The organism is Paenibacillus sp. P4_A9 (genome assembly GCF_056402415.1).
Genome location: NZ_JBFUHL010000034.1, coordinates 1 through 57,671, shown reverse-complemented (window position 1 = coordinate 57,671; position 57,671 = coordinate 1). Strand labels below are relative to the sequence as shown.

52 protein-coding genes and 1 pseudogene (1 of these 53 running past the window's edge) are annotated in these 57,671 nt (G+C 41.3%); 49 read left to right on the top strand and 4 right to left on the bottom strand.

Translation table 11 applies throughout. The features are described 5' to 3' along the window. From AC1DVJ_RS20115 to AC1DVJ_RS20075, 9 genes are all read left to right on the top strand, one after another. Positions 1–187 carry the 3' portion of a hypothetical protein gene (locus tag AC1DVJ_RS20115; protein ID WP_477593000.1) on the top strand. Its footprint begins 80 nt before the window's first position, so only the last 187 of its 267 coding nucleotides appear in the window; the start codon falls outside the window, past its left edge; its stop codon occupies positions 185–187. A 377-nt stretch (positions 188–564) separates the two neighbouring features. After that, positions 565–1,179 carry a DUF1643 domain-containing protein gene (locus AC1DVJ_RS20110; protein ID WP_477592999.1) on the top strand — a complete coding sequence of 205 codons (615 nt, stop codon included), beginning with the start codon at positions 565–567 and terminating at the stop codon, positions 1,177–1,179. A 248-nt stretch (positions 1,180–1,427) separates the two neighbouring features. After that, entirely contained in the window at positions 1,428–2,099 is a 672-nt protein-coding gene (locus tag AC1DVJ_RS20105; protein WP_477592998.1) for a Sak single strand annealing protein, read from the top strand. A 58-nt stretch (positions 2,100–2,157) separates the two neighbouring features. Next, positions 2,158–2,886 (top strand): single-stranded DNA-binding protein, encoded by a 729-nt coding sequence (locus AC1DVJ_RS20100; RefSeq protein ID WP_477592997.1) that lies wholly within the window; start codon positions 2,158–2,160, stop codon positions 2,884–2,886. Positions 2,887–3,100: 214 nt separating this feature from the next. Continuing rightward, entirely contained in the window at positions 3,101–3,616 is a 516-nt protein-coding gene (locus tag AC1DVJ_RS20095) for a hypothetical protein (protein WP_477592996.1), read from the top strand. An 88-nt stretch (positions 3,617–3,704) separates the two neighbouring features. Then, complete coding sequence (locus AC1DVJ_RS20090; protein ID WP_477592995.1) at positions 3,705–4,874, top strand: hypothetical protein; 1,170 nt, start codon at positions 3,705–3,707, stop codon at positions 4,872–4,874. A gap of 215 nt (positions 4,875–5,089) precedes the next feature. Continuing rightward, complete coding sequence (locus AC1DVJ_RS20085) at positions 5,090–6,730, top strand: hypothetical protein (protein ID WP_477592994.1); 1,641 nt, start codon at positions 5,090–5,092, stop codon at positions 6,728–6,730. Between the two features lie 17 nt (positions 6,731–6,747). Next, a complete protein-coding gene (locus AC1DVJ_RS20080; protein WP_477592993.1) occupies positions 6,748–8,187 on the top strand; it encodes a phosphoadenosine phosphosulfate reductase domain-containing protein in 1,440 nt (479 codons plus the stop codon). 95 nt (positions 8,188–8,282) lie between these two features. Beyond that, positions 8,283–8,678, top strand: a complete 396-nt coding sequence (locus AC1DVJ_RS20075) for a DUF6908 domain-containing protein (protein ID WP_477592992.1) — start codon at positions 8,283–8,285, stop codon at positions 8,676–8,678. Positions 8,679–8,700: 22 nt separating this feature from the next. On the opposite strand, the gene AC1DVJ_RS20070 is transcribed toward AC1DVJ_RS20075, so the two are convergent. Beyond that, complete coding sequence (locus tag AC1DVJ_RS20070) at positions 8,701–9,201, bottom strand: hypothetical protein (RefSeq protein ID WP_477592991.1); 501 nt, start codon at positions 9,199–9,201, stop codon at positions 8,701–8,703. Between the two features lie 286 nt (positions 9,202–9,487). Between AC1DVJ_RS20070 and AC1DVJ_RS20065 the strand changes: the two genes are divergently transcribed. From AC1DVJ_RS20065 to AC1DVJ_RS19995, 15 genes are all read left to right on the top strand, one after another. Further along, positions 9,488–9,865: a hypothetical protein gene (locus AC1DVJ_RS20065; RefSeq protein WP_477592990.1), complete on the top strand. Its 378-nt coding sequence runs from the start codon at positions 9,488–9,490 to the stop codon at positions 9,863–9,865. A 394-nt stretch (positions 9,866–10,259) separates the two neighbouring features. After that, positions 10,260–11,144 carry a hypothetical protein gene (locus tag AC1DVJ_RS20060; RefSeq protein WP_477592989.1) on the top strand — a complete coding sequence of 295 codons (885 nt, stop codon included), beginning with the start codon at positions 10,260–10,262 and terminating at the stop codon, positions 11,142–11,144. Then, on the top strand, positions 11,119–13,197 hold the full coding sequence (locus AC1DVJ_RS20055) for a VirB4 family type IV secretion system protein (protein ID WP_477592988.1): 2,079 nt from the start codon (positions 11,119–11,121) through the stop codon (positions 13,195–13,197). Before AC1DVJ_RS20060 ends, AC1DVJ_RS20055 begins: the two co-directional genes overlap by 26 nt. A 64-nt stretch (positions 13,198–13,261) precedes the next feature. Then, positions 13,262–15,451, top strand: coding sequence for a hypothetical protein (locus AC1DVJ_RS20050; RefSeq protein ID WP_477592987.1), 2,190 nt, complete (start codon positions 13,262–13,264; stop codon positions 15,449–15,451). Positions 15,452–15,534: 83 nt separating this feature from the next. Then, positions 15,535–17,580, top strand: a complete 2,046-nt coding sequence (locus AC1DVJ_RS20045) for a glucosaminidase domain-containing protein (protein ID WP_477592986.1) — start codon at positions 15,535–15,537, stop codon at positions 17,578–17,580. Further along, positions 17,561–18,556 carry a hypothetical protein gene (locus AC1DVJ_RS20040; protein WP_477593011.1) on the top strand — a complete coding sequence of 332 codons (996 nt, stop codon included), beginning with the start codon at positions 17,561–17,563 and terminating at the stop codon, positions 18,554–18,556. Before AC1DVJ_RS20045 ends, AC1DVJ_RS20040 begins: the two co-directional genes overlap by 20 nt. Before the next feature lie 406 nt (positions 18,557–18,962). After that, on the top strand, positions 18,963–19,538 hold the full coding sequence (locus AC1DVJ_RS20035) for a helix-turn-helix domain-containing protein (protein ID WP_477592985.1): 576 nt from the start codon (positions 18,963–18,965) through the stop codon (positions 19,536–19,538). 217 nt (positions 19,539–19,755) lie between these two features. Further along, on the top strand, positions 19,756–20,508 hold the full coding sequence (locus AC1DVJ_RS20030) for a helix-turn-helix domain-containing protein (RefSeq protein ID WP_477592984.1): 753 nt from the start codon (positions 19,756–19,758) through the stop codon (positions 20,506–20,508). 247 nt (positions 20,509–20,755) lie between these two features. Further along, positions 20,756–21,811 carry a Wadjet anti-phage system protein JetD domain-containing protein gene (locus tag AC1DVJ_RS20025; RefSeq protein ID WP_477592983.1) on the top strand — a complete coding sequence of 352 codons (1,056 nt, stop codon included), beginning with the start codon at positions 20,756–20,758 and terminating at the stop codon, positions 21,809–21,811. Next, positions 21,798–23,309, top strand: a complete 1,512-nt coding sequence (locus AC1DVJ_RS20020; RefSeq protein ID WP_477592982.1) for a hypothetical protein — start codon at positions 21,798–21,800, stop codon at positions 23,307–23,309. Before AC1DVJ_RS20025 ends, AC1DVJ_RS20020 begins: the two co-directional genes overlap by 14 nt. Before the next feature lie 2 nt (positions 23,310–23,311). Then, complete coding sequence (locus tag AC1DVJ_RS20015; RefSeq protein ID WP_477592981.1) at positions 23,312–24,061, top strand: DUF6063 family protein; 750 nt, start codon at positions 23,312–23,314, stop codon at positions 24,059–24,061. After that, positions 24,061–28,533: a coiled-coil domain-containing protein gene (locus tag AC1DVJ_RS20010; protein WP_477592980.1), complete on the top strand. Its 4,473-nt coding sequence runs from the start codon at positions 24,061–24,063 to the stop codon at positions 28,531–28,533. The genes AC1DVJ_RS20015 and AC1DVJ_RS20010 overlap by 1 nt, the downstream gene beginning before the upstream one ends. 198 nt (positions 28,534–28,731) lie before the next feature. Further along, complete coding sequence (locus AC1DVJ_RS20005) at positions 28,732–29,385, top strand: hypothetical protein (protein ID WP_477592979.1); 654 nt, start codon at positions 28,732–28,734, stop codon at positions 29,383–29,385. A gap of 284 nt (positions 29,386–29,669) precedes the next feature. Further along, entirely contained in the window at positions 29,670–30,578 is a 909-nt protein-coding gene (locus AC1DVJ_RS20000) for a tyrosine-type recombinase/integrase (RefSeq protein ID WP_477592978.1), read from the top strand. 43 nt (positions 30,579–30,621) lie between these two features. Next, positions 30,622–31,239 (top strand): TraX family protein, encoded by a 618-nt coding sequence (locus AC1DVJ_RS19995; RefSeq protein ID WP_477592977.1) that lies wholly within the window; start codon positions 30,622–30,624, stop codon positions 31,237–31,239. Between the two features lie 234 nt (positions 31,240–31,473). On the opposite strand, the gene AC1DVJ_RS19990 is transcribed toward AC1DVJ_RS19995, so the two are convergent. Further along, entirely contained in the window at positions 31,474–32,283 is an 810-nt protein-coding gene (locus tag AC1DVJ_RS19990; RefSeq protein WP_477592976.1) for a hypothetical protein, read from the bottom strand. 436 nt (positions 32,284–32,719) lie between these two features. Between AC1DVJ_RS19990 and AC1DVJ_RS19985 the strand changes: the two genes are divergently transcribed. The 17 genes from AC1DVJ_RS19985 (at position 32,720) to AC1DVJ_RS19905 (ending at position 49,650) form a co-directional block, all read left to right on the top strand. Continuing rightward, positions 32,720–32,869: a hypothetical protein gene (locus AC1DVJ_RS19985; protein WP_477592975.1), complete on the top strand. Its 150-nt coding sequence runs from the start codon at positions 32,720–32,722 to the stop codon at positions 32,867–32,869. A gap of 1,708 nt (positions 32,870–34,577) precedes the next feature. Next, positions 34,578–35,696: a GntR family transcriptional regulator gene (locus tag AC1DVJ_RS19980; protein ID WP_477592974.1), complete on the top strand. Its 1,119-nt coding sequence runs from the start codon at positions 34,578–34,580 to the stop codon at positions 35,694–35,696. Positions 35,697–35,809: 113 nt separating this feature from the next. Then, positions 35,810–36,700, top strand: coding sequence for an ABC transporter permease (locus AC1DVJ_RS19975; RefSeq protein WP_477592973.1), 891 nt, complete (start codon positions 35,810–35,812; stop codon positions 36,698–36,700). Positions 36,701–36,711: 11 nt separating this feature from the next. Further along, a complete protein-coding gene (locus AC1DVJ_RS19970; RefSeq protein ID WP_477592972.1) occupies positions 36,712–37,620 on the top strand; it encodes a carbohydrate ABC transporter permease in 909 nt (302 codons plus the stop codon). 89 nt (positions 37,621–37,709) lie between these two features. Next, positions 37,710–39,377, top strand: a complete 1,668-nt coding sequence (locus AC1DVJ_RS19965; protein ID WP_477592971.1) for an ABC transporter substrate-binding protein — start codon at positions 37,710–37,712, stop codon at positions 39,375–39,377. An 81-nt stretch (positions 39,378–39,458) separates the two neighbouring features. Then, positions 39,459–40,466, top strand: a complete 1,008-nt coding sequence (locus AC1DVJ_RS19960; protein WP_477592970.1) for a Gfo/Idh/MocA family protein — start codon at positions 39,459–39,461, stop codon at positions 40,464–40,466. A gap of 19 nt (positions 40,467–40,485) precedes the next feature. Beyond that, on the top strand, positions 40,486–41,454 hold the full coding sequence (locus AC1DVJ_RS19955; protein WP_477592969.1) for a Gfo/Idh/MocA family protein: 969 nt from the start codon (positions 40,486–40,488) through the stop codon (positions 41,452–41,454). 32 nt (positions 41,455–41,486) lie between these two features. Then, positions 41,487–42,359, top strand: coding sequence for an N-acetylneuraminate lyase (locus AC1DVJ_RS19950; protein WP_477592968.1), 873 nt, complete (start codon positions 41,487–41,489; stop codon positions 42,357–42,359). A 15-nt stretch (positions 42,360–42,374) separates the two neighbouring features. Continuing rightward, the gene (locus tag AC1DVJ_RS19945; RefSeq protein ID WP_477592967.1) at positions 42,375–42,959 is read left to right on the top strand and encodes a DJ-1/PfpI family protein; all 585 of its coding nucleotides are present in this window, start codon (positions 42,375–42,377) and stop codon (positions 42,957–42,959) included. A gap of 41 nt (positions 42,960–43,000) precedes the next feature. After that, positions 43,001–44,377, top strand: coding sequence for a hypothetical protein (locus tag AC1DVJ_RS19940; RefSeq protein WP_477592966.1), 1,377 nt, complete (start codon positions 43,001–43,003; stop codon positions 44,375–44,377). Between the two features lie 23 nt (positions 44,378–44,400). Beyond that, positions 44,401–45,237, top strand: coding sequence for an SDR family NAD(P)-dependent oxidoreductase (locus tag AC1DVJ_RS19935; RefSeq protein WP_477592965.1), 837 nt, complete (start codon positions 44,401–44,403; stop codon positions 45,235–45,237). After that, on the top strand, positions 45,231–46,250 hold the full coding sequence (locus tag AC1DVJ_RS19930; RefSeq protein WP_477592964.1) for a Gfo/Idh/MocA family protein: 1,020 nt from the start codon (positions 45,231–45,233) through the stop codon (positions 46,248–46,250). Before AC1DVJ_RS19935 ends, AC1DVJ_RS19930 begins: the two co-directional genes overlap by 7 nt. A 260-nt stretch (positions 46,251–46,510) precedes the next feature. After that, a complete protein-coding gene (locus AC1DVJ_RS19925) occupies positions 46,511–47,377 on the top strand; it encodes a carbon-nitrogen hydrolase family protein (RefSeq protein ID WP_477592963.1) in 867 nt (288 codons plus the stop codon). Positions 47,378–47,406: 29 nt separating this feature from the next. Beyond that, positions 47,407–47,643, top strand: coding sequence for an NAD(P)-dependent oxidoreductase (locus AC1DVJ_RS19920; protein WP_477592962.1), 237 nt, complete (start codon positions 47,407–47,409; stop codon positions 47,641–47,643). A gap of 16 nt (positions 47,644–47,659) precedes the next feature. Next, the gene (locus AC1DVJ_RS19915) at positions 47,660–48,382 is read left to right on the top strand and encodes a glycerophosphodiester phosphodiesterase (RefSeq protein ID WP_477592961.1); all 723 of its coding nucleotides are present in this window, start codon (positions 47,660–47,662) and stop codon (positions 48,380–48,382) included. Positions 48,383–48,764: 382 nt separating this feature from the next. Continuing rightward, positions 48,765–49,169 (top strand): alpha/beta hydrolase family protein, encoded by a 405-nt coding sequence (locus AC1DVJ_RS19910; protein WP_477592960.1) that lies wholly within the window; start codon positions 48,765–48,767, stop codon positions 49,167–49,169. 31 nt (positions 49,170–49,200) lie between these two features. After that, positions 49,201–49,650: a NanQ anomerase/TabA/YiaL family protein gene (locus AC1DVJ_RS19905; protein ID WP_477592959.1), complete on the top strand. Its 450-nt coding sequence runs from the start codon at positions 49,201–49,203 to the stop codon at positions 49,648–49,650. Positions 49,651–49,972: 322 nt separating this feature from the next. On the opposite strand, the gene AC1DVJ_RS19900 is transcribed toward AC1DVJ_RS19905, so the two are convergent. Continuing rightward, a complete protein-coding gene (locus AC1DVJ_RS19900; RefSeq protein ID WP_477592958.1) occupies positions 49,973–50,119 on the bottom strand; it encodes a hypothetical protein in 147 nt (48 codons plus the stop codon). A gap of 585 nt (positions 50,120–50,704) precedes the next feature. Here AC1DVJ_RS19900 and AC1DVJ_RS19895 point away from each other — a divergent pair. The 4 genes and pseudogenes from AC1DVJ_RS19895 to AC1DVJ_RS19880 all read left to right on the top strand — a co-directional run. Continuing rightward, positions 50,705–50,809, top strand: a pseudogene (locus tag AC1DVJ_RS19895) (tyrosine-type recombinase/integrase); the annotation flags it as partial. Positions 50,810–50,931: 122 nt separating this feature from the next. Continuing rightward, positions 50,932–51,060: a hypothetical protein gene (locus AC1DVJ_RS19890; RefSeq protein WP_477592957.1), complete on the top strand. Its 129-nt coding sequence runs from the start codon at positions 50,932–50,934 to the stop codon at positions 51,058–51,060. Next, positions 51,030–51,365, top strand: coding sequence for an SOS response-associated peptidase (locus AC1DVJ_RS19885; protein ID WP_477593010.1), 336 nt, complete (start codon positions 51,030–51,032; stop codon positions 51,363–51,365). Before AC1DVJ_RS19890 ends, AC1DVJ_RS19885 begins: the two co-directional genes overlap by 31 nt. Next, entirely contained in the window at positions 51,292–51,588 is a 297-nt protein-coding gene (locus AC1DVJ_RS19880; RefSeq protein ID WP_477593009.1) for an SOS response-associated peptidase family protein, read from the top strand. The genes AC1DVJ_RS19885 and AC1DVJ_RS19880 overlap by 74 nt, the downstream gene beginning before the upstream one ends. Before the next feature lie 43 nt (positions 51,589–51,631). Here the strand turns inward: AC1DVJ_RS19880 and AC1DVJ_RS19875 are convergent, their stop codons facing one another. Then, positions 51,632–51,880, bottom strand: coding sequence for a hypothetical protein (locus AC1DVJ_RS19875; protein WP_477592956.1), 249 nt, complete (start codon positions 51,878–51,880; stop codon positions 51,632–51,634). Between the two features lie 463 nt (positions 51,881–52,343). Here AC1DVJ_RS19875 and AC1DVJ_RS19870 point away from each other — a divergent pair, with 463 nt between their 5' ends. The 4 genes from AC1DVJ_RS19870 to AC1DVJ_RS19855 form a co-directional block, all read left to right on the top strand. Then, positions 52,344–52,868 carry a hypothetical protein gene (locus tag AC1DVJ_RS19870; protein ID WP_477592955.1) on the top strand — a complete coding sequence of 175 codons (525 nt, stop codon included), beginning with the start codon at positions 52,344–52,346 and terminating at the stop codon, positions 52,866–52,868. 234 nt (positions 52,869–53,102) lie between these two features. Next, a complete protein-coding gene (locus tag AC1DVJ_RS19865) occupies positions 53,103–54,443 on the top strand; it encodes a hypothetical protein (RefSeq protein ID WP_477592954.1) in 1,341 nt (446 codons plus the stop codon). Between the two features lie 61 nt (positions 54,444–54,504). Further along, complete coding sequence (locus AC1DVJ_RS19860; protein ID WP_477592953.1) at positions 54,505–55,056, top strand: hypothetical protein; 552 nt, start codon at positions 54,505–54,507, stop codon at positions 55,054–55,056. 258 nt (positions 55,057–55,314) lie between these two features. Beyond that, a partial coding sequence (locus AC1DVJ_RS19855) for a restriction endonuclease (protein ID WP_477593008.1) occupies positions 55,315–57,671 on the top strand: 2,357 nt, incomplete at its 3' end.

Genomic DNA, 57,671 nt, shown 5'->3' with positions numbered 1-57,671 from the left:
AACGTATTCGCTTATGCAGATCGAAGGATTCTGGGCATTGCTCAACCCGCTTACTATTTTAAGAAACGTAATTACGTGGCTCATGTCTTCCATCACTTGGGTCTGTGTTCCACTTCAGATCCTGTTCTTCGCTCTTGCAGTCAGTACAGATAAGACTAGAAAAAAAACTAAGAACGGCCTATCTTGAAACATAGGTCGTTTTTTCTATTTGTTCTATGCAATAAAAAAGCGTACTGATGTTCTGGACTGAGAAGCATTCTCCCCTGTGTTGTAAATAGAACTACACATCAAACATATGGTGATGGTGGTAACATGTACACTCTAAACATTGAAAACCCCGACCATACTATAATTGCTGCATATCTAAAGGAGAGTTTGGAAAACGATTCAAAGCTTTTTTTTCTCTAGACCGTAATGTGCGTATATACGCTGGAAATTTAGGGATTCATGTGTTGAATGTTAATGCATAATTAACAAAATCTTCCTCGGTCAGTCCATCCTAGTATGAAACAGAATATTATATATGTTTTATTTCACTGAAGATTTATCCCGGAGGCGGTTATTTTGGATTATTGGTTCGGTCCACACATTGACACAGAACATATAAAAACAATTCCAACTCTTACAGATGAATCAAATTTTCGATATGCTTTAGAAATACCGTTTAAGGAACGATCGATTGATGGCCCTTCTGCGTATATAGTAATGAAAAACCCTAGTCAAGCAGGGCGAAAGAAATTTGGTCGTATGCAATCCGACAAAACAGTGTATAAAGTATGTCATTATTTTTATGTCCGAAAATATTCGAAGGTGATCATTCTCAACTTAGCCGGTATGTATGCTACATATATATCAGAAGTTGACCATAACTCATTTTTAGATATAGTCGCTCCTACAACAGACATCCATGCAAATGATAAAGTTATAAAACGGGTACTTAAAAAATTCCGTCCAGGAACAGATCTTATTGCCGTAGGCTGGGGTGGATTTAACAACATAAACGGCTCTAAACGGGTTTATGACAATCGAATATCTAAGGTAGTTCAAATACTTCAACAGTACTCAAAGGAGTTATATATGCATCCTTGTGATGGGAATTATCCCTATCATCCTGCTCATGATACATCCTGGCATGATTGGGAAGAATTAGTTCTCTATCAACCAAAGCGACTCTCGTAACTAGTTGTCTTTCCATATTTTATATGCTATCATTTACACATGATTATTTAAGCACCAGTTGTTCAAGTCTATGCGCCCTACGGGTTGCTCTTATGTCAAGGCATATTCACGTCTTGAAAAGGAGGAAAACGTAGGGCTTTTTGCGTTCTCTCGGTAGGTGAAGCTAAAGGAATTCAGTGACCCAGTGTCTCTGTCTCTCTTTGGCTTTTTCTATATATGACTGTAAATTACAGAAAGGAGGAAGTAACTTGAATTCAGTATTCAAGAATCTTTCAACCGTGGATCTTGGTACCTTTATTGAACAGAAGCATAACTCATTGAACTATGTTTCTTGGGTTTTTGCTTACTCGGAACTTAGGCGACTCTATCCAGAATCTACGTATGAGATCATCCGTTATCCTGATGAACGCAATAACTTCGTCTTGCCTTACCTTAAAACTGAGATCGGCTACTTCGTTGAAGTTGCAGTCACAGTAGAAGGGGATAAGCGTTCAAGCGTGTTACCGGTCATGGATGAATTTGGAGGTACACTATTTGAGCCAACAGCGATGGATATTAACACGTCGATTCAACGCTGCTTAGTGAAGGCTATTGCGCTTCATGGTCTCGGTCTTTATGTGTACGCGGGTGAGGAGTTTCCTATGATGTTTCCTGAGGGTAATCATGAAGGAAACAAAGGCGATCAGGAAGTAGAATTCCCGGTCCCAATATTTATGGATCTACGGGCTGAAGAGGGTTCCAAGGGTTCATATTTCATCATGGATATCCGAATTGGTGAAGAGATTATCGAAGTTGCCGTTGTAGGTGAGTTGATGCAGGTGCTGGGTGAATTGTATCTGAACCCAGGTGACCCTTGTGAAGTATTTTACGAGGAGAAAGCTGGTAAACTTGTCGCCACGAACATTCGCAAAGCATCGTAATTATGATCCGGAGGACTTTCCTTTTTAGGGAAGTCAGGATAAGGAAGAGGTAAATAATATGTTTAAACGTAATGTAGTAGAGCTTGTAGGAAACCTAGTCGATAATCCAGATTTCAAGGATATGGGCGATTTCAAAGTTGCGAATTTCATTCTCGCGGTTGATCGCACTGTAGACCTTAATGATGGGAATACGGCAGATTTCATCCCGATCGTTTGCAAAAATGACCTTGCAGTTTCTGCAGATACGTATCTGCGTAAAGGTAGGAAAATTTTTGTAGATGGAAGAATTCAGGTTCGTACATATAACGATGATAAAGGTCAACGTCGCTGGGTAACCGAAATCGTGGCCCATCGCATTCAGTACCTAGATGCTCCACCAGAGGAGGTAGCAAGCGGCAGCAATCAAGGCAGCCGCAACAACTACAACCAAGGCGGAAATCAAGGTAATGGAAGCGGCCAACGAAGCAATGGTAATCGTAGCAGCTACAGTAGCAGCGGTGGAAGCAACCGATCCAATCAAGGACAAGGTGGCGGAAATCGAACTACCAGTAACCGTGGCGCCCAAAGCAGTGGAAGCAACAGTTATGGTAATGGAAACCGTGGCAGTAACGGAGCCAGTGGTAACGGTAACGGAAACTCTGGCAGTAACGGTAATCAGCGTTACGGTAACAACAACTCCGGAAATTATGGTAACCAAGGCGGTAATCGCACCTATAGTGGCGCGGGTACTGGCGGTGGTGGCAGAGGTAATTCCAATGGTAATGGCGAAATGCCATGGCAACAATAAGCAACTAATCGAAAAGGGCGCGGAATATTACTTATTCCGCCCCTTTTCTTTTTGATCTTAGAGGTAGCCGACATAACGCTAAAACTTTTACCTGTTGGGCGACTTCAGAGATTATCAAATCTTAGTTGAAACCAATCTATGGCTTAATACATTATGCGTCCAGCCCAGTATAATCACGGTTTAAATGGGGAACTGGCGAAGGGAGAACATATATATGTCGCAACTCATATTTTTACGAGAAGGTTCAGAGAAAAGCTCATGTTGTTCGTGCGGGCATAAAATTTCTTCCAATGAACCGTCTTATCGGAATGTTGTACATAGCATCGATTTTTGCACATTGTGCGGCAAAGAAGCGATGAAGGACATCTGGCATCTAAAAGGCATGCAAAATCCTTGGATTCGTGTAGCAACTGACCCGCCATTTACCCGCTCCAGTAGCTTTTACGAATGTTCATCCATAGATGAGCTCATTGAAAAGTTTAGGCATGGGAATTGGTGTGTTGGTAATGCATTTATATTTGAGAATCTTGCATTGATACAGCAATTGAATGGAGGCGATGAATATCTGGCAATTTTAGATCATGTCGTATTCGATAGCATTAGCTTCGAGTGGATATTGAGAAAGCACGGTGCCGATTATACACGCAACTACATCCATAACTTACTGTATCAGCCTTTAGATCATCGGAGTGCTGATCCCGATTATTCGATCGTTGAGCTTTTCATCTAAAACTTAATGTAATTCCTTCAAACATTGGAGGGGAGCCAAATTTATTAGCCCCCCTCCTTTGGGGGGCTATTCTCAGGAGGAAGAAACTATGTCTAAGTCATGGAATGTCATTGTATATTTGAAATCTGGAAAGGAATCCGAATATTGTTTTGAAGGCAGGTATGATGAGGCACGGAATGATGCCTACTTGTCCTTCCCAAAAGGCGACATTCAAAGAGTAAGCATCAAGCCCGAGGTTGAAGAGGAAGAACCGGTAGCGGAGGAGCAGCGTCAACTTCCACTCCACCCAAATCTATTTTACCGTCAGGCGACTTTTAGCCTGCTGGCAAAAAATGATGTTAAATTTACTTGTTTTTCAAATGGAAGTTCGAATCCTTATTTCACTAGAGCACTTATAGAGCAGTTGAATCCCTTTATTGACTCTCAGCATACTACCTATCGTTATGACGAGGGAATCGATGCATATCGATCATCGATAGATGATAGTGAAGATGAGATATATACGGGAATCAATATTAAGGTTAATACTACTTACGTAAGGGTATATCCTATCGGAGGGAACTCCTCTATTTGGGAAGAGTACAAAACAACTCGTCATTATTTAAATATCGATTCAAATAGTGATGAGCACTTATGGATGTACTATCACCAGCCTGATAAGCACAGTGAAGAAGAMACGACGATAGAAGTCTATTCTGAGCCAAGTTTCGGTACAAGGAGGATTGACAAACGATACCTCCTGCAAATAACCGACACAGAGTACGACGAACTTCTAAGAATTAGTGATGCGCCTGCTAATGGGAAATCCTACTTGGAAAGAGCAGAGGTGGTCAGAAAACGCAGCATTATGAAGTTGGCGTTACTTGCAAATGGTTTTGTTCCAAAGGCAGGAATTTTTTGGGGTAAACCTTGGAAGGGATTTTTTATTGATATAGCAGCTTCCCAGCCAGACCGATTTGTTATTCGCTCGTATATGTCGTCTTATGACATATTTCAGATTTGCAGTAACATGGACGAACTGGAGAAATTTCATTCCTATTTGCGTGAACGGGATGAAGATGACTTTGCGGTATTAATGAAGAAGTTTTGGCGTGAAAGACCAACAGATATGGTAATGTTGCAGCATATCTATAGTAGTCTCTCATTTGTTGGAGTAGAGGCCCGTGCTTACCTAGAGAAAATTAAGGAAACAGACCTGGTAGTTTACCTTAAACGAGCAGATGATAGGACAAAAGCTTATTTTTACGACATACCATAATAGTAGATTGCCATCCAATTGGGTGGCTTCTTTTAATTCTATCTATTTTTATGGCTGCGTGATATAATAAAAGCAGAATTTTTGTCCGACCTTTACGCAAGTAAGCAGCCCTAAGGGTGAGCATATGAACATAGGCGAACTATGCCCATGTAAAGCTCCCCTTAGGGTTTTTTGTCGTTTTCGGACAAATTTCAAACTTTAGGAGGATGATATTTATGGTTACTGCTGAGCTAAATCGCATCGACAGTGTAAGAAAGTCGAAGGAAGAATATCTTCAGGAGCGTATGAAGCAAAGAAATATTTCCGAGATTTTTAGTGATCTTCGAATCCGCATCTCTAGGGAAGATACCTACGCGGAACAAAAGAAGATAGCAGATCAGGCACTTCGGCGTAGGATGAAGAAGATTCCTATTACTGAAGAATTATTTGCAAAGGTATCTTGCGGTCCCGTTCAAGTCAGCATGCAGCCAATTAGGGAAACAATTCAAACTTACAGCCCTATGGCGATTGTTAGACATCTTACGAAAGCCTCCAGTTCTTTCATTGAGAATACTGGAATTAAGGTCTTAGTTAAAGATGGGATACTTGGATATGATGAAGCCTATGGTGCAATCGGTGTTGATATTTCACCGAAAAAACACGGTTCAAGTCTGGGGTTTACTCGAATCGGTACATATTACAAATTTGTCGATGTCCCGTCATTCTTGACCGACGTGTTATTGAAAAATTCGTTACTGAATTATACACAAGCTCATTTGGAGTATGTACGAAGAGAGCTTGCACGTAAGGTGATTGCATATGCAAAACGAAGTACGCAATCTTCTTTCAATCTACTGGGACCTGAGATGCTGATCACACTTGTACAGGATCTCTGCACTGATGTGCATGACCCCGATGCCGAAAAAGTTATTGACCTATTCAACATTTTTCCAAATGGCGTATGGGATGTACTTTGTGAGGTTGATGGCGCGTGGGATAGGATGCTTGCTGACCCTAATGTCCTCAGATCCATGTATGAGTTAGCACTCTATCCATTTTTGCAGGAGGTATGCAGCCTGCATGATGATGCAGATGATCGCGAAGAATCGAATGATACTTACGCAAGAGTTTGGCAGCTTAAGAAGAATATACCGTTAAAAACACTAAACCGAATGAGTAGTAATGCGTTTTTAACTCACTACGGTACGGTTGAGCTCGATGCCGATGTTGACTTGGAAAAGTTTACGGAAATCGAATCGGAGTTTAGGCGTATGACGAACATTGTTAAGTTGCCGATGGCTCCTGATCATAGCTTCCGAATTCGCAAACTGGGCAACTACCGGGCTTCTGGTTTGTTCTTTCCAGGCTTCAAAGCAACTCTAGTGGACTTGGACGGCATATCAAGTTACATGCACGAAAGTGCACATCAAGTTGATTATCAACTTGGGACGAAATTTGATCGTCTTAGCGATCAATTCTCTTTCCTGGACGTGTACGAAAAGTACGAGCAATGTGTCCTTCGAGCAATCGTTAAATTGCCGGACGATGACGCTTTTGTTCTCCGATGGAAAGGCAAAACAAAGTACAACGCAGATTATTATCTCCGTCGAACCGAAGTCTTTGCCCGCTCCTTTGAGCTTTATTTACATGAAGTAAAGGGAATCCAATCGTCATTCTTGGACGCCAAATATGATTCACCGGTCTATCCGAAGGATTATGAGTTTCTAAGAGCAGTCGAGCTGTACTTCGATGATGTTTTGCCTGTTACTCCAGAAAAAGCAGAACAGCCTGCTACTGCCGTCTTAACTCCCACTCCATTCACTCCATTGGAATACTATATTGACCAAGAAACTGGCCAATTATTTTTTCCAATATGAGAGGAGGCGGAACGGTGATGAATATTTTTGAACTTCAAGAAGAACAGAATGCAAATGCGAATTCTCGGGTTATCATTGACGAACTAAAAGTCATGTATATGAGGGACACCCGTGTATGGATCGCCCCAACCTCGTATGGAAAAGATAGTTCCATGCAATTGGACCTACTGTGGCGTGCGATACAGGAGCTTCCGCCTGAAGCACGTACAAAGCCACTTCATGTGGTCACTAGCGTCACAGGCGTGGAGATACCTGCCTTTGAAAATCACGTGCGAAATTACGTGCGAAAGATTCAGCAGGCTGCTGTAGAGCAGAATCTACCCATCTATGTCCATCTTTCAGAACCAGATATGGATAAACGGTTTTTGTCTCAGGTGCTCGGCTTTGGCAATCCACCACCCACAGAATCGAGCCGTTGGAGGTGGTGTTCTGACAAGACGAAGCTCGACCCAGTAGTAACGAAAATTGTGAATCGCATCATGGCTGATCGAATGGTACTTGATGAATACGATGCCATCATGTTCCTAGGGGTTCGCAATTCTGAAAGCACTAAGAGAAAGACGAGCATTGCCAAGCATTCTCTTGATGACAAGTTCGCTCGTCATTCGGATCATCCACGTATCCTCGTATATCACCCTATCGTAGATTTTGAGACGGATGATGTATGGGGTTATCTTCTCAATCGAGGAAAGCTTGCATGGGGATCAGAGGCAAGTGAATTGCTCGCACTCTACAACGCTAGTAATGGTGGTGAATGTGAACTTACTGCACCAACAGGTAAACAGACTTCTAGCTGCGGAGGCAGTCGCTTTGGCTGCTACACGTGCTGCTACGTCGGACGGAAGGAAAAGATGCTTGCAAACCTTTATAACCAAGGTGATACCAAGGTTCTTCCTCTCTACAAATGGAAAGTCGCTCTATACGATATGCGTTGTGATGCCAGGTTCCGCCTCCCGCTCCGTAAATGGGTACATAGGAAGCTTGATGGTGAGATGGAGTATCATGAGCTTGATTATGATGCATGTGAAGATAGCGTTTGGAACTATACTCCTGGTCCGATATCCATCGTAGGCCGAAAGATGTTGCTTGAAGGTTTGCTTCACGCAGAACTTGTAAGTGGATATATAGAAGATGGATTTCAAATCCTCGACGAAGACGAGATCGCATTTATTTTGGAATGTTGGAAGAAAGAAGGCTTTGACCTTAAGAGGGAAGAGTTAACTCCAATAGCTATTCCAGTGAACGACTTATTTTCGCTCAAGCCAAATGGGATTCTCAACGAAAAGGATAGCACGTATGCAAGCGAATGGTCGGAGCGCGTCTATGACGTTAACTCAATCGAGCTTGCTGCAATTCAGGAACGCTGCAATATCCTTTTTGAAGATAAAGTTTGGATACCCAGCGCTGACAGGAAGCGTGTCAAAGAAATTCAGCTAAAAAGTAACATCAATATCTAATCTAATAATTCCATAAGGTAAGAGCCCTCACACCGGGCATGACAGTTAACATTCTTGTCCTCTCGGTGTGAGAGGGGACTACTGGAGGAATACACATGAACGCAAGTGATCGTTATTCAAAGATTAATCATTTACTAGGTGGTAATTTGAAGAGGTTTTTATTAGAAGAAGCGGATTCCACCAAACTTCGATCGGCACCATATATGGATCTGGTTATTGAAGTAATCGGTACAAACCGCATAAGTATGACGCACTATTACACGTTAAACGGTGATCTTGTTTCAGATCCGGATATGGAAATCGTTATTGATATTGAAGATGAGACAGCAAACGCAGCCACTTATCAGGATTTGTTCATTTACCACGATGCATACGATGAGAACGGTATAGTTGATGTACACGAGCAAAAAGAACTCAACGAATTTCTTGTAACATGGTTAACGAATTTGCTTGATCAAGGTTTTTCTTATGAAAACCGAGTTTTGAAGTAATAAAAAAAGAAACGGCCGACTTCTACTGAAACCCGGCCGGATCTTTTTTCATACGCACATCTTCAATCTTTTCTAAACGCCATTGCTCAAACATTTGTCTGCTAATTTCATCTGCATTCTCGTGATCACGCCCGATGATATTTTTTGTCAAAAGTGGCTTCCCACGTAGGGTATCTGAGACCATCACACAAACTGTCCAAACAGCTACCGGAACCAATACTGCAGGTAGCCATAGCGTAGGAAAGATTATCACCTCTGGAACAGCCTGGAGATACCAAGGCGTTATTAGTCCAGACTTTAGATAAATACCTTCTAATATTTGTGGAAACATTACACAGGGAATGTACGACACTAGAAAAAGTACGAACACGGCAATCCCAGCATGAAGCAATCGGTTTACCTTTAGGGCAATCACACAATATTGAGCAATCAATAATATTAAGACAAACACGCTGATGACCGCCAAGTCTGGTCCAGCTGCATATAGACTCTTGTTTACTTGGTAGAATAGTTGATCTAGCATAAGTTTCCCCCTTCCTATTCCCTACAAACATATGTTTGTATTCCCTATTATAAGTCTCAGGGATTAGGTTTTCAATATATATTTTCATAATTATGTAAATTATGAGCTATCTATGTGTGTATTTCGCACACATAGGCATTGTCAGATTATGGGGGGATGGTATATGATAGATAGCAGATTAGGCTAATATTCCTACATTTCTAGCAAATTTTGTCGTTATATAGGATGAACTTGCAAAATTTGAGGGCAGACCAGGTTAAGACACATTATCTAGGAGGATTATCAGATGAAAAAAAGTAATTTTAGTTCAAAGGTATTAGTTCTATTGTTTGTAGTATTTGTCGCATTTAACTTAATTGCAATAACATCTGCATTTGCAACGCCGGCACCGAATGCTGTTGTACCAAGCATGACCAACCTTAATGGGGGTAGCAGCTCACCTACAGATATAAACAAACTGATAGATGGTTGGGTTACCAATCTCCGTATTATCGGTATCGGCCTAATTCTCATTCCGATTGTAGTTGGAGCGATAATGCTTGGCTTCTCCATGGGTAACGCACAGAAAAGGGCAATTGCAGTTGCTTGTCTATTAACCGCCGGTATCGGTATAGTCATTCTTGCAAAAATGAATGCTCTTGCTGGATGGATTGTTAACCAATAATCTGACTTCCAGAATTAAGCCCTACTCCAGCGTAGGGCTTAATTTTTAGGGTCACAGGAAAGGGGGTCATCTGGTAATGCGTACAGCAATGCCCTTTGACACAGAAAAAGAACGTCGACCTATTAAGATATGGGAACTAAGCTTCTCTTGGAGGCAAACCGCTTATTTCTCAATCGCACTTCTTACGTTTATCCAGTTAGTTCAATATACATATAACGAGAGTTTTCCATTTGCATTATCGTTTGTAGTGTTCTTCATGTGTGCGATGGTCTTCGTTCCTGCAGTTCTACTCTCGTTTGTTAAACATCCACAAAGCGGATTATTCCTAGACCGTCATCTCATATATAGATATCGACATAAGAAAAAAGAAAGTGGTTTGTGGAGGAGATTCTAAATGAGTGATATTTTTATGTTTTTGGGGCTTGGACTYATTGGTTATTTGATATATCGCGTCATGACCAATAAACCAATCATTCCCGTGGGGAAAAAAAAGAAGAAGACAGAGACCAAAACAGCGACTGTTCAAACTAGAGAATTAGAAGGCGATTGGAAGAATATAATCGGCGTCAAACAAATCGTTGGTGATTATCTAATCGAGCAGGAGCAAAAAGGGGACATTCGTACATTCGTAGGAGCTATTAAAACGGAACCAATCAACTATCAGTTGCGTTCGATTATGGAACAAGAAGATACGGATCGCGCTTATGAGCGGCTGCTTGCCCAGTTATCATTAGGCCCCGGTCGAGAAGTAAAGCTTGGTATTTCTGTGCAATCTCGCCCTATTGAACTCGTAGATCAGATGCAACAATATTATGATACTTTCCCATCTCTACAACCCATCGCTCAGCGCTACGCTGAAGGCATGTTTTTTCCTTTTATGGAGCAATGGCAGAAAAACACAGATGAATATAATTATGCACGTTACTTTTTTGTTATTTTAGAATACCCACCTAAATTGATCGAGGATATGGATGACGACCTCATTTATTCCAAAGCTACAAACGAATTTTACCGACTTGGATCTACCATTGTCGGCGGATTTGGTCGTATGGGAGGAGTCGCCAAGCTTGCATCTATTGAGGACTTACTGGAGTCACAATACTTTGCCACACATAAACAGTCAGGTACCGTTAAGGGATTCAGATCAATATTAAATAATCCGGGACGTCTTGGAAACACTGTAACGTCCGACTACTCTCGTCCGGCAAACAGATTTGTAGATGAAGATTTGGAAGATCAAACGGAGGAGATAAATGATGCTGAAAAATCTGTTAAATAAATTATTCAAAAATAAACCATCTCCCGTTGACTCTAGTCAACTGCAATCTCAAAATCTGAAAAACGGCTCACCTGTGCCAACACTGTCTTATTTTGATTTTGTAGCACCTACGGGATTCGAAGTTCCTGTGCAACCTCGTGATCTTGGTTATGTTCTTGACGGTCCTGCAGGGGCTTACCCTTTCCGTTCATTTATTATTGAATTTGGAACTACAACCTTAACAACAGGTGCCCTTGATGTTTTATATCGCTCTGGCCCCGTCAACATGATGTTTTATATAACGAAATTGACACGCAATCAAGCGATACGTTCATATAAAAATGCAGCTACTGATGAAGGAACGCGTTTGATTAATATGCTCAAATCAGGTAACGACATCGAAGCTCGGGAAGCTCAAAAGTCGGTAGATGCAGCGGGTCGATTGATAGATGAGCTGAGTGATGGTTATAACGATGGATTCCTGGGAACATGTCTTGTTACCGTCTTCGCGAAGGACGAAAAGGGACTGGATAATGTCGGTATGCACATGCAGGATGATTTGCTAGGTAACGATCATTTCCTTAGAGTGCTCTATAACAGGCAGAGAAGTGGATATATTTCTACGTTACCTATTGCAAACAACAAGATTGATGACCGGAACGATCGGAGGTTTTTCGATCGCACAGCAATTGTGGCAGCTTCACCTTTCTACAGTTCGGAAATTCCATTTAGCGGCGGTGTTCCCCTAGGTGTCAACATGCACTCAGGAAATATGGAATTTCTTAATGTTTTTGCGAAGTATCTTGATAACTATTCCTCAATGATCGTTGGTTCAAGTGGATCGGGAAAATCATTCAGTAATAAATATATCTCTAGTTCACAGATATGCCTCGGATATCGGATATTCTCGATAGACCCTGATGGTGAGAATGGACCTGTATGCAGGCTCCTCGGTGGACGCGAAGTGGAAATTCGCGAAGGTGGTAATGTCTGCATTAACCCATTTGCAATATCTGAAGAAGAGGTTGAAATAACAGACGCTGTCGGCCGAAAAAAAGCGATTGTAATTGTACCGCTTGGTCCTAAAATTGGCCAGCTTCTGAAATTTTTTGATCGCCTACTCGGCGGAATGTCAAGTGAAGAAGAAACTCACCTAAAAAAAGCTATTCTCGATACTTACCATGATGCTGGCATCACGGATGATCCTGCAACACTTTATGAACCAGAACTCGTACCAGAGTTTAACCGTTATACTCGCGAAGTAGAAGAAGTGCGTAAGCGTATACCGGAGCGAACCTTAACTGATGTGTACAGACGATTACTCAAAAATTGTGCTATTAATGTCGATTGGGACACTCTCGAATTTGAAGATTTAAAAGAAAAGTACGCTGAACGTCTTCTTACCGTTATTCGCGGATATTTGCGTGATTTCCCGGATGGCGCCCTTATCGATGGTCAAACGAATTTTGGGGATGATCTGCCGGTTGATAATATGTTGGATAATGTCTGCTGGATCAACTTTAATATTAAAGCAATCGAAAGCTCGCGTATTTTTGATATTATGATGCTTGTCATAACGACTCTTGGATGGGAATACTTCATTAAACGACCAAGCCTTCGTAAATTCCGCAAGAGACTTAAAATTGAAGAAGCTTGGAAAATGAAACGAATTCCAGGTGCGATGGAATTTATCGAGGATTTAGCGCGCCGCTCCCGTAAGTATAATGCTGGCGCCGACATTATCACGCAAGACCTTACCCCTTTCTTAGAAGATCCAAGTGGAATCGCATTGGTTAAAAACGCTACAACTGCTTTATTCCTCCGTATCGGGCAAATCTCTATTGATGAAAAGCTGCAATTGAAGAGTATTTTCAATTTATCCGAAGGAGAGCTTGAGGTTATATGCCGCCGTCCTCCAGAGCGGGAAGAAGATGACTCACGCGGTGAAGGAATCATGCGAGTCGGTGGTAGTTCAGCATTTATTAAGGTAACCGTAAGCAAAGAAATGAGACGATTTATCGACACGGACCCTGACTGGTTGCAAGAGCAAGGACTGCTTCCGGAGGTGGGGTAATATGTCCTTATTTAAAAAAAAGGTGAGCAAGGAGCCCAAGGGATTAAAAAGGAAAAAAAAGAAGATGAAGAGATTAATAATCTCTCTGGGACTGGTTTCGATAGTTTCATCAATCTTTGCCCCGGTCGCACTCGCAGGTAGTGGCGATCCATGGTATACGGCACCTTTTACATGGATTATCGATTTCTTGCTTGGAGTATTAGGCGGAATTCACGATCCTGCCGATCACATATTTTATAACGGCTGCGGGATCGCGGGGACTTTTTTTAAGTCATGCGAGGATCGATCAGTCTGGGGAATGTTTACGACAACGCAATTTAATACAGTCATATACCGTGGATTTTGGATGTTTGCAGGATTATCATTCGCATTCATTTGTCTCTCAGTACTTAAATCAGGCGTGCTACTTTCTTATAGCAGGATTTCATCTACGCTAAAATTCGAAGTCAATGATGCCTTAGTAAAAACAGTGGTAGCTACCATCATGATTGCACAGTTTTTCCCAATTGCATCCTCGTTATTTTCACTGAATAACGGCTTTGTGAAGATGGCTTTTAACGATTTAAAATCCCCCCAAGTCGTTGTTGATAATAGAGGGGCCGCTATTCCAAATGATGGACGGAATATTACCAGCCGGGTGGAAATGAACAGCCTATGTCAAAATACGAGCGAACTGACTTCTCCAATTGCACGCGCTGCGTGTTCTCTAACCGTTCGCGGGGTATCCATCTGGTGGGAAGTATTCTATCTACAGCGCAAATTTATGATTGCGATTCTGGTTATTCTTGCACCACTATGGATTAGTTGTATGTTCTATCCCATGTTACATGGGGTTACTTTCACAGCATGGAAAGAACTATGGTCACAGATTATTGCACAAGCGATTCACGCAGTCCTGTATTGGATTTACTTTCATTTAATAGATGATCAGATGGGTTGGTTCCAAATGGTTGTCGGACTCTGCTTGTTTATCCCCATATCTGAAAGTATTCGATTTATTTTCGGAGCGACATCGCAAACTGGCGGGAAACTTGCGGCCGCAGGCACACTTGTAGGAGCAGCAGGCATCATGAACCTAACAAAAGGCATGATGTCAGTCGGAAAGGGTTTAGGTAACGGATATAAAGCTTCAAAAGGTATGCCAACGGATAAACAGTCATCCGGAGGAGGTCGTGGGCTACCTGGTATGGGAGGTATGGGTGGTAACATGGCCGGAAGCGGAACGTCTGGAGCCTCATACGGAGGAAGTGAGGCAGATCTCGGATCTGGACGTCCTATTTCAAAGCACCAACGTAAACTGAGTGCAGCTGGTGAGATTGGTGCTGGCTTCGGCAGAGCTGCAGGAAGAATTGCATTTGGATTTGCAGGATCAGGTATGGGTGGCGCGGGTGCATACATCGGAGGCGAGATTGGAGAGGCCGTAGGAGATGGGGCAGGCTATCGGTCAGGCGTAGCTGGATACGTGGGAGGTAAAGCCGCTGGCAAAGGCGCTGCGGCAGTCGAAAAGAGAATTGCGGATTTCCCTTCGAACTTCAGTAATGCCTATGGGCAAATGACCAATAGAGATGGTGATTGGACCGCCAAAACTGCCAAGGCTGCTTCAACCGCTGCCCAGGGCGGCCTAGATCAAGTAGAAGCAAAGCGTAATCCCCAGACACTTACACCAGAACAAAAATCAAATATTAATGCCGAGAAGCGTGAAAGTGCTGCTGAAAGGGCGGGTACAGTTGGCGAGATGGTATTCGGACGAGGCGGATACGCAATCGGCGATAGCATGGCTCGTAATTCCAAAGCAGGAAGAAAATTGAACCCTTCGACTTTGACGGAAATGAGAGATAAAGGAAAAGTGGACACAGTTTACGCATTAGAAACAGCAAACTCAAGCGTACTCGCTGTTCAAGACGCATCAACAGGTGAATTTAAGCCTATCTCAAATCTAGGCCGTGGTAACTCAACTCTTCAAAAGGGATCAACCGTTGTTACTCCTTATCAAATACAAGGTAATGGGAATTCCGTGCGATTAACTCCTATTAAAGAAGCTGTCACTGTTCCAGGTACGGAAGGAGCAGGTAAAGACGGAGGATCCAAGGTTGAGTATGTCAATGCTTCTTATTTACATAACGATCAAGGTAAGTCGGCCTATAGCGGCAAGACAATGGATGCCAACCTGTTTATCAGTCCATCTCAACAGGATGCTTCAGTTGATTTAAGACGCCGGAATTTTGTCCCTAAGAAACAGGAGCAACCGTCTTAATCCTTCGGGTAACCATCTTTAATTATATAATGCCCTTCGTCAGTTCGGACGGGGGGCTTTTATTCGGGGGGGATATTCCGAGAATGGCAGCACACAACGATCAAGAAGAGTCCTCAGTTCCTTCGATGAGAAGAAAAGCCCTAGAGGCCGGTAAACACTATGCCAAAGAGATGGTTAAAAAAGTACTAAAAGAAATCGCAAAGAAACTGATAAAAATGTTAGCAAAGTTGATAATGAAGCTAATTGCTAAATTAATAGCGGTTGTTCTTTTTTATATAGGAATTCCTGCGTTAATCGTTATTCTTCTAATAATAATAGTTGGTGGATGCATCATATATGTTTCTATATCGTTTGGCTGGCTGAGCAACGATGATAGCGGTGATATGGCACAGAAGCTCAAAAGCCAATATGAATCAGCTATCGTCAAGACGTCTGATTTGCCGGAGTATCGACCGCCTATGCTTGTTGTTCAAGCTATTGATAACATTCGAATTACTAGAAATAATCTGGAAAATACTGATATTGATCCTAAACCCATTGCTTCCGCTTTGAAGCCGGATCTTACATATAAGAAGTTTACAAATACAACCGTTACAATAACCGAAACGACTGAGGAAAAACAGATCTTGGATGAGGACGGGGAACCGCTTTATGACGAAAATGGAAAACTTAAAGTCGAAACTACAACCAATAGATCAGAGAGCAAAGACGAAGAGTCAGTAAATTTATTGGTTACAGCTCACGCCTGGAATCGAATTGAAAACATTAGCTATCATGAAGAGACTTCGACTACATCTTCAGGTAACACAACGGTCATTAAAACATTTTGGGTCAGAGACGAACAAGCATGCACGATGCCATCAACATCTACTGGCTCGGCAAACAGTGGAACGGTAGAAGGACAACCTTCAGGCAAATCTCATCCCCTTTTTATACTATATGGTCCTGCTGCTACGGAGGAAGAGAAAAAAAGCGGCGTTCCCGCTGCCGTCACTTTAGCTCAACTAGTCCAAGAAAGTGGCTGGCAACCCAGCGAGTTAGCATCAAAATACTACAATTTCTTTGGAATTAAAGCGCAAAATGGAGATGGCTGGACAGGTCCCGTTGTGCAATATCAAACAAAGGAACAAGATAGGTTTGGGAATGAATCTATTATAAATGCGAATTTCCGAGTTTATGCGAATGCTACTGAAGGATTCCATGGACATTCACAATTTTTGCTCGATAATGGCAGATATAAGCCTATACTATCTCTAAAAAACCCGTATGCTTTTGCGAATGGGTTACAAGTTGCAGGCTATGCTACCGATGTTAATTACGCCTATAATCTTAGGTCATTGATTCACGAGTACAACTTGACCCAATACGATCTCGATAAAGGTACTGATCCAGCAACAGGTCAGCCCTACGAAGATGTGGGCTATTCAGGACCAATCGGTGATATTACCGGTGGACTATTTTCCGGATGTGGAACGCCAGATTTTTCGAAATTTGATTTAATCCTCATGAAACTAGACTTTGGTACTGATGATGCAAGTATGGCCATGTTATCGATCAATGAAAATGATCCTAGTCATTCATTAATAGGTAGATACAACGGTTTTTTTATCGATGCCTTTCAAATCTTAAATGCTAGTGGCAGTTATGGTGATGGCTCTTCCAGCGGATCAATTGCAGATGCTCCTGTAATTCCAGGTAGTACAACTTGGATCTTCCCGACCCTCACAAAGGCTATTCTAGGTAGCCCATATGGCTGGCGATACGATAATACGAAAGGGAAGGAAGCATTGCACAAAGGGCAAGATATTTCTCGAACCCCTGATGATAGGAGTAATAACCTCAGCTACCCTATATATACCGTTGAAGACGGCGTAGTTGAATGGGCAGGTGACCGCAATGACGGTTATGGTTATAGCGTTCTTATTAACCATGGGAATAGCATTCGTACCCGTTATGGCCATATGGTAGCAGGAACCCTCAAAGTAAAGATCGATGAAAAAGTTAAAAAGGGGAAAGCCCTTGGCCTTATGGGCCAAACGGGTCTTTCGGATGGTGTCCATTTACATTTTGAGGTATTAGTTGGAGAAAATTATACGCCAGTGAACCCAATTGGCTATCTACACAAATAAAGGGGGCGAAGCGAAAATGAAATGGGCAATCGGAATAGGTGGACTATGGCTCGTAATTATTATCGGCCTCCTTATATACAGCCACATCCCAAAATCATCTACTTCATTGACAACGCCGCAACAACATGAATTATCATCAGAGCAGATACAAAACAGCGGACCAGTTGTCGGTGATGAAATCCAACAAGAGGAGTCGCCGGATCAAGTAATTACTAGGTATCTTCAATACATCAACGATGGTGACATTAATAACGCATCTAGCTTAGTTGAACCAAATACACTACTTGAATATACATCGAATCTAAAAGGCATGAGCGGCCATGCTGCAGTTGAAAAATTTGTAACTTTGTTTCCTGAAAAATCAGCTACTAACCTAGAAATTATAGGAGTAACCATTAGTGGGAACGAAGCAAATATCAATGTTTCTGTGAAGTTTAAATCTTTTAAAACTAAAAGTTATTCGTTCAAGTTAAAGTTACTTGTAGAGGATAGTCACCTAAAAGAACAATTTTGGTTAATTACTAAGCAGGCTGAAGACAACCAGGATGATGTTACCGACATTAGCAAGATTCCTGATGTGAATGCAGGTAAAGTGGATCAATCGAAAATTGTGCAGCCAAATAATCCAACAGATAAGATCGATCTATTTTTAACATTAATCAATGAGGGGAAATTAGATGGTGCTGCAGCTCTATTTGATCCCAATATTTTGATGGTCGCCATCTCAAATCAAAAGGGTAGAGATTCACGCGAAGTATTGGAAAGATTCGTTCAAATCTATCAGCCTGGTGATATGTTGTCGTATGTTACAACTCCAATTGATTCCAGCAACTCAAAAGAGAAGAGTTTTAAAGTTCAATTAAAAATGAAAAAAGGTGGGAATCAGATATATACCGTCCTACTTGACAACATCATCAACAATGCCACAACAGGGAAAGGTAACTGGTACATTAAAAGTATTGTGCGGCAGCCTTGATATGAGAGATGTTATTGAGAGAATGAATGGATGAATCATATACATGTTAATCAGTTTCACTTTCGAATCTGTAGTAGTCAGAGAAGCGGGGACCAGAGTTGCATAGATGAGGATGATTATATTGCATAATGATGGAGGATAAAAAGAGACGTAACCGCATGCGGTTATGTCTTTTTTACGTTCTCGTAAGATCACTCTCTTCTAAATAATGGTGTCAATCTTAATCTTTACTTACGATGGCTGCCCGATTTTGAAATCTAAAACTGTTTAGAACTAGTAACCCTGGTAATTCCCTGCGAGCAACTGTCCTGAAAATGACCTATGATTGACCTGTTGCTAACCTTATATATTAATAAACTTAGGTATATACTGATATCAAATGAAGGTTTGAAAGAGAGGTAACCCCATGCATAACGGATTAAAAATCAAAGAACTTCGAGAATTAAAACTATGGACACAGGAACAATTAGCAGAAATCGCAGGAATAAGTGAGAGAACAGTTAGAAGATTTGAATCAACTGGCAATGTTCAAAATGCTACCTTACTTTCTATTATGGAAGCTTTAGGAACAAACTTAGAAAAATTAAACAAAATGGATAGTAGTACTGATAAGTCGATAGAGAATGCTAGCTTACTCCATAGAATTGAGAATGGCAGAGAACTTGTTAAAATAGTCTGCTCTTCCGATCAATTAGCATACGATTATTATGATTGTAACAATGAGGAACTGATTCATCTTGCTCAAAATTTTTTGTCTAATGTTGTTGATATATTAGATATATGGAGTGATCTTGAAATTGGAGAGAAGTTTGGTATAGAGAACGACTTAACGAAAGAAATAAAATTGATGGATGAAAATGGGTTATGGATTTTCGGGGGTCAATTTGTAAAAAAAGACCAAAATTTGACTACAGCATCAATCGATATATATTCGAAAAATAACCCTATGATACTTAAATTTAATTGGATAAATACAAATTGAACCACGTATCTTATCTTTCTATGATACAGAGCGGATAAGGCGGATGTTCTTGATCGTGTCACATTAATATAACAAAGAATTTGATTTAAAGCGGGTTAGAAGGAGATTCAAATTCTCTAATGTTACCATAATACCCCTACACTAAAATGTATCTACTACCGGCCGTTCCTCGCTTGTATACTTAAATTACATATAAAAATGAGAGGGGTTAAGCGGAATGGAATTCAAAAACAACCTGAAACAACTTATGGAGGAAAAACAAATATCACAATATGGACTAGATAAAATATGTAATTTACAAATTAATACCATTAGAAAGTTAATAAATAACCCTCAACGAAATACCAGTTTGGAAAGCCTCCGTTCTTTAGCTCAAGCTTTGGATTGTAATATAAAAGACCTAATAGAGGATAATCCATCTGTCTTAGATTATGATAGAATTTCAGAAGCAAATAAGGAAAGACCTATTTTTATGCTGCATCAAGTATTTAGTCCTGAAAATATTAAGTATTTAAGGCAATTACTCCTTGAGGTTGGCGTGTCGTGTAGCATTACCCCTACCAGTAAGTATAGAACTGCTACTATAAAAAATGAATATGTATTAAGTTCGATACAACTCGACTTAAATTTGCGCGTATCCGAAGCCAATGCAATATCAAGGCTGCAAGTAATCAATTTTTATGTGTGCGTTAATAGTGAATTACAAAATGAACTCCTTATAAAAGACGCTCTCATAAGAGTATTGGAAATCTATGCTCGGAAACTAAATATTAACGAAATCTGTTTCATCATAGATCAAGATTTTGAAAGAGAAGATGATAACTACTCAAATACCTATTCCAATTTACCATCGGAGTTCTCCTTTACATTAGGCACTCAATCTTCTCTATTTAATGTGCATAAATATGAAAACTGTCCATCTTCAACTTATCATATGGATGAGATTGTATGGAGAAAAACATTAAATTAGTGTTCATACAAGACCGGCCACTGTTCTTCTCAAATGCTATTCCTATCACTACACTCGTTATAGCAAAAATATTCGCATCAGGATAGAAAGTAGTATATTGAACTATATATATACATTTTTTTAAAAAGGAACGGCGCACTTGCCGTTCTTTTAGTCTTATCCTTTTTTTGCTAACGATGTATATCAAATTGGTTTTCCTATTATATGGTACAATATTTGAATACTATAATAACTGGGGGCTGCATTATTGATACGTGATTCAATTATCAATTTTTTAGGCGAATTTAAACATAAATTCACAATACATGATCTTGAAGATAAAGTCATGCAAATGTTCGGCGGCCTAGATAAATATGAAAGAGCTGGTGGATACCTTGAATTTTATCAAGAGATTCAGAAGCTTCAAGATGAAGATGAGATAATACCTCTCAAAGCAAACAATGAAAACGGCAAGGTCCCTAGTTTGCCATTAAAGTGGAAGAAACGAACCATTGAGGTAAACGATTCATGGAATGATTTACAGTTTATCAGATCTGAAGTAGGAAATCTAAACGTAGCATACTATAAACGACATCCAGAAATGCAGACAAAGTTAGAATGGGATCGAATTGAAGCTGTACTTCAGTTTTTACAAACTCGCGATTCAAGAACATTTGTATCGAAAGAAGAACGGTCTTATGAACTATTCGGGTGGGAAAAGTGGCTAGATAAAAAAGAAGATGGGGATAAGTTTTTAAAGCGTATCGGCATTACTTTAGAAGACTTATGTGCCAAATCATATGGGGAGCCATTTGTTTTTTGGCAAAATCCCCAATCCACTTCATTCAAACAAGCGCTGATTGTGGAAAATTTATCAGCTTTCCATACCATTAAGCGTGCTTTAATCAAATTTAATCATATCTATGACTTACAGGTGGATGTATTGATCTACGGTGAGGGATATCACATTACGCGTAGTTTTCCATTTATTGATGAAATCGGGGCTCCAGAGAAGATCTATTATGTTGGAGACTTAGATCCATACGGTCTATCCATATTCTTAGATCTGTGCGAGAACTATCCAGAATACCCACTTCTGCCAGCTGCAAACCTTTATCGGGCAATGATACGGAATCATACTAAAACGACACCGGCCAATGGTGATTTTACATCTAATGCAGTTAAGGAGTTCATATCACGCCTTCAGACTGATGATGAAACAAGCAGTGTAATAAATGATTTATGGAAATCTAATAGGCGGATACCGCAAGAAGCAGTTAATTTTGAAACAATATGCAAGGAGTATGTCCATGGCTATTTATGAGGAAATTTTTGAACGATACCACGAGCGCAAGAAGACATTAAATCCATGTTTCCAATTCGGGACAGGGATTCAAATACCGACCGAATATTCCAAGGTATATAAAGATATCCTCTTCTTAATGCTCCTTGAAATCTTTTACCGCGAACTGCGAGATAACCCAGAACGTACAGATCGTGATTTACAAGAGATTGCTGAAGAGATCATGGTTAAGGTTGGCGTTCAAGCCAATTCAGATTTTATTGAACGGCTAGCAGATGCGCTTCTCTCCAGCGGGATCGGTCAGTATCGTGAGCCATTTATTTCATCGTATTACAACGAATCTACATCATCGTTTGAGGAAGAGCGTTTCCTATACCTTACGGAAGATACCGAGGCTATGCTTCGCTCCAAGTCTGACGCTCAAATCTGGAAGCTATCTGAATCTGGCCAAAAATTGATCTTTCTGAGTCTTGAAATGGCTGACGAGTTCGGCATCGAGATTCAGCAGTTATATACGTTGTCTTTCATTCGGAAAGGCAATTTTCAGAAGGCACTTGGTAACCTGGATCACGTGAAAGCTGCGGTCCGTGCTAAAGCCACGCAGGAGAGAGATTACGCTAAACGGATGCGAAGAGACCCAAGATCAATCTTCTCAAAAGAGCGAGAACACACGGAACGTCGCAAAAGCCTACAGGAGCAGTTTCAGGAACAAAAAAAACTCTTTTATGAGATGGACAACATTTTACACGAGAAGCTAAAAGATACGAGGGATCCTAAAGTTATCCGGGATATTGAATATCTGAAGGAAAAAGTGGATGAGTGTGTAGGAGAACATTCTAACTTAACCGAGCTTGTAGTGCAGAACTATTCTCAAGAAATAGCTTTGCAAAGAGAGATTGAACGGCTTTTGAACTATAACCGGTCATTTGTAAAGGATATATGGGAGAAGCATATATTCTCCGAAGGGTTTATTTTTGAAGATGGATTTGAACGTATACTGGAACCACTTTTTTCTCCGAAGCAAGAATTCATCTATCCGCTCAGTTGGGTATGGGATGAACATAATGTGGGAGAAATAGATACCGGGGTTGCAACCGCCGTGGAGGAAACAGAAGATACCCCCGTGATAAAAAGCACAAAAAGGGTGCCAATCGATTGGGATGCCATTGCAAACTTATGGACTCCAGTATTCAAGGAGGCTCTAGAGGACAATCAGAAGACCTGTGCGCTTCGTGATTGTCATATTGGGGATTGGACGCTCGACGCCTTAGAGATGTGGATGAAATTCCGTGATGGAGATTTTGAATTAAAATCGTCCCTATCACCGGTTCGCAAGTATGAAGACGACCGGGCCGTGCTATTACAACAAATCGTAAAGCGTGACCCCCGAATGATAGAAATAACAAATCAATATAGAATTAGAGTACGTACCGATGGCGGGGAACGTATTCAAAACGATTTAGTAAGTATTTCTCCTTTTACATTAACACTAATTCCTAAAGAACATAATGGAGGCTAGGCATGTACGACATTAGTCAGATTCATGAAGCACATAGTATATTTTTGCATTTGCTGCAGAACAAAGTGGTAAAGAAGGGTGATACGACTGTAGAAAATTATTTCCGCGATATGAACATCCAGCAACTCGTCAAACGGTTTGCAGATACATCCAGCACTCAAGTGCTTGTTGGCAACATGAATGTACACTTAGTGACAAAGCCTAAAGGATCAATCTTTGCCACAAACTTTACGCAGATGAAAGACCAGATGAAAGAGCGTAAAAACGATGGTAGAGTGGAAACAAGGCTTGAACTCTATATGATTCATCTCGTCATCATGGTTTATTTAAGTGAAGTAGACGGCGAGAGCGTTAAAGGGTCGCATATCAATTTGTATGGTGGAATTCGATATCTGGAATTAACGACCCGCGTATCAGAAGTCCTTGAATATTGGGATAAGCTTCTTGAGAATGATCCCGAGTTTGGAAAGAGACAAAAGATTGCGATGTCTCAATTGATTAATCTATGGGACACAACAAAACTGCAGCCTGATGAAGATGAGCAACTCAGGCCGAACGTCAGGACGAAATTTGGTATTGTGCACATGGCTTTGCGACTTCTTGAACAGGAAAAGCTGGTGAAAATATCGGATCAACGTGTAACCGCACTAGAAGCGTTACACGAGAGAGTGGAGCTGCTTTATCATAGTGAGCAGCGTTATCAGGAGTGGAAACGATTAATCGATTCAGCAACAGAACGAGGTGAGAGATAATGAGTGCAATTAATGCATATCGAGCAACAAACGTTAAATACAATAAACAGCAATTTTTTATGGATAACCTTTATCTATCGTTCGCAAATGATACAGACCTTGTCCATGCACTGGCTACCATGCCAAATGGTTTTGGGAAAGGGGTTATTCTGCAGCTAATCTTTCAAATTTTTAAGCCGATGATGGATTGGCAAAAAGGAAAAGGACGGGTTTCTCAGTTTTTTCATTCAAGTAGCGGTTTTAACCCTTACACATTATATTCGGCTCTTGAGTGGAAACTTGATGGTGCCGAAGAACGATTTCTTGTTACGGGCATCGCGATTTCGGCTCGAAGAGTTAAAGATGGTGATAATGCTCCCAAAACAGATGTCTACTATAAATTGTTCACAATTAAATGTGATTCATCAAGTGATCACCGACTTGCCAAACTCCCATATTGGGATGAGGAGACAGGAGAGTCATGGCCGCTGAGTAGATGGGAGGATTATGCTCGGGAGTTTCCTCAGCAGATCCGATTATACGGTGAATACGATCTTCGTAAATTTAGAGGTTACTTGCAAGAACATGGAATATTCGCTGATGAGTGGGAAGAAATGTTCGATATGAATCAAAATGAAGCTGGAACCACGATTCATTTTGAGAAGTTAGGTGCAGACCATAATGACGGTCTATTCCGGAACGTGATTATTCCATCCATTGAATCCAATCTTCGCCGGCTGGTGGGTCGAGACGGACGGGATCTAAAAGAACTTTTTATTGAGGTTGCCAAGATTGCGCATAATTTAAATACACTTCTTTCAAGAAAGTCAGCAATGACTGGTTTACTTGGTATGCTCGAAGAAGTTGATGGTGTTTACCTGAAGTTGCAGGATTCGGAGAGGGAGCAGAATAATCACGCTAAACGAGGCAGCTATCTAAAATCCGGATTAATAGAGCGCATAGAGGAAGCTGTGCGTGACCTGGCAACCTTAGAGATAGAAAGGCATGCTGCAGATGACGATGTGAAAGATGCAAGGTTCCAATTAAAGAACCTGACATACATTGAAGAGCAATATAAGCTATCAGATCTCGGAAAGAAAATTCGTGAGTTGAAAGCAACTGTTGAGACGGTAAAATCGAATGCGATTGAAAAGAAACACCTAAAAGAAGAAGCAGAGCTCGCAATTACTCGTAAGGAATATGAGGATATCTCAAGACAATTAGAGAATACGATCTCCCAAATCAAGTCCTTAATGATGAGGGAGCAGCTCACAGATGTAAAAGCACAGCAAGAGGAAATGGAACAAAACATTGAAAAGGAATGGCCAAGCCTAATTCAAAATCTCAGTCAAACAGTTAATGATGCAATTGGATATCAAAGTGTACTAGGAACGAATATCCAAATGGCTGAAAATGAGGTTAATGAGGTACATGGAGAGGGTCGAAAAATAAGTAAAGATATTGGAATCATAGAAGAAAAGATCAGATCATTCCAAAGTAAGTTGAAAGAAATGGAAGCTAGGTACAATGTAAACAATACCTATACTTTACCTCAACTCATTAAATTGACGGTAGAGGACCTTGAAAGATGCATCGAGAGTTTTGAATGTGAAAAGGATCTAAACGGTCAGTTAAGTCAGCAGTGTGCAAATCTTGAACGTGACAACGTGAAGCTAGAAACTCAAGTAGAACAGGAAGAAGCGGTTATACAATCACTTAATGATATCTACATGAAACAGTTGAAGCTCGAAGTGGATGCAGCCATTAAGCTTCAGCCCTTCTCAGGTTCGGAGCTACCATGGCATCAAGAGAAATACGTGTCCTGGTTAAAGGAACAACTTCCTGAGTTAGCAGCTGAGGCATCACGAATGGAACATGCTCTAAGACGGGAAGAAGAAGAAATACGCCGTTTAGAAAGTGAGAATATGATCACTGAAGGTGGCTTTTGGGTGCCCAATCCAACCATCCTACAATTAAGGGACGCTATTAAAAGTCACGGATATACCTGTCTTTTGGGAACAGAGTTTATACAAGAAAGATCTGAATCGGAGCGGGAGCGATTAAAACAAAATGCGATATTCCTCCCATACGGACTGATTATTTTGGAGAAGGAGCGAGAACAGGTGCTTCGTCTTGCCGCCTTTAAAAACCGTGTCCTATTCCATCCCGTTCCACTATTTTCTGTTGAGATTATCGACGGCTTGTCTTCACCATCATTCATTACGGTATCCAATCGAGCCGATGAAATTGGTTTTAGTCCTGAGGCTTTGAAAATGTATTTAATTGAAGCGGAAGAAGAACTGCAGCGGCGAAATAATAAATTAAAACATGCTTTCGCTGATTTAAATAACTTTAAAAGCGCACTTAAATTTACTGAAAAAGCGCTGGATTCTGAGCAATGCGCTGAACAACTGGGGGAAGAGTGTCAGGCACTTGAAGAAGTATGTGAGCGCAAGAAAATGCTGATTAGTGAACATAAACGCGAGATTGAAATTCTTCAAAACAAGATAGCCGGAGTGCGCAATACTCTGCAGGAGTTACAAGAAGAATTAAAAGATATTGAAAACAAAAAGATCGCACTTGAAGAGTTGGACAAATCTTGGAATGATCATAAGTTAAATGAGAAAAAATTGACTGAACTTAGTGCCTACGAGGAATTGGCCAAGGCTAAGATCCRGAAGATCACCGATAATAAACAGGAAGCACAGAAAGAGCTGGAAGAGCAGAAGAGATTATATTCTGATTGGAAGAATAGCATACAACCGGAGCTTGAGCGTTTTCGAGAAGCAATTCCTGCTTTACCTGCATTTGATTTTCAATCACATGTACCAAGTATTTTCCCGCCTGCATATTGGCCAACAATCCCGTCGAGTATAGAAGTGTACTTCAGTAACTGGAGAGTTTGCCAACAAACGCTTGAGCAGGCTAGTGTTGAAATGACGAGACTCGAAACTTTTAAAGGAGTCTATGTACACCAACAAGAGGAGAAAAGACGTGAGCTTTTTGCTTTAAATGAAATGTGGGAAAAGAAAGTCACGCCAACAGAATCACTTGACGTATTGAAGCTACGACGCAAGCAGCACGAAGAGGATTTTGAGGAAGCTGACTTGAAAAGGCAAAAGTATGAAGTTCAATTATCAGACTTACAAGGTTCAGAGCGGACGATGATCACACACGCCGAGAAATTAAAGAATGAAATTGAAAATGAGTTCAAACCATGGGAAGTAGACTATAGAAGCGGTATTGATGTGGAAAATCAGCATAAGGAATTCAATTTTAAGTTATCCCAGGCAAATGAAAAGTTACAGAGTGCTAAAACCAGTATTGGTGAAACTTTGAGGAGAAAATCGATTTGGGAGCAATCCAGCGAAGCGTTGCAGCACCTTAGTGAAAGCAACCATCGCGTACCTCGGGATGTGTATATTGAGGTAGGTACGGATGCAAAGAGTGCTGTAAGGGATTGGGTTAAGAAGTCATCTGAATTAGACAAGGAACTAGGTGTCATTAAAACTTCGTCTTTTCAAGCGGTGAAGGGTGTTCAGAAGAAGATTAAGGAAGCCAAGTGGGATGATGAGATGAAACAGCACGGAGATGACTTTTTCGATAGTCTTCTTGTCATGGATGAGGCAGTTCAGGTTCGACAAAAAATTTCTGAAGCTAAGACGATCTATGAAGGCATTCTTGAACGTGAGGAAGCAAATCTTAACCAAGCACAAGAGGCTGAGCTCAGATGGGTACAAACTGCGACAGAACATAGCCGGCAAATCATTAATCATATAAGTGAGATGGTAAAAGGCATGTCGATCCGGAATCGCTATAGTTATTCATTCCCTCTGATGAAGCTGAAGGATGAAAGCATGCCGCGGATTGAAGAAATTGAATCACGCATGAAAGAGCTATTTCGTCAAACACTTCGGTTTATCGAGGATAAAAAGGTTGAATTTAGCAGGCTCAACAAGGGTGACTTAGGTAAACGTTTAGACCCTGGTGATGTGGTCTATGCAGCGTATAATTATACTTTTCCAACGATGCAGGTTTATAACATGAACATTGAGAATACATTCTGGGTTGACAAGCCTTACGAAAAATATTTCAAGGATTGGGAAGTATTCTTGCAAGGATCGGATGAGGAATCGACAGGTAGTGGAGGACAACGACTTGCTGCTTTCACGCTCTTGTCGATCATGATTACAACGCAAAAAAGGCGCCGTGATAAACAAGCGAAACGCTCTGTGCTTATCAACGACAACCCATTTGCTAATGCCGTATCTGAGCATGTCCTTGACCCAATCTTTCGAGTAGCAGATGCCCTTGGTATTCAATGGATTGTTGTTGCTCCTCCTGAATTGGTTAAATTAGAAGTAAGTGAGAGGTTTCCATCTTATTATGCTTTGGATCTTGAATCTGATGGTACTGGTAAGAGAAAAGTTGTTGTATCTAGTAGGCACATTCGGAACAGAGTGGAGTTTCAACAATTAGAATTTACTTCTTAACAGAAAGCTTATATTAATAGAAACCCGCTTCATTTTGAAGCGGGTTTTTATCTTAATTTCTTGTCATTAGACTTTAGACCTTCTTCTTTTTTTATTTAGTTACGTTACATTACATAACATTTGTTATGTAAACAGTTTTACAAACAAATCGAAGAGTTGGAATATCATACACGTCGGAACACAGAAATATTTATCGGAATGATTAATACGGAAGCGGCAGAGCGGCTTAATATGTCCCAGCAGCATTCAGAGGTGTTAGCAACTCGCGCCGATGTTATATTTAATCAAGAGCGAGAGATATACGAACTTAAGAAAGAATTAAAGGCTCAGTCTGACGAATTAGGCCGACTCACAAAAGAAAATGGATCTCAGGCGAAGCTAATAGAGCAACTACAAGAGTCAGTCCGTGATAAGGGCTTGATTGTGGAGCAACGCGGACAAGAAATAACGACGCTTTCCGAAATAGTGAACGAGTACAAGGCAGCGGCGAATGAGAACAAGGTTTTGAAAGCAGAAGTATACAGGTTATCGGAAATTGCCAATACACAATCGAGTCGTATTGTAGTTTTGGAGTCTGATCTCTTAACTTCGGATACTAACAATGAAAAGAAGCACAAGGAAGTTGAGGAACGTCATAAGGAAACTCTGGAAAGACTTTCGGAGCGTAAGGAATTGGAGAAAGAACGTGAATTGCTGAGCATCCGGACTGAGTATCAAGCGAAATTAGAAAAGGAACGCGAGGACGCTACCGTGAAGCTCCGCGAACAGTACGAGCAACGCGATAAACTTCGAGAAGAAATTGCCAAGCTTCAGCATTCGAAGTCTGAGGAAGGCGGTAAGTCATCTGAATAGAAGTAACCAATTTCCATTAGGAGGATTAACAATTGTATCCGTTTGGTTGGGTTGTTTTCACAGTAATATCTATCATTTTGGGGTTTAATATATATTCACTCTCTCTAACTAGCGGTCAAGAAAAAGCAAGAAGAAACCATAGAGTGATTGTCGGCTTAGAGAGTATTTGGGTCTGCGGCCTTACCACATTAATATTAGTTAAGCTCATTTGATTATATTTTTTAGCAACTTTATTCGATCTAACGCCTTTTTTTACTCTACTGAAAAGCTTAGAGGTGAACCACTTGAAGTCTTTCTATGAACAAGATATAGACGATTTCCAAACTTATCTTCAGAATCGTGGCTACACCTCACGTACGCAAAATGAATATGTTCGTGAAGTAATCACTTTCCTCGATTATGTGAAGGTACCGGCAACATCTGTAACTAAAGTCGATATTATGCGATTTCAAAAAGTAATGCGAGATCGTGGCGCTGGTGATGGAGCAATTAACCGCATGATTTCATCAATACGATGTTTTTATAAGGCTCTACTCGAATTTGAAAAGATCCCTGGTAATCCGGCCATCACTGTGCCCAAATCAAAAGTTGAAAAGAACAAGTCCCCTGTATTTTTGAACGAGGAGGAGCTCACGGATTTCCTGGAATACGTCGATGGAAGACACAAACTCCGTAACCTTGCCATTTGTCTTGTGATGGCCTATGCGGGTCTACGTGTAAGTGAAGTACATTCTATAAACCTCGAGCATTTTCAAACTGGCGAACAGCCGTCACTTCACTTTATGGGTAAGGGTAGAAAATGGAGATCAGTCCCGCTTCATGATAGTGTTGCAGTCGTACTCCAAAAATATCTACAGGAGAGGGTGCAGCCCAAGGATGGAGATTCCTCAGCTCTCTTCATTTCACAAGAAGGACGCAGGATTGGACGTAGAACGATACAAAGTATAATCGATCGAACGTCAAGCCTTATTAAACAAGATCGCCCAACACTTAAAGAGAAAAAAATTAGCAGCCATAAATTGAGGCATACCTTTGCAACTCAACACTTCCGGAGTGGCACAGATCTTCGTACTCTGCAGGAACTGCTAGGGCATTCAGATATCTCAACTACGCAAATTTACACTCACGTCGATAATGAACAGTTAGTAGCGGCGCAATCGAAGATTCGTCCGAGAATACCAGTTAATTATTAATCTATCAAGACAATAAAGGGGGAACTTTATGGAGTGGCTAGCAATGATTACAATGATCATCGATCATATAGGTTATGTCTGGTTTCCGAATATCCCCGATTGGAGGATCATTGGAAGGATAGCTTTTCCAATATATGCCTTCGGTGTGGCAAGTGGGATGTCGTATACTCGTGACCCCCAAAAGTATATGATTCGCTTATTATTCCTCGCAATCATATCTCAACTACCATATACGCTCTTGTTCAAAAATGAGTCAATTAATGTCATTGCCGCGTTTACTATAATTGTGTTTGCTTTGTACCGTGTAGAAGCTGCAGATAAGTTACTGACAAAACTACTTTGGTTTATGGGAGCGGGAATATTCCTTGATATTCTTGGAACTGATTACGGCTCCTACGCATTGCTGCTAGTCGCGATTTACCGATATTCTCGTGGTTTCCAAGCAATTTTTTTACATGCTTTAATCAATTTCTTTGCTTTCTATGCTTTCCATACACCACTTCAATTGTGGAGTATCATTCCAACATTGGCGCTTGCTTGGGTGCCTTCAGACCAACAAGTGATTTCACCGAAGTATCAAGTGCCTAAATGGCTATGGAGGAGCTTTTATCCAGCCCATTTATTGTTCCTGTGGTTGGTGTTAAACTTTTTGCCTAGATAAATCGAAGGTATTGAAAAACTTCAACACCTTTAATTGAAAGGAACTTGAATCTCAATGGATAATCGAAAATTTCAAATTGGGGAGCGCAATGCTTGTATGTGTGTGCGAATTCCATAGTTCCACCGTCCTGTGGTGTTCGTAACTGCTGCTCGCATATCTGCTGTGTCGCAGATCGATGTCATGATTGTGGCCAAATGCTCTTTGTGGAAACATATACGAAATGTCTTTTGCCATTTACTTTAATCCTTTTAGAGCACGACGCATTTCGAAAGCTATGCAGGCTTGAGCAATGATAGGCTCAATACATTCCGCAATGTTATAACTTTGTGGAATCGGAATCATATCCTTATTTGCTTCGATCTCCTTTAAGTCATACCGAACCATCCCCTCATAGCGGTACTTATTTACTCCTTTGTTATGCAATAAATTATAGACCTGCGCGTTATGATTATACATAAAATGATGTTTTAGTTCTTGAAGACTGTAAAGTTTGTCTGGAATCTCATTCACAGAAAGTAATATCGTATGCAATTGGAATTCTTTCTTAAACAAGCTTAAGGATGCCTCAGCCAAGAGAGCTAGTTTAGATTGGCTGCCAGCCAACTGTGCAAACCCTTCAAACATAGCATTTGATTCAAAAGCCTCATATGTAAGAAGATCGTAACGGTGTTCGCGCTGAACATGCAGCTGAAGAAATTCCTGAAATGATGATCGGTGAAGTAAAATCCGTTTTTGTAACAGAGTGATAGTATCCGCGGAGAGATCAGCAAATTCCTCAGACTCCCGAATAGCCTTGCGAATAATCGAGGTGACGTTAATGTGCGGCACTTTCGGTTTAAATTCCTGTAATACGTATACATAAGAGCAGCCCAGGTAAGCACCCGCTTCCTCTAAAGAAAGATTGAACCCAGACTCCATGTAAGATAAATAAATTCTTACGATGTCGCCTATTTTCTTGCCTTTACCATCGATTTTAACCGCCATTTCATTTTTCTGATCCCATTCCCTTTTTCGATGAGAAGAATCACTGTTCTCTGTATCCATAAGTAATCAATCACCTGCTTTAATAAGTTATATATAATTATAATTTAAGATTATGATATTGAAAACATTTATAAAATTGAGTAAAGTGTGAGTGCCCGGTATGAACCGCGTTTATAACAGCATATAGAAAGTGAGCAGCATGAAATTTAATGTTGCATTCCAATGCTGCTCAGTTAACTGTACCCAGTATTAGCAAATTCACACAACTGAGAAAAGGTGATTGATTACCGCTTAAGATATGACAAGCGAAGTATATACAATCAATCTTGGTTACACCACCAATATCATATTCCTAGATCAATGTTTTAACTCGGAGGAGTAAGGAACCACTGCCAACCTTTCACAGACAGACGTATGCAAATGATAGTGATATAATAGAAGATAACTCAATCTGGCCACTTTCTCTAGGGTCGATCAATCGAAAGGGGATCGCAGGATGAAACATCTAGTAAAGCATAAAGGGAACGGACAAGAATTGGTTCTCGACCACACTCAAATTAATGATATGGTTTTTGACGTTAGCGATAACATTATCGTTTTTGATATTGACATGGAAGCATACCTACTTATTAATGAAGACATTTAATAGCAACACTGATTTCCTTCAGAAAAAATTTATCCATTTAGCGAGGTGTCTATTTTGCGAGATTCTCTTTGGGCCAATGCGCCCAATCTAATATATTAAATCTTGAAAAGCGTATATCATTAGCCCTTTCATTAAAGAGAGGTTATCAGTACATTTGCAGTCATTGTATACAAATCTTTACACTACCACTACTCAGCACCACTATTGAAGTTGCCACAGAAGAAGTACTGGACAATATTATTGTTAGTAATTCCTCCCCTGCAATTGGGAATAATAATAATGAAACAACAATCAGTCCAGAACCGAGTAATGTAGAACAACTTGATCTATTTTCACTTTAGGTAAAGCTCGCTTATCACACAAACATATGCCAAAGGATTGAGGTGATCAGTACTGTGTGCGGACGGTTTACTCTAACAACCACGCTAGAAGAAATTTCTAACCGATACGATATGGATGTTACAGACATGCCCACAAACTATTCACCTACATACAATGCAGCTCCTATGCAGAAATTGATAAGTATATCATTGTGACTTAACCCATAAAAATGTAATCAAATGGAGTATTAGTTTGCAATATTAAAAAAATGCCTTTAAATGCTGATTAAATAAGCTTCATCAGATTGATTGATATGCTCTCTAGGGGTTAATTCATATCATAATTTGCAGGTGCTTTATTATTTTTGTATAAATAGAGTCGATATTCTGTACCCGTGGCAATATTATTTACCAAAAAGTGACTTATGGCCAACTTATGATTCAACATAGGAGATGAATAAAAAAAGCCATCTATTGTATTGTTTTACTGTCAGTTAACGAAACTGAAAATGGGATAGTATATAACCAGTTTTCTCTTGAATTAAAGAATAACGATGGTTGAACAAACCTTAAAAGGCTGCCGCGTGCAGCCTTTAGTGATAACGAGTATTTTCAGACTATGAATATATACGAGGTCATGACCATTTTACTTTGCAGAGCTCTTGATACTATTACCATGTCATCGAGTTACTGGGGTGGAAATGAAGAATGTAAGTATTTAATCAATTTGTTCCTGGATGAATTTAATCTCGATATTGTAGAAGCAATAGATTGGATATAAGTAAAAGTTGCAGTTAGTTCTGCAACTTTATTTTTTTTTGAATAGAAATAGTCATAGGCCAGGACGAGAAACTAATGCCATAAACTACCGATGATATATTGAGCTATCGAGGCTCCTCATTCTGACAGTTATTAAATGATTAGTAAAAACATGGTATGGATATTAATTATCGAATTACTCGTTCATATCCGACAAAACTCCATGTATTATCTCGTGTCGAAAAGTATGTAAGACTTTCATACAAGTTGTTCTAGACTAACTTTCGGACAAAGCGGTTGTGGTTTTTAAAGGTGAAAAAATAGTAGCATAAAAGTGTCCGAAAGTATCAACTTCTAGACTCCATAGTAGAACCTTGTTATGAAAAACCGGGAAAATGTCGAAAAGGAATTTCCAGTCTAACGTGCTATAACATCCTTGTTTTTTTGAAACTGGGTACGTTCGCGAAATAGGATGAGTCGGTGTAAATGAAACAAAACAATCTGATTTTCGGCGGTATTTTTTATATTGACACCATATTCTGGGATGGGTTATGATTTACCTGTAATACAGGTATTAAATCAGTATGTAAGGTTACTAGCGTGTGATAAGTAAATAGGGGGAGAGAGGAATGGAACCCAATAAATCTTCATTACTGTACGTTGAAGTGAAAAGTAAATTAATAGAATTGATTACAACATTAAAACCGCATGAACGGCTTCCTTCACGCAATGAGTTGGTAACACAATTTAAAGTGGCCAGAACAACGATCGAAAGAGCGATCTCGGAACTGATCGGAGAAGGTTATTTATATGCACGTGATGGAAGCGGTACCTATGTAGCGGAACATATTCAGTCTGCTTCGGCACTAATGAGTAGTTCTACCTGGGGGCTGGTGATTCCCGATATCATGAATGATGTTTATCCCGCCCTGTTGCGTGCTGTTGAAGATGTTGCAAATCAGAACGGAATCCATCTTATCGTTTGTAATACGGATAACAAAGTGGAAAAACAAACCAATTACATAAATAAGTTGATTGATTCCAATGTTCAGGGCCTCATAATCGTTCCAGTCATTGACAAGAAAGCGGATGACTCCCCCTTCAGAAGACTAGAAGTCATGAACATTCCATTTGTGTTTTGCAATAGGGGCGTTTTTGGGGTGGATGCCCCCTTAGTAACGACCAATAGTTACTATGGAGCTTATATGGCTGTAAAATACTTGCTTGAGTCCGGTTATCGAAAAATCTCTTATATTTCCAGTCCGTTATACTCCACTTCACTTGAGCGGTATCAGGGTTACATTTCGGCTTTAGGCGAAGCGGGGATCGAACTGGAGGAACAATTAGTCTTTTTTGGAGATTCGTTTACGGAGGAAAAGCCAGGGTACAAGGAGGCATTAGAGCTTCTGTCGAATCACCCACGACCGGATGCGTTTTTCTGCTTCAATGATCAAATTGCTGCGGGTGTTTATGAAGCTGCAGTGGACCAAGGACTTAAGGTAGGAAAAGATATCGGTCTGATCGGTTACGGTAATAACCACATTTGTGAGAAACTCCCGGTAAAGCTGTCGACTGTGAATTTCGACTCCTTCCAAATAGGATTGAAAGCGGTTGAAATACTGCTCAAATTGATCAAAGGAGAGACCGTCAGCAGAAACAAACTGGTCATCCTTCATCCTGAATTGATAGTCAGGGACAGTAGTGAAAGAGTTAACGGTACATTAATTGGTATTACAGAAATGTACTGATTAAGTTAATCTGTATTACAAGAAATAGAAACGGGGGATCGCATTTGAAAAGCGTTGAAATCCAACAGAATGCGCCGGGATCATCGAAGCTAAAGAAATCACTATCGRAGGAAATGTTGAAAATCTGGCAACTCTATTTGCTCATGCTCTTGCCCTTGCTTTACCTACTAATCTTCAAATATATCCCAATGTATGGAGCTCAAATCGCTTTTCGTGACTTTTCTCCGATAAAGGGTGTATGGGAAAGTAATTGGGTCGGATTCCACTATTTCAACCGGTTTTTCCACTCCTACCAATTCTGGCCAGTTATCCGGAACACGGTCGCACTGAGCTTCTATCAATTAATCGCCGGTTTTCCCTTTCCCATCATTCTTGCACTAAGTTTGAACTATGTGACTAACATCCGTTTCAAGAAGACAGTTCAAATGGTGACTTACTTTCCCCATTTTATTTCCGTCGTTGTGATGGTCGGCATTATCTATCAAGTTCTTGACCCGCGCATTGGGATTGTTGCCGAAATTGTCAAACTGTTTGGCGGAAGCCCGGATAATTATTTAGGCAAAGCGGATTTATTTCAGAGCATCTATGTTTGGTCGGGGGTTTGGCAAAACGTTGGTTTCGACTGCATCATATATTTGGCAGCGCTATCAACGATCGATCCCGCCCAGCATGAAGCAGCTGTCATGGACGGGGCCAGCAAGCTGAGAAGGATGTGGCATATTGATCTTCCAGGAATTTTGCCTATCGCGATTATCCTTTTGATTCTGAATGTCGGACATATGCTCGAGATTGGCTTCGAGAAAGTTTATCTCTTGCAGAATCCGTTAAATCTTCAAACTTCCGAAGTAATCGATACATACGTTTATAAGGTTGGGCTTACTTCCCAGGTGGTTGATTTTTCCTATGCGTCGGCTATTGGATTGTTCCGTAATGTGATTAATCTATTCCTGCTGATCGGCGTCAACCAAATCTCGAAGAAGTTAGGTCAGGAAAGCCTATGGTAGGAGGCAAACGAATGAATATCCAACCGAAGCCATCAAAAATCAGGGAAGCTCGATCTGATCAGATGTTTAATCTGGTTAATTATTTGGTTCTATCTCTCTTCTTCCTGAGCGTGCTGTATCCAGTTATCTACATCATTAGCGCATCATTCAGCTCATCTACTGCAGTGGTGTCCGGTAGAGTCTTTCTATGGCCTGTAGAATTCGGATTGAAGGGATATCAGGCGGTGTTTGAAAGCAAATTGATTTGGAGAGGGTTTGCCAATTCCTTCTATTACACGATCGTCGGAAGCACAATTAGTGTAATCCTAACAATTGTGGCTGCTTACCCGCTTTCGCGCAAAGATTTTATCGGCAGAAATTTTTTCATGCTATTATTCATCTTTACGATCATGTTCAGTGGGGGGATGATTCCCATCTATATGGTCGTGAAGGATCTCGGGATACTAAATACCAGTTGGGCGATGATCCTCCCCTCTGCATTGAGCGTGTTCAATGTCATTATCACACGCACTTATTTTCAAACGAATATTCCCCAAGAAATGCTGGAAGCGGCACGAACCGACGGGTGTAACGACCTGACCTTTCTGATGCGAATCGTCGTTCCTTTATCAGGTCCGATAATAGCCGTGATTACCTTGTTCTATGCGGTCCACAACTGGAACTCCTACTTCGATGCTTTGCTATATCTAGATAAGCAAAAACTGTTTCCGTTACAGTTAATTTTACGGAGTATTCTTATCCAAAATCAAGTCGATCCGAGTATGGTAGTCAACGAGGAAAACATGCTCGCTAGACAAAGCTTGGCCGATTTACTGAAATATTCACTCATCATTGTGGCTTCCCTCCCTGTTCTAATTATTTATCCTTTCGTTCAAAAATATTTCGTTAAGGGGGTGATGATCGGTTCAATCAAGGGATAACTAATTTGTCTAGAAGTCAACTGAGATTATGACATCTTTCGGAGAACGGTGTGGGGCGAATCACAAAAATAGAAGGAGGATTGTGCAATATGAGGAAAATGTATATCCTGTGCTTCACGATTATGTTTGCGCTTTCACTATTGTTGGCCGGTTGCAGCGACAAGCAGACCAGCGAGGCGGGCAGTTCTGTCAGCACGAGCAGTCCGAATAATGCGGTAACGGCCAATGACCAATTTCCCATTGTAAAAGACAAGATCACACTGAAAGTATTAATGAAAGGCAATCCAGATGTAGAGGATTTCAATACGAATGGCTTTACCAAGTGGTTAGAAGAAAAAACGAACATTCATGTCGATTTTTCGATTGCAGATCCGAAAAACTTGCAGGAAAAATTAAATTTGGCTTTGTCTAGCGGCGATTTGCCCGATGTGATCTTGAACCTAGATGTATCACCAGCGCAGCAAATGTTGTATGGCAGCCAAGGGGTCATAATTCCACTGCAGGATTTAATTGAGCAAAATGCTCCCAACGTAAAAAAGATGTTCAATGAAAGACCAGAAATCAAGCAAGCGATTACTGCTCCCGGGGGCAATATTTATTCGTTACCTAGAGTAAATGACTGCTTCCATTGCGCGCTGGACCGCAAAATGTATGTATACCAACCATGGTTAAAAAAATTGAACCTGCAAGAACCGACTACACCTGACGAATTCGAGCAAATGCTGCTCGCGTTTAAAAATCAGGATCCCAACGGCAACGGTAAGAAAGATGAAATTCCGTTAGCTGCTGCAATTGGTTCAGCGCCGTCTGAAGTTGAAGTCTTTCTGATGAACGCCTTTATTTATGATGATTCCACAAAGAGATTGTTATTGGAAAACGGAAAAATAGATGTCGCTTACAACAAACCGGGTTGGAAAGACGGCTTAATATACTTACATAAGCTCTATTCGGAAGGTTTGATAGCTCCACAATCCCTTACTCAGGACAGAGCCAGCTTAAAGAAAATGGCGGAAAATCCGGATGTTCCGATTCTGGGTGCGGCACCGGCACATTCTCCATCTTCGTTTACCGTTGTCGACAGCCCAAGCAAACGATGGGTCGATTTCCAGCCGATCAAACCGTTAAAAGGACCAACTGGACTAATGACGGCCACCTATGTGCCATATGACAATATAAGTAACGGACAATTTATGATTACAAAAGCGAATAAGCACGTTGCGGAATCCATACGTTGGGCGGATGCGTTCTACAAACTAGAAGTAGGTATCAGCGCAAATATTGGGGTTCAGGGTAAGGACTGGGACATGGCGAAACCTGGTGATAAGGGTCGTGACGAACAGCAATCGGTGTATACGGTGATCAATCCGGTAACGGGCACACAAAACCGTACATGGGATGGGTTGGGACTAGGTTATCTGACGGATAAGGACTATTACAGAGGGCTGACGGTCAAGGCGTACCCAGACAAAGAAAAAATGTATTATGACGTTACTAAGGTGAATTATGATCCTTACAAACAAATTGTGGATAAGATTGTTCCGCCATTATATTTCACCAAGGATGAATCAACTCAAGTGGCTGAAGTGGAAACGAATCTCATCACATATATGCAGACGATGAAAGCCAAATTTATTAATGGCGATGCAGATATTAACAAGGAATGGGATAATTATGTAAAGACACTGGATGGTATGGGCTTGAAGCAGTATCTCTCCATTTATCAGCAAGCTTACGATAAGAAAGTCGGAAAGAAATAGATTGTTGACACAGCAAACATCTCACCAAGGACACGGAAGTGTCTGTGTCCTTGGAGTGTTTAAAAGAGGAGTAGATAATTGATGCTAAAAGTAGCCATTCTCAGTTTCTGGCACATTCATGCCAAAGACTATTATAGACAAGCGATGGAACATCCAAATACGGAAATTGTGGCTCTCTGGGACGAGGATTCGGATCGCGGGAGAAAGGAAGCAGAAGATCGCTGCGTTCCATATTATGAGAATCTCGATAAGTTGTTAGCCAACCCGGAAATCGACGCTGTAATTGTCTGCACACCAACGAACAGGCATTGTGATGTGATGGTCAAGGCGGCGAAGGCGGGCAAGCATATTTTTACGGAAAAAGTACTCGCTCCTACACTAAAGGAATGTAATGAAATTCTTACGGCGGTTAACCAATCCGGTGTTAAACTAACGGTCTCTCTGCCTCAGCTGTATGAAAGCTACACATTGGCGATCCAGGATGTATTGGCGAAAGGGTGGTTGGGAGAACTGACTTCGGTCAGGGTGCGGAGATCGAACCATGGCGTTATGAAGTATCCTCCACGCAACTTCTCCCATTTCTTCACAATTGAGCAGAGTTATGGAGGAGCCTTGATCGATGTAGGGTGCCACCCTATGTATGTAGCCCGCTTGTTCCTCGGTATGCCTGAAAGCGTAAGCGCGAGTTACGGCTATATGACCGGCAAGGAAGTGGAAGACAATGCGGTTTCGGTGCTGAGATATGCTAATGGAGCACTGGGAATTGTTGAATCAAGTTTTGTCAATCCTTTTTCTCCGTTTAGTATGGAGTTGCATGGCACCGAAGGTGTGCTTCTATGTGGGTACCCGGAACATACGGTTCAGCTACGTACGACTAGGTTTGGCGAGGAGGCTTCGAAGCAGTGGACTGTGGTAGAAAAGCCGCAACGCGAGCCGTTTGCTTACGAGCAATGGGTATCGCATATCCAAAACAATACGAAAGCTGATGAGAACATTAATCTGGCTGTCGATTTGACCAAGCTGATGGAGGCTTCCAATCTTTCTGCTGAGCAAAATCAAGTCATCCTGATCAATAGTCTCAATACTTGAACAACAGGAGGGTATACATATGAGTGCGAAGGTGAGGATAGCAGTTATCGGAGCGGGAAAAATGGCGAATAGTGTTCACTTTCCGTCACTCCATTCTTTGGACGATGTTGAAATTGTGGGGATTTGCGATTTATTCCCGGGACCACTTCATGAAACTGCCGATAAATACGGGATTCAAAACCGTTATACCGATTATCGAAAAATGATCGAAGAAACTGGTCCGCAAGCGGTATACGTGATCGGACAGCCCCATATCATGTACGATATTTGGATGTGGTGCCTGGAGCGCGGCTTGAATCTCTATATCGAGAAGCCTCTCGGTATCACGATGCATCAAGCCAGAGCATTAGCCTACGTCGCCGAGAAAAACAATTGCATTACTCAAGTCAGTTTTCAAAGGCGCAACTCGCCATTGGCGGTCAAGCTCCGCGAGGAATGTCTGAAACGCGGTCCAATCACACATGCAGTATGCAGATTTTACAAATCTGAAATCTCTCCCTTCCTTGGAGCGAGAGATCGAATGCTGGACGATACCGTACACTCTATCGATATGATTCGCTGGATGTGTGGTGGAGAAGCCATTAAAATCGAGAGCACGACCAAGAGGATCGGGGTTCCTGATATTAACTTCATTTCTGCGACCATTGAATTTGACAACGGTTCAACCGGGTATCTCCTCAATAGCTGGTCGAGCGGCCGACGAATTTTCTCGGTTGAAATGCATGCGCCGAACATTTGCGCAGAAGCGGAGTTGGAGACCAAGGGCTATCTGTACACGGATGGGGATAAGTTGGGTGTGACTTATGACCCGCGCGAAGTGGCGGGCGGGAACGAGAAATTCCAGTACGGAGGCTTCCAGGCGAAACATCGCGAGTTCATCGATTGTCTAAAAGCGGGAACTCAGCCATCCTCCAATTTCAACGATGCTCTAAAAACAATGGAAATTGCTGAGAAGATCCTGGCCCAGGCGCTACTCAGCGGTAAATAAAAACATGAGCATAAAGACGAGGAGTAAATGAAATGAATAAATTGAGAGGCATCTTTCCCGCTCTTCTTACGCCATTTACAAAAGAAAACAAAATCAATGAACGAGCTTTGCAAAAACTGATCAAACTGAATCTCGATAAGGGTGTTAGCGGATTTTATGTAGGAGGAAGCACGGCAGAAGCCTTCTTGCTCTCCCTGGAAGAGAGGAAGTATATTCTGGATATTGCTGCCCAGGAATCAAGAGGAAAGTGCTCTATCATTTACCATATTGGTAACATTGGCACGGATCAGGCGATCGAACTGGGTAGACATGCGGAAAAGATTGGTGTTGACGCTATATCGTCCGTTGCTCCTTTCTACTATAACTATTCAATTGAAGAAATAAGAAAATATTATTATGATATCGTCCAACAAGTTAATTTACCGATGATTATATATAATTTTCCGGCCTTCTCCGGTGTTACTTTCAATCAGGAAATCTTTAGGGAGTTTCTGAGCAACAACCGATTTATCGGAATTAAGCATACTTCATCTGACTTTTTCCTGTTGGAGAGAGTGAAACAAATGAACAGCGAGGCCCTCGTTTATAACGGTTTTGACGAGATGTTTCTTGCCGGATTAAGTATGGGGGCTGATGGAGGCATCGGAAGCACTTACAATGTAATGGCTGAAAAGTTTATTCTTATGCAACAATTCTTTGCAGAAGGAAAAATGGCGGAAGCCGGACAGGTACAGACAAAAGTGAACAATCTGATTGCCGCGATCATAAAGGTGGGGGTCCTGCCTGCTGAAAAAGAAATTCTGAATCAAATGGGATTGGACTTCGGAGAATGCAGAAGACCGTTCAAACGTGTTACCGATGAAGAGAAAGAAATACTGAGAGTGGCTGTACTAGAAAATCTATAAAATGAAGGTGTTCGCATGAGTAAGAGTCCGTCAAAAGTTTTAATTATAGTCGGAGACGCAGTAGAGACAGTGGATACGCTGTATCCTTTCTATCGAGTGAAGGAAGAGGGGATCGAACCTGTCGTTGCTGGCCCGGATAAACGGCGGTATTCGATGGTGCTGCATGAAAGACCCCAATCTGGCTGGGTTATAACGAGGGAATATGAGGGGTATACCATTCAAGCGGATATTGCGTTTAGGGATGTCAATCCGGAGGAGTATCTCGGCATCTTTTTCTCCGGTGGGCGAGCTCCTGAATATATCAGGGACGATCCAGCCTTAATCGAGATAACGCGCTATTTCTTTGCCCAGAACATGCCTGTGGCAAGCGTGTGTCATGGGGTAGAAATTCCTTGCCGAGCGGGTGTTGTGAAGGGCCGCAGGATGGCGACAGTTGCTAAATGCAGATTTGACTTGGAAGTGTGCGGAGGTATTTATGTGGATGAGCCATGTGTAGTGGACGGCCATTTGATCAGCGGGAGGACCTACCACGATAATGGGCATTTCGTAAAAGAATGGATTCGCCTTCTTCTTGAAGAAAGAACGAGACGGCAACTGTAAGCAATTCACGATTAATAAGGGGGAAAGGGAGAAGGGACGCCATGCTGAAAATGTTGTTTTTGGATTATTCCCAGGTCAGCCGTATACAAGGATTTACAAGAGAATTAGAACAACCCGTAAAGTATGAAAGCAATCCTATTCTTCTGAGCGAAGACCCGTGGGAGCATGGAAATTTTACGATGTACGGCAGCGTGGTTAAGGTCGAAGGAAAGCCGTTCCAAATGTGGTACTCTGTCGTATCCAAGCCGTTAGTTCTCCATTTAGCCTATGCGGAAAGCGACGATGGGTTGGTCTGGAATAAACCATTATTTGACAACTTCCTCTATGAGGGCAAAAAGACCAACATTGTTCTGGATGATGATATACACGGTGCGGCAGTCATCTACGATGAGATGGATCCCCGCGAGGATTGGAAGTATAAATTGGTTGGAGGCGCTGGAGGCGGGTCCAAAGCACCGATCTTCGGCTTTCACAGCCCAGACGGAATAAATTGGAGGAAGGTTCAAGATCACCCAATAATAACTACGGGGCCCGATTGTCCGATGGGATTGCTTCGTCAACCGGACGGAAGGTATGTTGCTTACCACCGAAAGCGTACATACGGACGAAGGGTGTTTCGCAGTGAATCATGGGATTTCAAGCATTGGAGCAGCGAACCTCGCATGGTATTGGAGGCAGATGCAGGGGATCCTCCAATGACCCAGTTCTACGGGCTTGGGTCAACCCCATATGGCCCTTATGAGATCGGCTCTTTATGGATGTACCATGTGGATCCTGACGACGCCACCACGATGCGCGGCTATCAAGAAGCCGAATTTGTTTACGCCCGTTCTGGTTACGCTTGGCATCGGGCCGCTCAAGGGAAAGCCTTTCTCGCTCACGGCAAGCCAGGAGAGTGGGATCAGGGGAATTTACAGTGCGCTTCTTCTCCGTTATTTCTTAACGACGAGATTCGATATTATTATGCGGGTACAAATATAATCCATGGAAGACATTGGGAGCACAACTCGCAGCGGGCCGGGTTGGGAATGGCGACAATCAAGCCCGACCGTTTTGTTGCATTGAGAGCCGATGATGGGGAGGGCGAACTCATCACGACTCCCTGTTACTTGCCTTCTAGCGATATTAGATTAAATGCAAATGTTGGTAAAGATGGATGGGTTCGCGTTGAAATTGCTAATTTGGACGGAACTGTCGTGGAAGGGTATGGTCTTCAACAATGCATTCCAGTCATGGGAGACTCCACCTCCCATCATGTGCTCTGGTCTGGCGCAGAGCGATCAATCTTATCCAGCAGCATCAGATACAGACTTCGGATTAAGGCCAAACAGGCCAATCTCTACTCCCTGTTCGTAATCGAGCCCGGAGAAAAACCCCACTATACCCGTTTCTCAGACTTTATAAGCAAAGAGATCTAAAATTCCAATAGGCGGTGGACAACATGCAGAAAGTTGCCGTACAACATCTGTTTGATTTAACCGGTAAGGTAGCTTTAGTTACAGGGGGCGTCAACCTGGGTTATTATGCATGCGAGGCGTTGGCGGAACTGGGAGCCACCGTTGTATTAACCAGAAGGAACCAGGCAGAGGCTGAGTCAATGGCTGAGAAATTGAGCAGGGAGAAGCAGACTGCCGTGATTGGCGTTGCATTAGAGGTAACAGACGAGGAGAACTGGCAGGAAGTTATCGGTCGGATAATCTCCGAATTCGGAAAAATCGATATATTGATCAATAATGCCGGAGGGCGGAAAGTAACCCAGGCTCAACATGATTTGAGAAATAAAGATCATTTGATTGATTTTTTGGAACATCGTCCTTTGAACGAATGGAAGTATACTCTGGATTCTAATTTAACAAGCGTATTCCTAGGCTGTAAAACCGTTATTCCGCATATGAAAAAACAAAAAAGCGGTAAAATCATCAATGTTGCCTCCATTGATGGCGTTGTCGCTCGTGATTTAAGAATCTACGAGGGAACGGGGTTGTCTCCTACTGTCCCGGACTATTTGTCGAGTAAAGCGGGCGTTATCCAACTGACGAAGGGGCTGGCCGTTGCATATGCTCCGCATGGAATTAATGTGAACTGCATTTCTCCCGGGGGATTCTTTCGCAATCAACCCAAGCCCTTCGTCGATCATTATGAGAAGCAAGTCCCCATGGGTAGGATGGGTCGCGATGAAATCGATCTGAAAGGACCTTTCGCGTTCCTTGCCTCATCGGCATCAGACTATTTGGTTGGGCACAACCTCATTGTAGACGGGGGTTATACGGTATGGTAGAGAATAAAAAAGTATTGATCGTTGGATGCGGTTCGATTGGAAAAAGACACGCACGCATCCTTAAGGAGTTAGGGGTCAAACAGATCGGCTTAGCGGATCAGTCCGCTTCCCAGCTCGCTTTGGCACTCCGTGAAATACAAGGTGCACAAGGTTATGCTTCATACGAAGAAGCGTTAAAGGATCAGTTTGACGCTGTCATTTTATGCACTCCCCCACATTTACATATTGCCCAAGCTCGTCTGGCTATTGAAGCGAACTGCGATGTGATGACAGAAAAACCGCTGACTGTCCATCTGGATGGCGTACAGGAGCTCCAATCTTTGTTGAGAGTAAAATCACGGTTCGTCATGGTAGCTATGTGCTTTCGCTATCATGCTGGGTTGAGAAGAATCAAACAGCTGGTCCGGGAAGGGGAGATCGGAAGATTAATCCATATCCGGGCATCCATGGGGGAAAATTTGGCCGAAGCGAGGCCGAACATTGATTACCGGCAGCTCTTTGTGGTTTCTGAAGATGTGGGCGTAACGTTGGATATGTGTCATGAACCGGATTATGTGCAATGGATAGCCGATCAGCCTGTCACAAGCGTTACGGCTATTACGGGTAAACTCAGCAATCTAGAGATGGCCGGCGACGACATCGCCGATCTCTTGATCAAATTTAAAGGATCCCTTACGTCCAGTATCCATTTGGACTTTTTCCAGCAGCGAAGAAGAAGATATAGTGAATACATAGGGACCGAAGGAACTTTACTATTAGAAATGGCGGACTGGAACACTTGCTGTATCCATATTTATCATAAAGACGATGAAGCATGTCGCGTAGAAACCTTAACCATGGAAAGAGACGATATGTTCCGGGAAATGGACAGGGATTTCCTGGAACTATTGGATACCCGGCAGAAGCCAGAACTGGATATTCAAGAAGGATTAAAATGCCTACAGATCGTCTGGGCTGCCAAAGAAAGTAGTAAGACCGGAAAAACCGTCGTCTTAAAGCCGGCTATCGAATAACATGAAAGAGCTATCCGAAAAGTTCACAGTGGAAGGAGTTGCTTGTCAGCAGCTCTTTTTTACTAGAGAGTGGTCAACCAGAAAAAATGGTTGATCTCATTATTTGCTGTGAATACCGACAAGACAATTGATGTTCTAATGTTACTGATTAATGCAGCACCCCCTATCGGGGGACTAGGTAACATGAAAGTAAATACTTGTGCAATGCCTCTTTTCTTTAATGTAATATAGAACATAAACCTTGTATTAGGAGGCTTGACGTGATAAAAGTAGCCTTAGGTCAAATTGCACCGGTAACTGCAGATAAAGAAGCAAATTTTGAAAAAATGAAGAAGTTAACTATTGAAGCGGCGGAACAAGGAGCGCATTTGGTTATATTCCCGGAACTTGCATTGTCGGGGTACAATTGCGGTGACCAATTTTTTTCGATTGCAGAGTCAATTCCGGGAGAATCTACTAAAAAGTTTGAAACCGTTGCTAAGGAATATGATATTCATATTATTTGGGGAATGCCAGAAGAGAGCATCAGCGGGGTGCTCTATAACGCTGCTGCTCTTGTTGGGCCTGCGGGCTTTATTGGGAAATGGCGTAAAAATACATTGCCCGGTCATGCAACCGATACTATGGGTCCGGGGGCATTCCCAGACAGAAGATTTTTTAAAAATGGCGATGAAGTAGCAGTGTATGATACGCCTATCGGGAAAATTGGACTGTTGATTTGCTATGATATCTTTTTCCCGGAACTTGCACGATTGATTACACTGCAAGGTGCGGATTTAATTGTCGGAATATCTGGATCGCCTTCGTTCGAGAAAGATATTTTCGAACCAATAGTAAAAGTTAGAGCAATGGAAAATACGGTGAATATTGCATATACCAATTTAGTGGGAAATGAGGGACAAACAGAATATTGGGGCGGCGGATTTATTGTTGGCGCCGGCGATACCAAATCAAAAGTGCCTGGCAATCCGATAATTTGCAAAGCACCCTATGAAGGGGAATGTATTACAATCGGAGAAGTGGATCTGGATGCCAATAGAAAAATAAGACCATACTTCCCAATTTTGAGAGACTTAAAGACATCTATGTATGAACAGCTTGCCAAAGCACATAAAAATTTAACTTAGGATTCGTTCAGGTATACAGGATACCAGAAGTGGAAGGATGGATCGCAGGTGTGGCGCTGGATACGTACTACTACTACCCGATGCCAGTAGAACAAGCGGTGTGGAAATTCCCGAATGTCATCATGGCTCCGCACAATTCTGGTTTTTCGCAAAGCATACATTATCCGCAGCGTGTATGGGGCATTTTTGTAGAAAATATCAGACGCTTCGCGGAAGGCAAGCCATTGCTTAACGAGCTGTCCAAGAGCCAGTTGTACGGAAATTAAGAAAGGAGGGGTCACAATGTTTTTAAACTTGGCCCACCGGGGAGCTTCGCATTATGCTCCTGAGAATACGCTTCCAGCCTTTTATAAAGGGATCGAGATGGGGGCGAACGGGCTCGAAACGGATTTGAAAATATCGAAGGACGGCATGGTCTTCCTTCATCATGATAAGGATCTCGCTCGTACGACGAATGGTTCGGGGGCTCCTGGGGATTATACTTGGAAAGAATTGCAGGATTTGGACGCCGGCAGCTGGTTTTCCTCAGTTTATACGGGGGAGAGACTAATCTCGCTTGAGCAGTTTCTTCACTTGTTCGGCCGCAAAACGCTCACTCTCGTTCTGGAGCTCAAGGATCGCAACATCGAAGAACCAGTTCTGGAGCTAATTAGCCATTACGGAGTAGGAGATCGGATCACAATCACTTCGTCTATCTATGACAATCTGCGTGCGGTACGAGCCAAGGATGCATCGCTAAAAATAGGTCAAATTGTTAAAAAAATTGATAAAGAATCTATCGCCTTACTTAAAGAAATCGGAGCGCAGCAAATTTGCCCGGAAGTCCAGCAAATGAAAATGGAAGACGTGCAATTGGCACAATCCCACGGTTTAGAAGTAAGAGCTTGCGGAGTTAAAGCATCGGAAGAGCTCATGCACTTCGCTTTGAGCTGCGGTGTTATGGGGATGACGATTAACAACCCCGATGTTCTGTCCGAGGCACTATCGAGAAGAGAGGAAGGCTGACTCGTTTGTACAGGAAGCTTGGAGGCAGTTGTCCGATGAACGATGAACATCGGATGGAGTACAACATCTAAGTTTCTGGCAGATACTTGAAGTTTTATGTTAGGAGTCCTGAGAACCAGTCACTCTAGAAGATCGACTATTCTTCTGACATTTGCCTGTGGCTGGCGAACTTCACTGTTCGAATCCCCCTTCAGTATCGCAGCGGATAAATTCGTTGCGGCTGGGCACCTAGCATGAAAGTTTCGATTTACCAATCCTTGGGATCCGTATAGAACAGTATGGAAAAGGAATTAAAGGGCTGACTGCCATTGTCCGTCACGGTCTAGATCCTTTTGAGCTATTCGTGGATGACACGAAAGCACTTGTAGAGGGGAGTAACCGCTTGGGGATCGTCGAACCGCATCGGATCGTGGTGGGCGGAACATCAAGAGGCGGTTACATGGCTTTCCGTTTACCTGTGTCGGAACCTAGAATTGTCAAGGCGGCCGTATTCGCACCAGTTACGAATTGGAATGATCTTTCTGAGTTCGCGGATCAGAAGGATGCCGAATCAGTAAATCGCCTGCGCCTATCCAACTATACGCATCGTATCTTCGATAAACTGCTGTATATGTTAATCGGCTATCACGACAAACGCGTGAGCACTCTCAGCTGCTGCAAATTTTATGACCGATGGTTGTGTGATGGACATGCAGAAGCGTCATCACCGGTCAAGTTTATTGTACATTTGATTCAGGTCATATGGTTAGTAAAGATTTGTATCGGAAAGGCGCCCGGTTTTTGCTAAAAGACGGAGATTGAAGGGTGAGTGTGAAACAATGATTATCGACAGCTTAAAAAATGCTTCCCAGTACTACGGAGTGCATCCGAGGCTTGCAACAGGATTACGTTACTTACAGGAAAACTCAATTGTCGATCTGGAACCGGGCAAGTACGAGATTGAAGGCAGCGATATTTACTTTCTAATGCAGCATTACGACAGCAAGCAGCCTGATGCGGGGAAGTGGGAGGCACACAGACGCTATTTCGACATTCAATTCGTGGCCGCCGGTGCTGAACGAATCGGATATGCCCCAATCGATATGATGCAAGTATCGAGAGAGTATACGGCTGATGGTGATTATGCTTTGTTCGATGGCGATGGAACTTTCTTCGAGCTTCAAGCAGGGGATTTTACGATCTTGGCGCCGCAGGACGTCCATATGCCCTGTATTGCCGTACAGCAGCCGGAGCCGGTGAAGAAAATAGTTGTCAAAGTATTAATCTGACTAGCAAGATCTTCTCTCTCGTCCGCACATAATGCGGGTGAAGGACTGTCTTTTTTGTTTGAACGGAATTGTTCATGAAAAGTAAATTATGATCATGGAAGCGTTTTAATTTTATTTGGTACATTCATCATGAAAAAATCTATAACTGCGAGGCAGCACGATGAGGGGGAAATGAAATGATTGAAGTACTGGCCGATACGACAGGGTCCGTACATGAAGCTGTCTGGCACTTTGAAAGATAAGCGCTGTGATTTAGAGTAGTACAGCTAATGAAAAATGGGCGCAGAACATATTAGTCCGCGCGCCTTTATTTCATAAGCTGCTACAAGCCAATCAGTTTCCCCAACTCCGCTTGCAACTTCAAGCGCAACCCCTCAATAATCGGAAAATCCGTTGCCGTAAAATAAAACACCTTAATCTGTGCATCAATTGCTTCGGCTAATGCCAAATGGGAAATGGCCTCTTTCATTTTTGTCTAATAATGTTCTTTAATAGAGGTCAGCTCGGCTGCATAGGCTTCATCGGGTCCTAGAACTGAACAGGTAAATACGCTCCCCAATAGAACCAACTTCACAAAAAAAAGACCACATAATGTGGTCGAATAGATGATCATAAATTGCTCACGCAATACTGTAAAATTCAATGATTTAATATAAATGATGTTACAGTGAGAAGTAAGCACAAGCCTTGATATATCGCCATTAACAACCGTTAAAGATGTTACAGTACGCTACTGCCATGATGTTAATAACGGTCGTAGGAGGAACTCGCGGCGTAAGAATCTCTTGGAAGCAGTTGTGAAAGAACACACGATGAAAAGCTCTTTGATTAATTTGACTATTCGCTGAGGGTAACAAAAGGGTAACGCAAGCAAGTGAAAAACGGTTCCCTTTGTTAAAGATGTTACAACGATAATTCACGAAAACCTTGATTCTATGCGCTTTTGTGAATTATCGATAATAAAGTCATGTAATAAGAACAAAATACCCTAGGCGAATAGACAAGAAGATTTCGAAAGCCGAAATGATTCTTGTAAAGCTATCCACACCGATTCCGCAATACCTATGCCTGCCAATTGTTAGATAATGGTGCACCGTTAGAATTTATACAGGCGATTCTCGGACATGAGAAGGCATCTACAACTCAGATTTACGCCTAATTGCGCGGTGAGCGTACCATGAGTCTCCGATTCTCACGAAATCCTCACAATATTCGCGTATAATTCCTGCATTCTCGAGCATTTCATCTTTGTTTTGGAAGCATAAGTTTGCCACGTTTAATTTGAAGCATAAGCTTTCCAATGCGGCAAACTTATGGGTTAAGTTACAATCATCCATGACGGATCACGGCGACGAGCAGGATTTCTCCAATGGGGACTTATACCGCGGTGGGCAAAAGATGCAAAAATAGCTAGTCAGACAATCAACGCGCGATCCGAAACGATAACGGAAAAGCCAGCTTTCAGAGAATCATTTCAAAGGCGGCGGGCAATTATTCCGGTCGATGGCGTATATGAGTGGCAGCAAATGAGCTATGGAAAGCAGCCGATGCGCATCGTAATGAAAAACCGTAGCATCTTTTCTTTGGCAGGAATATACGATACCTGGGATGGTCCCGAAGGGAAGGTAAGTTCATTCTCTCATACTGACGTCTTCTCTGAATTTGACTTTTTCTCCCATCCACGACAGAATGCCAGTAATAATACATCCAGATGACGAGGCTCGTTGGCTAGATCGAGGTTATAAAGACATTTCATCCTTAAGGACCATGCTTAAACCTTTTTCAGCTCATGAGATGGAAGCATATCCTGTTTCCCAGATTGTTGGAAGCCCCAATTACAATTCTCCTGTATTGATTCTTGAGGATCGATCCCAGAAGCAGCCGCCAGCAACAAACTCTGTTTTAGAGGTGTGCCCCGGTACGGAGCTCCACGCGTAATCCGCTATTGGAATACGCGTACATAATGAAAGAAGCGTTAAGCCTACAGTTGGCCCAACGCTTCTTTTTTATTTTGCTTGGCGCAATGATCCATATTAATTAAAATGTGGTTTATCTCACGTTCGATTTCATCAATCTTTGCTTGGTCATTTGGTTGTAGTAGGTGATAGAAATCAACAGTATCCTGATATATCTTCATTAGCATTTGCAGACGAGCTGCGTGCATATACATATCAATTGTTGGCATATGGCTAAGTTTAGGTTTGAAACGTAATTTTATTACATTCTTCAATATAAGACCCCTCTTCCTAAGAATGATAATTTATAGTATTACCCAGATAATAGATTTGTATACTAGTCTCATAGATTTTCAGTTTAGTAGATAGATTTAACGCTTGTCGGTTCCTATCAGCATCTATATTTTTGCGAGTAACAAAACGCGGCAACTGGCATCCCGATACGGGGACGAATACAGGCGCGAGGGGATCTTCTCCTCGCAGATTACTAAGGATGTCAATCTATATCCGTAATCTTAAACATAACGTGATCCGATATTAAGCGAAGTAAATTAAAATGAGTATGCTGAACTCTTATATTTACATTCGTGAATCGACAAAACCATCTTTGAGATGATATGATAAATGAAAGCCAATAGGCGATGCCGTAGCGKAAGCACCGAACGGATAGGGGGGGAACCCTCTATTTGTTCGGTGCTTTTTTCGTCAGAGGGCTAAAAAGGAGGAATTGATTTATTTATGGAGATCATTAATCAATATTATGGAGAACAAACAACTGTCTGGGCCTCTGCGAAGAACTTTTTGAGAAATGAGCCAATTCTTACAGAAGTAGGGGAGGAATGCTCAGTAACTACTTTAATACCGGCCCACTTTGAATGGAATTTGTGGTTCCACTTCATTCACACTGGAGCGGCGGCAAAATTTCTTGTTGCTCTCGCCAACGGTGATGATATGAGAGCTGCTGCAGTAGTGCTTAAGGGGGTTGAATGGGAGATAACGAGCATTATGAGAGCGGCGGCTAAAAGCGTCCTAGAACTATTTCCTGAGGCTACTTTTCGAGAACAGCGCTCTATTCTTCTAAATTTAGGTAAAGGTGCCTATAAATTATTGGGCAAATTAAATCAGAAAGATACCTGTGACCACGATGATGAGCATTTAGGATTAAAAATTTCGATTGACGTCTATATACCATTGCTGGACGTTGAGTGGATCGAAGACATTATGCTGGAGATTTTAGGGCTAAATGATATATCTGCGTTCTAGCATCTCGAATGGACTAAGCCTTAGAAKAGTACAAACCAGGTACTCAAACTGATCTAGTGATTATATTTGTCGAATATTGGAAGGAATACCCGTTGTAGTGTTGTATTTATATTAGATGAGTTTTCTCCTAAGAATATCACCCTCTAAACGAGGTAAATGCGTGGAAATTAAGTCGTTAATGTTTATATTCCATTTGCAACACTCAACCCATAATAGAATCGTAGGTGATCATTAATGGAAGTAGCTCGAGCCTTATTTGACGAAATTGATATTGAACATTTACGTAGATCGTATCCACCAGGAATGAGTTGGGAACTCGTCAAAAAAGAGATGGAGGATAAGTACCGTAAAGCATCAAGGGCAAAGGGGATTGCATGTTTATGTTGCAATTCACCGGTAGAGATGGTCCTAAATGAGGATCGTGCATGCTTCTTTCGCCATTCTGATAAGCTATCTTGTCCCGGATCAGAGAACTATACACGATATACGACAACCAGGACTACTGAGAACCAAAAGCAGCACCATACTGGGAAAGTATTGTTGAAAGAACTTCTTGAGGGTCAACTTAAGATACACGGGGCAGAAATTCAATACGGATATCTTTACAAGGAGATCCTGAGGATTATTCCTGACCTACTCATCTATTTTCCGAACGGTGATATTTGGGCTGTTGATTATATAACAGGTTCTCGGAGTGACGATGGCTACCATACCGCAATTCAAAAACGATTAGAGACTTACAATAAAGCAGGGTTTAAGCCGTTTTTCTTATTGGATAGTGCCTGGTACTCACAGCATGCTGATAAGCCTCAAATTAGCTTATATAAAGCTGAAAGAGTAATGATGCGAACGACCGCCTTCGATGAGAAATGGCAGGAGATTGTTAGTCAGTTAATTCGCGACATGGGGGAGAATGCCATTGTGCAACTCCCGATAAACCATAGCATACATCCGTTGAGCGTTTGTAGCCTGGTGTACATTGACATGAATACCTTTGAGGGGCACTTAGTTAGATTCATTCCTATTCAGTCCCAAAGAGCTGCTACTGCTCATGCGTGGGGATATACGCTTCATAAAGCCCTTTCTATTCCAATTGATCAGCTACTTTCTTTGGATACAAGTAAAACTGAATTTAAATGGTACGGTACTGATGAGACTGCGTTACAAGAATTCTACATTCAAGATACTATCCAGAAGTATTTTGAATTGGAAGAACAAGTACAGATTGAAAAAGAAAAGATGATGACAAAGGAAGTAAATGCAAATGCAAAACTAATTCAACAACTTCACGATCGGGTTTCTTTATTTAAAATGAAAACAGTTGTCCCGCTAGCACCAACCATCGTTAAAGCAGACAAAATAATAATTCCAAATCCAGTAAGTCGGATCGATAATTATCGCTTGTTAATCGAACGATTTCAAAAATCAGGACGTTTAGATGTGAATTCCGGGTTTAATTCTCATATCGAGAAATGTGAAGAGGTAATTCGCCTTTTTGATGAAACAGGCGAAGACAGACTTTTTTCAATTTATGCAATGATGGAAAATATGAAGCACGCACTTCTTGGAGAATAATTATCTAAGAGTATCTGATTAATTTTTAGTTGTGATTTGAATGGAGGATTTAGTTACTCGTATGAATATTGACTATAGTGTTATTACGCAGCCGGTAGTCCTTGGCGCCATTATTACTTCATTACTAGGTGCTGGAATCGCAGGGAGTTTTTTCACACATTATTTCACCAATGTGCGATCAGACCGTGAATTAAAAAGAACACAGAGAACTAAACGTTTGGAATATATATATGAGCCTATCGTAAAAGTAATTTTATCACAGATTCATCCAGGAGACGGATACGATGGCATTGTAGATTCTCAATTCAATGCAATAGAGGCAATACTGAAAGAACACACCAGGTATGCTGATGACAAATTAGAGATGTTTATTAATAGTTTTGCCGAAGACCAATACCATTTTTCGATGTCCCATGTACAATGGCCATCATATGATTCTGATGCAAAGTTCCTAAAGTATGTCTTCAAAGAATACAATAATTTAAGGAAAAAGCTTCATCTACCTTATCGCAGGAATAATTTTCTAAAAGAAGGATTCGTTTATCGATACAGACAGTTTCGCCGCTTTTTAAGAAGGAAGAAGCGATTCGAATTCAAAAACTCTGTGAAATAAAGATTGTAATTTTTGACCGCTGAAAAGAAAAGGCAAATTGCAATTACAGAGTGCTTCGGCCCGTATTAAACTAAAGGACAGTGCTTTTTTCAAAATTTTCAGCACCATCGATGTTTTCGCTCTTTCCTAAAGTAATCTGACATAATACAGTTATTAATATAAACAATCACTAATACTTCTTTATATATTTAATTGACAGAAGTATAATGTTAATAATAGGAAATCAACTCAATTAAGGTGCGTGATGGTTTGGTCGCAATGATAGAAATAGCGGTTAGCGAAAGTACTACAACAACTCAAAAAGGAAAATTGTTAGAAAATCTAGGTAGAGAAGTTCTTGAATCTATGCAATTTGAGGTTATAGAAGAAGTTAGACTAACCGGGATTGAAGTAGACTTATTAGCAAAACATAAAATCTCCTCCGAAGAAATCTATGTCGAATGCAAAGCCTATAAAGATACCAACACTATTTCAGCTGATGTATTTACAAAATTACTAGGAAATGTTGTTTATAGAAACGTTTCTTCTGGCTGGCTTTTATCAACAGGCTCTCTTGGAAAAGATGCAAAGGGATTTGTTGAAGAGTGGGAGAAGAAACCTTTCGATCAAAGAAAAAAACTCCAAATATATTTCCCTGATCGATTGATTGATTTAATTGTGGGTTCAGGTAAAGTATGTAACCCTCTCTCATTAAGATACCCGTCTAACGGAAAGTTTTCAGAAAATGTAACATTATTGATCACTAACCTTGGGCGTTTTTGGGCCGTTCCATTAATTCATGCATCCGCTGGCATACCTTATGCAGTAATGCTATTTGACTCTAAAACAGGTGAGCCGGTCACCAATCAACAAACCGTGGATTCAATTGCGAAAATACCGTCTTCGTTTCATGAATTGGACTGGCTTTATCATAACGACGATAATAATGAAAGAGTAATTGAAGATCAGTTGACCCAAGAAGCATATAGTATTGTAACAGTTTCTGCTGGAGATCAATGGGCAGACTATCGACCGTCACGCCCTCAGGATTTTGTAGGGAGAGATGAACTTCTTCAAGAAATTTTTAAATTTATTGATAATGTTAGAAATTCTACTATTTCAACCAGACTCTTGGCTTTAAAAGCCCCTTCTGGCTGGGGGAAAAGCTCTGTACTACTTAAGCTTGTTGAGAAGTCTAGAACCTCACGACATAAGAACAAAAACTACGTATATGCTGTCGACGTTCGTGCAGCCACAAGTCATAGATATGCAGAGTTCTCATTAATAGAGTGTCTCAATTCTGCTATTAAATCAAATTTTATAAAAAAACCCAATACACCAATTAAAATTTCAGACACGAATAATCCACTTTCTGACCAATCAATCAATGAGATTATTGAGACTCTTAAGTCTGAAAATAAAGTAATTGTTTTGTTGTTTGATCAATTTGAAGAGATTTTTTCGAAAAAAGAACTTTTTCCACTTTTTGAAAGTATTCGTCGTCTAAGTAATTCTGTCGATAGTATTCGAGAAAATTTTATTATAGGTTTTGCTTGGAAAACAGACGGAACTGTTCCTACCGATCATCCTGCTTATCATTTATGGCATGGACTGGCAGACAGACGAAGGGAATTTTCTTTAAGTCCTTTTATTGATAAAGATATAAATAAGGCTCTTTCTATATTCTCAAAAGAATTAGGTGAACCGCTAAACCCAATATTGAAAAAATATCTAAAGGACCATTGTCAGGGGTATCCTTGGTTATTAAAAAAGCTCTGTATCCATGTTTTTTCTTTGGTAGAAAGCGGCATTCACCAAGATGAAATTTTAGGAAAAGGCCTAAGCATAAGTGATTTATTTGAAAAAGATACAAGTGAATTAACTACTGCTGAACTTGCTTGTGTTAAAAAGGTAGCTCAAGAATCCCCTATTGAATTTTTTCAAGTAGTTGAGCTTTACGGTGATATGACCGTCCAATCATTAATTAATAAACGTATTATCTTAAGAAAAGGGCAAAGATTAATCCTTTATTGGGATATATTTCGTGATTATATTCTTACTGGCACGGTTCCTCATATACCTGTGGCCTACATTCCACAAACCCAGTTTAGAAGATATTGTATAGCCTTGATAGTGCTTTTTAATCTTAGATCTACAACAATCTCAGTTTTTGCTTCCAATTTAGGAATCGGTAGAGATGCTGCTGAAAATATAGTAAGAGACTTCGTAATGCTTGGAAATGCAACAAGACAAGGGGAAAACCTTAAATTTTTACATGAAAATGAGGAAGAAGCCTTTCAAAAAGTTGTAGATTTCTTTAACAAACATATCTTGTATAAAAATATCATTGAAGGATCAGGAGTTAACTTCCAAATCTCTATGGAGGAGTTCGGAGAGTATTTCAAAGAAACCTATGATTCCTCAATGTTTGCGGATAAGACACAAAAGTCATATATAAATATCATTAATGGTTGGTTGAAGGGAGTAGGATTGACTGAGTATAAATCTAATAAATTAATTAATGTATTAGAAAGTACAAAAGGACATACCAAACCTGGTTTTCCTAAGATAACCAATTCAGGTCGAAAAGGTGGACGAATCTCAAACTTTTTAGGAGAAGCTCCTCCTGAGAGGGT

Coding starts and splice junctions, on each gene's coding strand:
- AC1DVJ_RS19900 (WP_477592958.1), bottom strand. CDS start 50,119: ATGAAAGAGGCCATTTCCCATTTGGCATTAGCCGAAGCAATTGATGCA.
- AC1DVJ_RS19980 (WP_477592974.1), top strand. CDS start 34,578: ATGGAACCCAATAAATCTTCATTACTGTACGTTGAAGTGAAAAGTAAA.
- AC1DVJ_RS20050 (WP_477592987.1), top strand. CDS start 13,262: ATGAAGAGATTAATAATCTCTCTGGGACTGGTTTCGATAGTTTCATCA.
- AC1DVJ_RS19965 (WP_477592971.1), top strand. CDS start 37,710: ATGAGGAAAATGTATATCCTGTGCTTCACGATTATGTTTGCGCTTTCA.
- AC1DVJ_RS20100 (WP_477592997.1), top strand. CDS start 2,158: ATGTTTAAACGTAATGTAGTAGAGCTTGTAGGAAACCTAGTCGATAAT.
- AC1DVJ_RS19950 (WP_477592968.1), top strand. CDS start 41,487: ATGAATAAATTGAGAGGCATCTTTCCCGCTCTTCTTACGCCATTTACA.
- AC1DVJ_RS19940 (WP_477592966.1), top strand. CDS start 43,001: ATGCTGAAAATGTTGTTTTTGGATTATTCCCAGGTCAGCCGTATACAA.
- AC1DVJ_RS20055 (WP_477592988.1), top strand. CDS start 11,119: ATGATGCTGAAAAATCTGTTAAATAAATTATTCAAAAATAAACCATCT.
- AC1DVJ_RS19955 (WP_477592969.1), top strand. CDS start 40,486: ATGAGTGCGAAGGTGAGGATAGCAGTTATCGGAGCGGGAAAAATGGCG.
- AC1DVJ_RS20035 (WP_477592985.1), top strand. CDS start 18,963: ATGCATAACGGATTAAAAATCAAAGAACTTCGAGAATTAAAACTATGG.
- AC1DVJ_RS19930 (WP_477592964.1), top strand. CDS start 45,231: ATGGTAGAGAATAAAAAAGTATTGATCGTTGGATGCGGTTCGATTGGA.
- AC1DVJ_RS20015 (WP_477592981.1), top strand. CDS start 23,312: ATGTACGACATTAGTCAGATTCATGAAGCACATAGTATATTTTTGCAT.
- AC1DVJ_RS19970 (WP_477592972.1), top strand. CDS start 36,712: ATGAATATCCAACCGAAGCCATCAAAAATCAGGGAAGCTCGATCTGAT.
- AC1DVJ_RS20045 (WP_477592986.1), top strand. CDS start 15,535: ATGGCAGCACACAACGATCAAGAAGAGTCCTCAGTTCCTTCGATGAGA.
- AC1DVJ_RS20030 (WP_477592984.1), top strand. CDS start 19,756: ATGGAATTCAAAAACAACCTGAAACAACTTATGGAGGAAAAACAAATA.
- AC1DVJ_RS20095 (WP_477592996.1), top strand. CDS start 3,101: ATGTCGCAACTCATATTTTTACGAGAAGGTTCAGAGAAAAGCTCATGT.
- AC1DVJ_RS19860 (WP_477592953.1), top strand. CDS start 54,505: ATGAATATTGACTATAGTGTTATTACGCAGCCGGTAGTCCTTGGCGCC.
- AC1DVJ_RS19985 (WP_477592975.1), top strand. CDS start 32,720: ATGAAACATCTAGTAAAGCATAAAGGGAACGGACAAGAATTGGTTCTC.
- AC1DVJ_RS20070 (WP_477592991.1), bottom strand. CDS start 9,201: ATGCTAGATCAACTATTCTACCAAGTAAACAAGAGTCTATATGCAGCT.
- AC1DVJ_RS20065 (WP_477592990.1), top strand. CDS start 9,488: ATGAAAAAAAGTAATTTTAGTTCAAAGGTATTAGTTCTATTGTTTGTA.
- AC1DVJ_RS19915 (WP_477592961.1), top strand. CDS start 47,660: ATGTTTTTAAACTTGGCCCACCGGGGAGCTTCGCATTATGCTCCTGAG.
- AC1DVJ_RS19990 (WP_477592976.1), bottom strand. CDS start 32,283: ATGGATACAGAGAACAGTGATTCTTCTCATCGAAAAAGGGAATGGGAT.
- AC1DVJ_RS19865 (WP_477592954.1), top strand. CDS start 53,103: ATGGAAGTAGCTCGAGCCTTATTTGACGAAATTGATATTGAACATTTA.
- AC1DVJ_RS20085 (WP_477592994.1), top strand. CDS start 5,090: ATGGTTACTGCTGAGCTAAATCGCATCGACAGTGTAAGAAAGTCGAAG.
- AC1DVJ_RS20080 (WP_477592993.1), top strand. CDS start 6,748: ATGAATATTTTTGAACTTCAAGAAGAACAGAATGCAAATGCGAATTCT.
- AC1DVJ_RS19905 (WP_477592959.1), top strand. CDS start 49,201: ATGATTATCGACAGCTTAAAAAATGCTTCCCAGTACTACGGAGTGCAT.
- AC1DVJ_RS19935 (WP_477592965.1), top strand. CDS start 44,401: ATGCAGAAAGTTGCCGTACAACATCTGTTTGATTTAACCGGTAAGGTA.
- AC1DVJ_RS20020 (WP_477592982.1), top strand. CDS start 21,798: ATGGCTATTTATGAGGAAATTTTTGAACGATACCACGAGCGCAAGAAG.
- AC1DVJ_RS19870 (WP_477592955.1), top strand. CDS start 52,344: ATGGAGATCATTAATCAATATTATGGAGAACAAACAACTGTCTGGGCC.
- AC1DVJ_RS19995 (WP_477592977.1), top strand. CDS start 30,622: ATGATTACAATGATCATCGATCATATAGGTTATGTCTGGTTTCCGAAT.
- AC1DVJ_RS19975 (WP_477592973.1), top strand. CDS start 35,810: ATGTTGAAAATCTGGCAACTCTATTTGCTCATGCTCTTGCCCTTGCTT.
- AC1DVJ_RS19960 (WP_477592970.1), top strand. CDS start 39,459: ATGCTAAAAGTAGCCATTCTCAGTTTCTGGCACATTCATGCCAAAGAC.
- AC1DVJ_RS19945 (WP_477592967.1), top strand. CDS start 42,375: ATGAGTAAGAGTCCGTCAAAAGTTTTAATTATAGTCGGAGACGCAGTA.
- AC1DVJ_RS20005 (WP_477592979.1), top strand. CDS start 28,732: ATGATTAATACGGAAGCGGCAGAGCGGCTTAATATGTCCCAGCAGCAT.
- AC1DVJ_RS20075 (WP_477592992.1), top strand. CDS start 8,283: ATGAACGCAAGTGATCGTTATTCAAAGATTAATCATTTACTAGGTGGT.